The organism is Armatimonadota bacterium, from assembly GCA_031081675.1.
Taxonomy (GTDB): domain Bacteria; phylum Sysuimicrobiota; class Sysuimicrobiia; order Sysuimicrobiales; family Kaftiobacteriaceae; genus Calidihabitans; species Calidihabitans tengchongensis.
Window position 1 is genome coordinate 10,006 of record JAVHLZ010000012.1, and the last position, 57,671, is coordinate 67,676.

Sequence of the window (57,671 nt, forward strand, 5' to 3'; positions counted from 1 at the left end):
TTTGGAGGATGCGACCACCTCGAAGTACGGGGCCAGTTCCGCGAGCAGCTGGGGCCGGCTCGGCGGAGGGCCATCGAAGCCCAGCCAGTCGGCCATCTTCGAATACACCTGGCTCAGCTGGTTGGCCACCGTGCGCGGGCTGCGGCCCAGCCGGCGAGCGATCCCTGCGTTGTCCAGACCCTGACAGGCCAGGCGCGCCACCTCCCGCTCCGCCGGGGTGAGCCAGCGCTCCACGAACTCCCGCCGGCGCCGCATGCGCTCCCCCCGGACGATCTCCTCGTACCGACGGATGGCCTCCATGGGGTCGTCCAGCTCGGCCAGGACCGCCAGCATGAGGCCGGAGTCGGTCCAGCGCAGCACGGGCACGGGGACCAGGTACGCGGTCTCGCCCGGCTGGAGGTGCATGCGCCGCTCGGCCCCGGGCTGCCAGCCTTCGCTCAGCAGGTGCCAGGCGCGATCCTCCGGCCCGAACAGGAGCTGGGCCACTACCATGGCCGCCACCCCCATGACCTTCCGACCTCCGGCCAGGGACAGGTGGACCACCGGGTGGGCTCGTTTGCCGTCCCGCACCGCGCGGTACAAGGCGGCCAGCAGCCCGCGGACGTCCGCCTCGGAGCGGAAGTCCTCCAGAGGGCCGTCCGGACCCCGTACGGGTACCGCGCGCAGGTGCACACCAGGGTAAAGGCCTGAGGCGAACTCCTCCCGGATGGCCCGCAGGCCTGCCTGCACCGCCTTCGAGGCAGTGTGGACTACGATGACTTCACGGATGGAGCGGCGCTGCGCCAGAAGCAGATCAAGGGTGATGGTGACCACCTGGGGCTCGTGGCCTAGCGTGGCCACGAGCCCCTCCCCGCGGGACCCCATGCGGCCCCTCATGGCGGTCCTGGGCTGCGCGGCTGGCAGCACCCTGCCCCCCGGTGCGGGATCCTGCAAAAGGCTAGCAATGCTGTTCCGTATCTGCCCTGGTAGTTCCTGCCCTGGGATGGTGATTCGCTTTGCATGAACACCATCCGGAGAACGGTCGGGGGCCGCCAGCACGGCGCCCGTCCGTGCAGAACCACAAGCCAAGCTCGGAGATGTGCGTTTGTAGGCAACGCCACCCGCAGCGCCACCGGCTGTCACCGGATACGCGATCTCTGCGAGTTCTCGACCCGGACGGGAGACAGCGTTATCGGGGGAAGGCGAAGACTACGAGATCCTGCGTCTGAAGCGGGTTGGTGGGCCCTCGTGGACTCGAACCACGGACCTCACCCTTATCAGGGGTGCGCTCTCACCACCTGAGCTAAGGGCCCACGGTGGGAACCCAGTGCCAGTATAGGCGCGGGCGCCGGCGGGAGTCAAATGACGACTCCGCGGGCGGTGTGGGAGGAAACGGGTCCCCTCACCCTCACCCTCTCCCCAACGGGGAGAGGGAACGGGATAAGGGAGCGGGTTTATTCGTGGCTGCGGTGCGCGCCCCTCACCCTCGCCCTCTCCCCAACGGGGAGAGGGATCGAAGTCAAGGGGAAAGAGGGTGGGGAGTCTCCTCACCCTTACCCTCTCCCCACAGGGGAGAGGGACCGAAGTCGAGGGGAGAGGGATCGAAGTCAAGGGGAGAGGGGATCGAAATATAAGGATGAGAGGCCGGGCAAAGAGGGGATCGGTGAGGGTCAGCGCAGGCGGATCCGGACGAAGCGGCGGCGGCCGACCCGCAGGACCAGGCCGTCGCGCACCTCCACGTCGGCGTCGATATCGGAGATGCGGCTGCCGTCTATGCTGACCCCGCCCTGGGCGATCAGCCGCCGGGCCTCACTGCGCGAGGGGGCCAGCCCCGTGCGGACCAGCAGCCCCACCACCGGCAGCCGCCCCGCGCGCAGTTCCCCCCGTCCGATGGTCGCTTCGGGGACCTCGTCGGGGAGCTCCCTGTCCACGAAGATCCGCTCGAAGGCCCGCTCCGCCCGCTCGGCGGCCTCCTTTCCGTGCCAGACGGCCACGATCTCCCGCGCCAGGCGGGCCTTGGCGTCCCGGGGGTGCACGGTGCCGTCCTGCAGCCCCCGCTCCAGGGCCCGCACTTCCTCCAGGGGCACGTCGGTGCAGAACTCGAAGTAGTGGGCGATCAGTCCGTCGGGCAGGGACATCACCTTCCCGTACATCTCCTCGGGCGGGTCGGTGATCCCGATGGCATTGCCCAGCGACTTGCTCATCTTCTCCACGCCGTCCAGCCCCACCAGCAGGGGCGTCAGCACCACCACCTGGGGCTCCTGCCCGAACTCCCGCTGCAGCTCGCGGCCCATCAGGTTGTTGAACTTCTGGTCGGTGCCGCCCAGTTCCACGTCGGCCTGCAGCTGCACCGAATCCATGGCCTGGCACAGCGGGTACAGCAGTTCGTGCAGGAAGACGGGCACGCCCGCGCGCATCCGCGTGGCGAAGTCGTCCCGCTCCAGGATGCGGGCCACGGTGACCTTGCTGGCCAGGCGGATGACGTCCTCAAACCTCATCGGCGCCAGCCACTGGCTGTTGAACACCACCCGGGTGCGGGCGGGGTCCAGGATCCGGCTGTACTGGTCCCGGTAGGTGGCGGCGTTGCGCTCGATCTCCTCCCGGGTCAGCATCGGCCGGGTCTTCTTGCGTTCGCTGGGGTCGCCGATCATGCCGGTGAAGTCGCCCACCACCAGGATGGCCTCGTGGCCCAGGTCCTGAAACTGGCGCAGCTTGCGCAGGACCACCGCGATGCCCAGGTGAATGTCGGGCGCGCTGGGGTCGATACCCAGCTTCACCCGCAGGGGACGGCCCTGCCGCAGCTTGGCCAGCAGGTCCTCCTCGGTGATGATCTCCGCTGTGCCCCGGCGCAGCAGGGCCAGCTGCTCTTCCGGAGAGAGCGCGCCCATGGTCGCGACGATTATACCAGCGCCGGCCGGGCCAGGCGAGGCTGCCTCAGGCGGTGGCCAGCTCCACGACGGTGACGCCGTCGCCGCCCTCGCCCGGCCCGCCCGGGCGGAAGGCCCGCACGTGGGGGTGGTCGCGCAGGAACTGGTGCACTGCCCGCCGCAGCGCCCCGGTGCCCTTGCCGTGGATCACCGTCACCTGCGCCAGCCCCGCCAAAAACGCGTCGTCCAGGTACCGGTCCAGCACGGCTGTGGCCTCGTCGGCGGTCAGGCCCCGCAGGTTCACCGACAGCGGCACCGCGGCAGGTGCCTGGCGCAGCACCGGCTCCTCCCGCGCCGGGCCGGCCACCGCGGCCGGCGGGGGCGCCGCGCGGAGGGAGGCCAGGGGCGCGCGGACCCGCAGGGGGCCGGCCTGGACCTCCACCTCCCCACGCCCGTCGGGGCCGGCCACCACCGTGCCGATCCGCCCCAGGGGGACCACGTAGACGTCCTGGCCGGGATGCGCCTCCTGCAGCGGCTCGCCCGCGGGCTCGACCTCCGTGCGCGCCCGCAGGTCGTCGGCCAGCTGCCGCAGCCGGTCGCGGGCCTGCTGGACCGTGCGGGGGTCCGGACTCTCCCGGAGGGCGCGCACCAACGCGTCCACTTCGCTCCGGGCCGACCGCAGCAGGGCCTCCACCTCCTCGCGCGCCTTCCGCAGGGCCTGCGCCCGCTCGGCCCGCAGCCGCTCCAGCTCCTGGCGCGCCCGGGCCAGCACGGCCTCGGCCTCCTCCCGCCGGCGGGCCGCCTCGGCCCGGTCGTGTTCGGAGGCCCGTCGGTCGGCCTCAAGGTCGCTGAGGATCCTGTCCAGCACGCCGGCCTGGGGGCCCAGCAGCTCCCGGGCCCGCTCCACGATGTCTGCCGCCAGCCCCAGCCGCCGGGCGATGTCCAGGGCGTTGCTGCGCCCGGGCAGGCCGATCCGCAGCCGGTAGGTCGGGCGCAGGGTGACCGGGTCGAACTCCACCGAGGCGTTCTCGATCCCGGGATGCGTCCAGGCCAGCGCCTTGAGTTCGTTGTAGTGGGTGGTCACCACCGTGCGGGCGCCGCGGCCGTGCAGGTGCTCGATGACGGCCCGCGCCAGGGCCACGCCCTCGGTCGGGTCGGTCCCGGCGCCGATCTCGTCGAGCAGGACCAGCGCCGACACGCCGCCGGCGGCGGCGGCGCGGTCCACCTGGTGCAGGATCTGCACGATGGCGCCCATGTGGGAGGAGAAGGTGCTCAGCGACTGCTCGATGCTCTGCTCGTCGCCGATGTCGGCGAACACCTGCGCGAACACCGCCACCTCCGAGCCGGGCTCGGCGGGGATGAACAGCCCGGCCTGGGCCATCAGGGTCAGCAGGCCCACGGTCTTGAGGGTGACGGTCTTGCCGCCGGTATTGGGGCCGGTGATGACCAGGGTCGTAAACCGCTCGCCCAGCTCCACGTCGATGGGGACCACCTCGCCCGCCAGCAGCGGGTGGCGGGCGCGGCGCAGCCGCAGCACGCCGTCGGTGCGCACCGCCGGCGCCGCAGCGCCCTGGGTGGCCCCCAGGCGCGCCCGGGCCACCGCGCAGTCGAGGTGGCCCAGGATCTCGTAGGCGGCGGCGATGCCGTCGGCCTGCTGGCCCACCTGGGCCGACAGCTCGCGCAGCAGGCGCTGGACCTCCTGGCGCTCCTCGATCTCCAGCTCCCGCAGACGGTTGCCCAGGGGGACGACGACCAGAGGCTCCATGAAGGCGGTGGCGCCGCTGCTGGAGTGATCGTGGAGGATCCCGGGAAACTGCCCCTTGAACTCCGCCCGTACCGGCACCACGTAGCGGCCGGCGCGGGTGGTGATCACCGCATCCTGCAGCATCCGGCCGTACGGGCCTCGGATCACCGCCTCCAGGGTCTCCCGCAGGCGGCCGTGGACCGCCTGCTGCTCGCGGCGCAGGCGGGCCAGGTGCGGGCTGGCGGCGTCGGGGATGGTGCCGTCGGGGGCGACGGTGCGGCGGATCGCCGCCTCCAGCGCCTCGAACGCGCCCATCCGCGCCGCCTGCTCGGCCAGGGCGGGGGCGCGCGCCCGCCGGGCCAGCACGTAGCCCCGGCACTGGCGGATCGTGGCCAGGGTGTCGGCCAGCGCCAGCAGGTCGGAGGGGTCCAGCGCGGCCCCCAGGCGGGCCCGGTGGAGCATCTCCCGCACGTCGGCGGTGCCGCGCAAGGGAATCTCTCCCTCGGCGACCAGCGCCGCGGCTTCGGCGGTCTCGGCCAGGGCGGCGCGGACCCGCCCGGGATCCGGGGACGGGCGCAGGGCCTCCGCCAGCTCCCGGCCGCGGGCGGTCACCGTCAGCGCCGCCAGACGGGCGACGATGGCGGGGAACTCCAGCACCCGCAGGGTGCGGTCATCCACCGGCGGGTCCCTCCAGCCAGGCCAGCAGCGCGGGCGCCACATCGGTCAGGCTGCTGATGCGGGCGCCCACCTCGGACCGGCCCGCGCCGACCAGCAGCGTGGGCACGGGGTTGCGGGTGTGGGTGGGTGTGGTGGCGTCCTCGATGTTGCCGTGATCGCTGGTGAGCGCCACCAGGGTGGAGGCCAGGTCGGCGGCGTCCAGCACGCCGGCCAGCAGCTCGTCCAGCATCTCCACCGCCCGCCGCCGGTCGAGGGCGACCCGCCCGTGGGCAGCCAGGTCGGTCAGGAAAAACTCGAACACGGTCAGGTGATGGGACATGGCAAGCGCGGCCAGGTGGCGCCCGCACCGGCGGGGCGTGACCGCCGGCACGTCGTATCCCCACGCCCGCGGGCGGGCGTTGGTCAGGTCGTGAAAGACCGCGCGCCCGGCGCGCAGGTCCTCCACCCCGCGCAGGGTCACCCCGGCCGCCAGGGCGGCGTAGGTGATGGCCGCGTGGCGCAGCCGGCCGCCGGCGACGGCGGCGAAGTACTCGGGGGTGTAGGCGTTGGCCAGGGCTGCCTCCCGGCCGCCGGCCCGCACGCGGGCGAACAGGCTGGACGTCTCCAGCAGGCCCCGCAGGGCTGCGGTGGGATAGGCGGTGATGTGGCGGCCGGCCAGGCGGGCGGCGTTGACGCCGGTGAGGAGCGCGGTCTGCCCGGTGGCGCTCTGGGGCAGACCCTCCACCCCCAGGGTGGCGTCGGTGGGCACCAGCAGGACGCCGTCCCGTTCCAGCGGACCGGTGATCCCCGCCAGCGGCCGGCCCAGCAGGGCCCGCAGGCACGGGGTGCGGGCGGCGGCCACGGGGTTGGTCTGCGGATCGTCCGGGCCCAGCCCCAGGCCGTCCACGAACAGCAGCAGCGCGCGGCGGTTCACGGCCGGCTGACGCAGGGATGGCCCGGGATGTAGTAGCGCCACAGCCGGTCGGTGGCCACCCGGATCCCGATGCGGGGACTGCGGGCCACCGGCACCGGGCCGGTGCGGCCCCGGGCCACGTACAGGGGCGGGCGGGTGAGGTCGGCCCCGTTGTGGGCGGCGGTGATGCCCAGGGCCTGGGTGAGCCGTCCCGGCCCCGACGCCAGCAGGCGGACGTCGTCGGTGCCGCGGCGGCGGCGCATCAGCTCGATCCCCTCCACCGGCTCCAGGGCCCGCAGGAGGACCGCCCCGGCCCGTCCCGGAGGTTCGGTCACCACGTTCACGCAGTAGTGGTTCCCATAGGTGAAGTAGACGTAGGCCGTCCCCGGCCGCCCCCACATGATGGCGCTGCGGGGCGTGCGCCGGTACGCGTGGCTGGCCGGGTCGCGGGGCCCCCGGTAGGCCTCGACCTCCACGATGCGCCCGGCCACGACGCCCTCGGGCGTCTCGTGGACCAGCAGGTGACCCAGCAGGTCCCGGGCGACCTGCAGCGTGCTGCGGGCGAAGAACCGACGCGGAAGGGGGACATATCGGCGGGCCCGCGGGCGCGCGGGACGGCGGGGGCGCGGCGCGGTCACCCCTCGGGCGGGCGGTCGCGCGGGGAGACGTGACGGCGGCGCCGCAGACCTCCGGGCCAGGAGTTGCCTCATCGCCATCTCCCCTTGTTCCCGCCTCACCGTACCGACGCTCACCAGTCCAACGCTCAACGTGTCAACGCTCCACCGTTTCACCATCCGCAATTACCGCCGCAGCCAGTCGCGCAGCTCCGCCAGCGGGCGGGTGTTCAGGACGTGCTCTTTCTGGAGCCAGGCGCGGCGGGCGATGCCGATGCCGAACTGCATGTACCGCAGCTGGTAGCGGTTGTGGGCGTCGGTGCTGATCACCAGCATCACGCCCCGCTCGCGGGCCATCTTCGCGTGGGTGTCGTTGAGGTCCAGCCGCTCGGGGGAGGCGTTGATCTCGACGGCGGTGCCGGTGCGGCGGGCGGCGTCCAGGATCGCCTCCATATCCACCTCGTAGGGATCCCGCTGGCCCAGCAGCCGGCCCGTGGGGTGGCCCAGGATGTCGGTGTGAGGGTTCTCCAGGGCCCGGATGATCCGCTCGGTCATCTCCTGGCGGCCCATCTTCAGCCGCGAGTGTACCGAACACACCACCACATCCAGCTCCCGGAGGACGTCGTCGGGATAGTCCAGCCGCCCGTCGGGCAGGATGTCGCACTCGGTGCCCATGAGCACGGCGATCCCCACCTTGTCGGAGACCTGGCGGGCCACGCGGGCATGGGCCCGCAGCTCGTCCACGGGGACCCCGCCCACGAACTTCAGGGACTGGGAGTGGTCGGTGACGGCGATGTACTCATAGCCCAGCGCCCGGGCGGCCCGGGCCATCTCCTCCAGGGTATCCGCGCCGTCGCTCCACCGGGTGTGCATCTGCAGGTCCCCGCGGATGTCCGCCAGTTCCACCAGGCGGGGCAGCGCGCCCCGCTCGGCCAGCTCGATTTCTCCCTGGTCCTCCCGGATCTCGGGGGGGATCCAGGGCAGCCCCACGGCCGCGTACACCTCCTCCTCGGTGCGCCCGGCGATGCGCTGGTCCCCGGGCGTGCGGAACACCCCGTACTCGTTGATCTTCAGCCCCCGCCGCACCGCGCGCTCCCGCAGCTTCACGTTGTGGTCCTTGCTGCCGGTGAAGTACTGCAGCGCCGCCCCGAAGCACTCGGGCTCCACCACCCGCACGTCGGCCTGGATGCCCACGTCCAGGATCACGCTGCTGCGGGTGGGCCCGCGGGCCAGGACCTGGCGCACCCGGGGGAAGGTGGTGAAGACCTCCATCACCGGATCGGGCCGGGCGCTGGTGACCAGGATGTCGATGTCGCCGATGGTCTCCTTCATCCGGCGCAGGCTGCCGGCCAGGCTGATCTGGTCGACCCCCGGCGTGGCCCGCAGGGCCTCCAGCAGATCCTGAGCGTGCGGCAGGACCTGGCCGATGGGGAGGCGCTCCTTGGTCCGCCGCAGCAGCGCGATCCCCTTGAGAATGTTCTCCTCGGTCTTGGCGCCCATGCGCGGCAGGGTGCGGATGCGGCCTTCCCGGGCCGCCTGCTCCAGCTGATCAATGGTGGTGATGCCAAGCTTCTGATAGAGCAGCAGGGCGGTCTTGGGGCCCACCTCGGGGACGGACATCAGGGTGGTCAGTCCTGGAGGCAGCTGGGCTTTCAGCTCCTCGTAGTACTTGCAGGTGCCGGTCTCCAGGTACTCGCGGATCTTCTCGGCGATCCCCTTGCCGATGCCGGGGATCTCCTCCAGCTCGCCCCGGGCGGCGATGGCGGCCACGTCTTCGGTGAGGCCTTCCAGCGCCCGGGCGGCGCGGCGGTAGGCGGTGATGCGGAAGGGGGATTCGCCCTTGATCTCCAGCATGTCGGCGATGTCGTTGAACATCGCCGCGATTTCCCGGTTCTTCATGGCGGATCCGGACCTGCCCGGGGCCGGCCCGCGCGGGCCTCGGCCCCGATCCGGCGGTCCCGAGGGATGGTTTCGCAGCGCCGCGTGACCCCCCTCCGCCCCGACGTGACCCTCCCCGTGGGCGCGCGGATGCGGCAGGCTCCTAGAAGCGGGTCGGCTCGGCCCCAAAGGGCCGCAGGAACGGAGGCAGGACCTTCGCCAGGGCGCGGGCGCCGTCCCGGTGCACCCGGATCGCGTGCGGGGCCAGCACCGAGCGCGCCGCATCCCGGGAGACCGGATCGTGCAGCGGGGTGGCCAGCAGCCACCCGAGCACCGCCGCCGACAGCAGCGCCGCCGCCGCCGCGCCCACCACCAGGCCGGCCAGGCGGGATGACACCGACGCCGATCCCCGCTCCAGGACGGCGCTGGCCAGCGCGCCCACGAAGACGTACACGCCCACCAGCAGGACCGCGTAGGCCACCGCGCCCGCCCACGGCGCCGACAGCCGGACGGCGCGCAGGGCCAGGGCCAGCGACGGGTACCAGGCCGACGCCGCCAGGTATCCTCCGAAGACGCCCACCGCGCTCGCCAGGGCCACCCCCACGCCCCGGCGCAGGCCGCGCAGCGCCCCCAGCGCGAGGACGGCCACGATGGCCCAGTCCAGCCAGGTCACGGACCGATTATACTACCGGATCACGGCCCGCAGCCGCTGGGCCAGCGCCGCGGCGACGGCGGCCACCGCCGCATCCACGTCGTCGGCCGAGAGGGTGCGCTCCGGGGACCGGAAGGTAAGCGCATACGCCAGGCTGCGGTGGCCGGGCGGAACCGGAGGCCCGGTGTAGACGTCGAACAGATCCGCCGCTTCCAGGTACGGCCCGGCGGCGTCGGCGATGACCCGGCGCACGTCCGCCGCCGGGACGTCGGCGGCCACCACCACGGCCAGGTCGCGGCGCACCGCCGGAAACCGCGGGGGCGGGCTGAAGCGGGGGCTGAACACGGCCCGCGCGAGGATCGCCTCCAGGTCCAGGTGCGCCACGTAGACCGCGTCGGGCAGGTCGAAGGCCGCGGCCACCTCGGGGTGCAGTTCGCCCAGGCTGCCCGCCTCCTCCCCGTCCAGCACCAGCCGCGCCGCCCGGCCCGGGCGCAGCCAGGGCACCTCCGCCGCCGCGATCTCGGCGCCGGCGATGCGCAGTTCGTCCAGCAGCGCCTCGATGACGCCCTTGAGGTGGTAGTAGGACGCGCGGACCGCCTCCTCAGGGAGGTTCCACGCGCCGGCCATCAGCCGGCCGGTCATCACCACGCCCAGCCGGCGGCGCTCGGCGACGGCGTCCCCCGCGGGGTGGAAGGTGCGGCCGATCTCAAACAGGGGGACGTCGGTCACCCGCCGGCTGACGTTCGCCCGCGCGGCGTCCAGCAGGCCCACCAGAAGGGTCGTGCGGAGATGGGTGTGGTCGTCCACCAGGGGGTTGCGCAGGGCCACCATCTGCCGCCAGGGGTGCTCGGGGGGCAGCCGCAGGCGGTCCAGCGCCCGCGGGTGCGTCAGGGAGATGGTAAGGGCCTCGGTGAGGCCGCACCGGATCAGGATCTCCCGCACCGCCGCCTCCGCCCGCAGCACGGGAGCCCGGGATCCCGGGGACGTCACCTCCAGCGGCAGGGTCTCGGGGATGCGGTCGTAGCCGTGGTGGCGGGCCACCTCTTCGATGACGTCTTCGGCGCGCTCCACGTCCCGGCGGAACGACGGCACCTGCACCACCACCCGCTCGCCCGCCCGCCGGACGCCAAAGCCCAGGCGGGTGAGAATGGCCGCGCCCTCGTCGGGGTCGATCTCCACGCCCAGCAGCCGGCGGACCTGCCCCCAGGCCAGGTCGACCGTCCGCCCCGGCTGAGGGTGCGGATACAGGTCCAGGGGCCGGGGCAGGACCCGTCCCCCGGCGACCTCCTGCAGCAGGCGCTGGGCGCGGGCGGAAGCCGCGGCCACGGCGCCCACGTCCACCCCGCGCTCGAACCTGGCGCTGCTCTCGGTGCGCACGCCCAGCCGCTTGCTGGTCCGGCGGATCTGCGGCGGGTGCCAAGCGGCGGCTTCCAGGAGCACCCGGCGGGTGTCCGGCCGGATCTCGGTGTCGGCGCCGCCGATGACCCCGGCGATGCCCACCGCCCGCTCGGCGTCGGCGACCACCAGGACCTGGTCGTCGAGGGTGCGCTCGACCCCGTCCAGGGTCACCAGGCGCTCGCCGGGACGGGCCAGGCGGACCACCAGCCGGCCTCCGCGGATCCGGTCGTAGTCAAACGCGTGCATGGGCTGGCCGAGCTCCAGCATCACGTAGTTGGTGACGTCCACCACCGTGTTGATGCTGCGCACCCCGCACGCCTCCAGGCGCCGCGCCATCCATTCGGGCGACGGACCGACCCGCACGTCGGTGATCACCGCCGCCGTGAAACGCGGGCACAGCGCCGGTTCGCGCACCTCCACCTGCGCGAACGCGGACGTGGGCGGGCCCTCCCGCACCGGCTCCGCCGCGGGAACGCGCACCACCCCGCCGGTGGCGGCGGCCAGTTCCCGGGCCACCCCCAGGTGGCTCATCAGATCGCCCCGGTTGGCCGGGATCTCCAGGTCGAAGACGGCGTCGTCACCCGCCGCCTCCACCGCATCCACGCCGATGCCCAGCATGGGCAGCCGCTCGGCCATCTCGCCCACCGACCAGGGAATGTCCACCAGTTCCCGCAACCAGGACAGCAGGACTTTCACCCGCCACCTCCCCCTGCCGGGCGCGTCACCATCCGCTCCCCTTCAGAACTGCTCCAGCAGCCGCAGGTCATTCTCCCAGAACAGGCGGATGTCGGGGATGCCATACCGCACCATGGCCGGCCGGTCCACGCCCAGGCCGAAGGCCAGGGCCGTGTAGCGCGCGGGGTCGATGCCGGCCATCTCCAGCACCCGGGGGTGGAACATGCCGCACCCCCCCAGCTCCAGCCACCGGCCGCCGTACCACACGGCCACCTCGGCGCTGGGTTCGGTGAAGGGGAAGTAGCTGGGGACAAACCGGGTCACCGCGTCGGGGCCGAACATCTGGCGGGCGAAGGACGCCAGCACGCCTTTGAGGTCAGCCATGGTCACCCGCTCGCCCACCATGAAGCCATCCACCTGATGAAACAGGGGCATGTGGGTCGCGTCGGGAGCGTCCCGCCGGTAACAGCGCCCGAAGGTCAGCACCCGCATGGGCGGCCGGCGGACGGCCATGACCCGCACGTCCACCACGGTGGTGTGGGTGCGCAGCAGCAGGTCGTCGGTGATGTAGAACGAATCCTGGGCGTCCCGGGCGGGGTGGTCGCGGCCCATGTTCAGCCGCTCGAAGTTGAACTCGTCGGTTTCCACCTCGGTGCCGTCCACGATCTCAAAGCCCATGCCGTAGAAGATCTCCAGCATCTCCTCCAGGGTGCGGGTCAGGACGTGGCGCCGCCCCAGGCGCCAGCGTCGCCCCGGAAGGGTCACGTCCAGCGCCCCGACGGCCAGGCGCGTCCGGTCGGCCCGAGCGGCCAGTTCGGCCCGCCGGCGGGCGACGGCGTCCTCCAGGCGCCGGCGCAGGTCGTTCAGGCGCCGGCCCACCTCGGCCCGCCGATCCGGGGGCAGCTGGGGAAGGCGGTCAAAGGCGCGGGCCAGCAGTCCGCGGCGGCCCAGAAACCGGCGGCGGACATCGTCCACCTCCTCGGGCGTGCCGGCCGCCTCCAAGGCCGCCACAGCCTCCCGCTCCAGCCTGTCCAGGTCCTCGCCGACGGCCATGCCGCTCCTCCCTCTCCGGTGATCTCGCACAAACAGCGGCGCCGCCTTCCTCCCCAAGGGCGAAAGCGGCGCTTCCGCGGTACCACCTTGCTTCCGCACCGGCCGAGGCGCGCGTGTGCCCGGCCGGTCCGGCGCTTGACCCCTGTCGCGGGGGGATCCGGACCGCCTACCGGGCCTCGGGATCGCCCGAGGCCGTTCAGCGATCGGCTCGGGAGGGAACTTCCCCCGTCCGGCTCCCGGGAAGGCTGTCCAGCCCTCGGCCTTCCCTCTCTGGCGGGTCCGGACGGAGTACTCGCTCCGTCACAGCCGACGATTCAGTTCAGGGACACCGTGAGGATCACCACGCCACCCAGCGGCCGGCACCGCCGGTAAGCCAGGTACGCCCAGATGGAACCCGTGCACTCGAACAGCCGCCACAACATCTCCCGAGTCATCAGCTGCACGGTCCCTCCCTCCTTCACGGACCATCCGGCCCGCGTCGGGCGTGCGTCCTCCGTGTGCGCTGTTTGCACGAAGTATAGCACAAAGCAAGGGAAGAGGGGAAAGGGAAGAGGGAAGAAGGAACTGACGAAAAACTGTACCTCTCTGCCCTCTTTTCCCCCTCTTCCCTCAATCACGCCCTCTCTCCCCTCTTCCCTCTTCCCTCTTCCTTCTTCCCTCTCTCCCACCGCCTGGCCTCGTACAGCAGCAGGCCGGCGGCCAGGGCCACGTTGAGGGATTCGGCCCGGCCGTACAGGGGGATGCGCACGGTCGTCTCGGCCGCGTCGCGCCATGCCGGATCGGGCCCGCGCGCCTCGCTGCCCACCACCAGGGCCACCGGGCGGGAGTAGTCGGCCTCGGTGTACTCCACCTCCCCCCGCGGGTCGGCGACCAGCACGCGCACGCCGCGCCCGGCGAGGAGATCGCGCGCCTGCGCCGGGGGGACGGCCTTCACGGGCAGGTGGAACAGCGACCCCATCGAGGCCCGCACGACCTTGGGGTGGTGCGGGTCCACCCCGCCGGTGACCAGCACGCCGGTGGCCCCGGCGGCGTCCGCCGCCCGGATGATGGCCCCCAGGTTGCCGGGATCCTGCACCCCGTCTGCCACCGTCAGCAGCAGGTCGGGCGAGGCCAGCAACGCCTGCTCGTCCACGGTCGGCCGGTGGACGACCGCCACGAGCCCCTGGGGAGTCTCCACCTGGCTGCAGGCGGCGACCACGTGGGGGGCGGCCGGGACCAGCCGGGCGCCCTGCTGCCGCGCCCGCGCGAGCACCGCCGCCGCGCGGCCGGTGGCGGCGTCCGGATCGTAGACCAGGACCTCGATGGGAATCCCGGCGTCCAGGACCTCTTCCAGCAGGCGGATCCCTTCGACCAGCAGGCGCCCTTCCGCCTCCCGCGCCTCCCGCTCGGCCAGGGCGCGGATGCGGCGCACGAGGGGGTGGCGGGTGCTGGTCAGGACGGGCTTCACAAGGCAAAATCCGGCGTGGCGGGATCCGGGGGGACGCGCCGGACCGGAAACTACTGGATCACCGCTCCGGCGCGTCCACGCTGCCACGTGTCCGGCGGCGTGCGCCCGCCCAGGGCGCCGGCGTGTGCCCGCTCAGAGCGCCGACTCCAGGCGCGCCAGGGCCTGCTTTTCGCCGAACACCACCAGCACGTCGCCGGCCCGCAGCTGGGTCTCCCCGCCGGGCGCCACCAGGATCTGGCTGTCCCTCTTCAGCAGCAGGATGTTGACCCCGTACCGGGCCCGGAGGTCCAGGTCGCTCAGGGTCTTGCCCTCGAACCGCTGGCCCACGCTGACCTCCTCCACCAGCAGGTTGGGCGACAGCTCCAGCAGGTCCACCACGTGCCGGCTGGCCAGGCTGCGGGCCACCCGCACCGCCATGTCCCGCTCCGGCCGGATGACCTGGTCGGCGCCCACCTTCTCCAGCACCCGGGCCTGCAGCTCGTCCACCGCCTTGCTGACCACCTTGCGGCAGCCCATCTCCTTGAGGATCAGGGTGGTGAGGATGCTCTCCTGGATGCCGGCGCCGATGGCCACCACCACCGCGTCAAAGTTGGTGATGCCCACCGCCCGCAGGGCTTCCGGGTCGGTGGAGTCCAGCTGGACGGCGTGGGTGCAGCAGTCCTGCACCCGGCGCAGGGAGTCCTCGTCCTTGTCGATGGCCAGCACGTTGTGGCCCATCTCATACAGGGTGCGGACCACGTTGCTGCCGAACCGGCCGATGCCGATGACCGCAAAGTCCATCGCCCGTCGCCTCCCGACGGTCCACCCCGGTAGGATACCAGGACCCCTGCGCGCTCTCAATAACCGCGCCCGGCCGACGCCTCGGCCCCCGACCCGCCCACTCCACCCGCACCGGGAGGTGGGGCAGCCGCGCCCCGCCACCGGCTGGACCCACGCGACCCCCGGAGGCGGCCGCAGGGCGAGCCCGGGCCCTGACACCCGGACGGCGTGTCGGGGTGGGCTAGCCGATGTACACCCGCTCCTCGGGATAGCGGAAGTCGGCCGGCCGCTGGCGGCGGGTGAGCGCGAAGGCCACCGTCAGCAGCCCCACACGTCCGGTGAACACCGTCGCCATCACCAGAATGCGGCCCACGGGACTCAGGTGGGGCGTGAGGCCCGTGGACAGGCCGACGGTGCCGAAGGCGGAAGCGATTTCAAACAGCGCGGGAACGAACGCCACCCCTTCGGTGAGGGCCAGCAGGGTGCCCATGGTCAGGACGAAGGCGATCCCCAGGAGCGCGATGGTGACGGCCTTGTAGACGACCACCGGCGGCAGCCGCCGCCGGAACAGCTCGGGATCGGGCCGGCCGCGCAGCATGGACAGGATCACCGCCAGAGGCGCCACGAACGTCGTGGTCTTGATGCCGCCCCCGGTGCCGCCGGGGGAGGCGCCGATGAACATCAGGACCACCAGCAGGATCAGCGTCGGCTCCCGCATCCGGCCGATGTCCACGGTGTTGAAGCCGGCGGTGCGGGGCGTCACGCTCTGGAAGAAAGCCGCCAGCACTTTCCGCCCCCAGGAGAGCCCTCCCAGGGTGGCGGGGTTGGCGGACTCCAGGGCCAGGATCAGCGCCGTGCCCGCGGCGATCAGCACCGCGGTGGTGGTCAGCACCACCCGGGCGTGCAGGGTGTAGCGCCGGGGGCGGGGCAGGTCGGCCAGGACGGTGAACCCCAGCCCGCCGGCGACGATCAGCGCCGCCAGGGTCAGGTTCACCGGGACGTCGGCGGCGAACGCCGTCAGGCTCCGGAACCCGCCCATGAGGTCGAAGCCGGCGTTGTTGAACGCCGAGATGCTGTGGAAGACGCTGTAGTACAGGCCGCGGCCCCACCCGAAGCGCGGGACCCACCGGAGCGCCAGCACCACGGCGCCGGCCGCCTCGATGGCCAGGGTCGTCAGCACCACCATCCGGGTGAGGCGCACGACCCCGCCGATGGTGTAGAGGTTGTAGGCCTCCTGCAGGACCAGGCGCTCCCGCAGGCCGATGCGCCGTCCCACGGCCATCGCCAGCAGGGTGGCCACGGTCATGTACCCCAGGCCGCCCAGCTGGATCAGGGTGAGGATCACCACCTCCCCGAAGGTGGAGTAGTGATCGGCGGTGTCCACCACCACCAGCCCCGTCACGCAGGTGGCCGAGGTGGCGGTGAACAGGGCGGTCAGGAACGGGGTGCGGGTCCCGTCGGCGGACGCCGCCGGCAGGGACAGGGCGACAGCCCCCGCCACGATGACGGCCGCAAATCCGGCGATGATGGACTGGGCGGGGGTGAACTCCAGTCGGGCGAAGGCCGGCCGCGCGGGCACCACCCGGGCCATGGTCACGCGCCTCCAGTGGCCGGGCGGGCACCCGGCGCCGGAGGGCCTAGGACTTCAGCCCCTCTTTGGCCCGGGCCACCAGGTCGGCAAACGCGGCCCGGTCGGTGACGGCCAGGTCGGCCAGCACTTTCCGGTTGACGGCGATCCCCGACTGCCGCAGGCCGCGGATCAGCCGGCTGTAGGTGACGCCGTTGGCCCGGGCCGCGGCGTTGATGCGGGCGATCCACAGGCGCCGGAAGTCGCGCTTGCGCTTGCGGCGGTCCCGGTAGGCGGCCGCCAGGGCCCGGAGCACGTACTGGTTCGCCAGCTTGAACCAGCGGCTCTTGGCGCCGTAGTAGCCGCGGGCCAGCTTGAGAATCTTCTTGTGGCGGCGGCGTACCACCACGCCGCGCTTGACCCGTGCCATCGCCCGTCACCTCATGGTGCCCGGGGATCGGCGTGCGGGGTGCGGGGGCGAAGGCGCAGGCGCGCCCCGGCGCCCGCTCCCCGGACCGCGATCACCGGTCCCCGGTGTCGTGTCGCCTCACCGGTAGGGCAGCAGCCCCTCGATGGTCCGCCGGTCGTGGGGGTGCACCGGCACCCGGCGGCGCAGGGACCGCAGCCGCTTGGGGGACTTGTGCACTTTCAGGTGTCCCGCCATCTGGCGGCGCCGCAGAAGCTTGCCGCCGGCTGACACCTGGATGCGCTTGGCCGCGCCCTGATGGGTGCGGGCCTTGCCCATGCCGCGTCCCTCCCTAGCCCTTCTTGGGCGTCAGGATCATGATCATGTTGCGTCCTTCCAGCACCGGCGGGCGCTCGATGGTCCCCACGTCCGCGACCGCCTCGGCCAGCCGCAGCAGCAGCTGCTCGCCGGCCTTGGGGTAGGCCATCTCCCGCCCGCGGAACCAGACCGAGGCGCGCACCTTGTTGCCCGCCCGCAGGAACTCGTGCACGTGGCGCACCTTCACCTGAAAGTCGTGCTCGCCGATCTTGGGGCTCAGCCGCATCCCCTTGATCTCCCCCGCCCGACGGTGGCCGCCCCGGCTGCGCTTCTGCTGCTCGTACTTGTACCGGCCGTAGTCGATGATCCGGCACACCGGCGGCACCGAGGTGGGGGCGACCTCCACCAGGTCCAGATCGGCCTCCCGGGCGCGGGCCAGCGCCTCCTGGATGCTCATGATGCCCAGCTGCTCCCCGTTGGGTCCGATGACCCGGACCTCCCGGGCCCGGATCCGTTCGTTAACGCGTGGCTCGCGCTCGATGCTCGAGGGCCTCCCGTCTCATCCGCCCGTCCGCCGGCCGGCAGCAAAAACGGGAATGGCCGCCGCCATCCCCGCGTCGTCACGTCGTCGGTCTGTCGGTCCTGACCGGCGCGACCCCCGTCGGCCGGTGAGAAGCGGATGGCTTCTACTTAGGGCCACGACGGCTGGCAGTATAACACAGCCCTCCGGCACCGTCAACGCGCGGCCGTCAGCGGGCCGGGGCCGCCGCGGCGCGGGACGCGGCCTGGACCGCCCGGTCCACGTCGGCGGGACTGATGTGGCGGTGGGTCACGCACCGGACCACCTGGGGGGCGGTGGGCAGTGCCAGCACGCCTTCCCGCCGCCAGCGGGCGCAGAAGTCGGCGGCGGTGTCGGGCGGACGCACGGTGACCAGGACGATGTTGGTCCGCACCCGGTCCAGGTCCACCGCCAGCCCCGGGACCCGCGCCAGGCCCTCGGCCAGCCGGCGGGCCGCGGCGTGGTCTTCGGCCAGGCGGGCCACCATCGTGCGCAGGGCCACCACCCCCGCCGCGGCGATGACCCCCGCCTGGCGCATCCCCCCGCCCACCATCTTGCGGTACCGGCGGGCCTGGTCGATGAAGGGGCGGCTGCCCACCAGCACGGACCCCACCGGGGCCGACAGCCCCTTGCTGACGCAGAACATCGCCGAGTCGGCGTGGGCGACCAGCGCCCGGGCCGGCACCCCCAGGGCCACGGCGGCATTGAAGATGCGGGCGCCGTCCACGTGCACCCGCAGCCCGGCCTCCCGGGCTGCCCGGCAGGTCGCCTCCATCTCCGCCGGCCCGAAGGGGATGCCGCCGGCGCGGTTGTGGGTGTTCTCCAGGCACAGCAGCCGGGGCACCGGGAAGTGGATGTTGGGCGGGCGGACGGCCTCGCGCACCTGCTCGGGGCTGATGTAGCCCAGCCGCCCGGGGATGGGCCGGGGGATCACCCCGGCCACCGCCGACATGGACCCCACCTCGTAGTAGTAGGTGTGGGCCTCGGCTTCCACCAGCACCTCGTCTCCCCGGCGGGTGTGGGTGAGGATCGCCACCAGGTTGGCCATGGTGCCGCTGGGGACAAACAGGCCGGCCTCCTGGCCCAGCATCTCCGCCGCCAGCTCCTCCAGCTCCCGGACGGTGGGGTCCTCGCCGAAGACGTCGTCCCCCACGGCGGCGCGGGCCATGGCCTCCCGCATCTCCGGCGTAGGCTGGGTGACGGTGTCGCTGCGCAGGTCGATCATGCCCGCCGGCGCGCGGTCAGACGGGTCGGGGGGGTCGGGGATCACTCCAGCGGCAGGCGCGCGGCCTGGTACAGGGCGATGCCCTTGTTGGCGATGGCGGAGGCCACCGCTCCCATGATCACCAGCAGGGCGCCTTTGACGGCCAGGACGGCGGGGGCGGCCAGCAGCCGGGTCGCCGAGAGGCCGTCGCCGGCGGCCACCAGATCCCGATAGGCCAGGCCGAACACGCCCAGCAGCAGGACCACCCCCAGGCCGAAGACCGCCAGGCCCAGGCTCTTGCCGGCCGCATCCACCGGGGCCGGCGCACGGCTTGACGCCAGCGACTGCGCCATCTGCTGCGCCACCGCGATCACCCCACCCGGGCGTGCGCGAGGGCCGTCGCGCAGGGGCACGTCCGCTCCGCCGGAATGGCGGCCACCATGCGCAGGATCAGCTCCCGCAGGCGCGCCGTGTTTTCCTTGAACTTCTCCAGCACCTCCTGGGCCGTCACCGGACGCGCGGCGGGGTCTCCCTCGACCCCGACGTCGTAGTCGGTGATCAGCGAGAGGTTCACGTAGCACATCTCCTGCTCCCGGGCCAGGGCGCACTCGGGGTACTGGGTCATGTTGATCACCTCCCACCCCTGGGCCCGGAACCACCGGCTTTCGGACCGGGTGGAAAAACGGGGGCCCTGGATCACCACCACGGTGCCACCGTCGTGCACCCGCCACTCCATGGCCCGCGCCGTCTGCACCGCCACCGCCCGCAGGGTGGGACAGTAGGGGTCGGCCATGCTGACGTGGGTCACCACCGGTCCGTCGTAGAAGGTATCCCGGCGCCCCCGGGTCCGGTCCACGTACTGGTCGCACACCACCAGGTCGCCGGGGTGGATGTGCGGCTGGAGGCTGCCGGCGGCGCAGGGTCCCAGGACGCGGGTGCACCCCAGCGTCTTGAGGGCGTAGATGTTGGCCCGGTAGTTGATGGCGTGGGGCGGCAGGGTGTGGTGCCGGCCGTGCCGGGGCACAAACGCCACCCGCCTTCCCCCCACCTCGCCCACGGTCACCACGTCACTGGGAGGGCCGTAGGGCGTGTCCACCCGCAGCTCCCGGGCGTCCTCCAGCAGCGCGTACAATCCCGACCCTCCGATGACGCCGATCTCCGCCTCGGCCATGGCCGACCTCGTTCCGCGTGCGGTTGTGGTGGGGTAGACCGGTAAGTTGTTCGCCGCCGGGACGCGCGGACCCTTGCGGGGCGGATGTCAGGAAGGCGGGCCCAGGACCCGGTCCGCCAGCGCCGGCAGGATGGCCGCCGCCCGGCCCCGCAGGACGACCCGGGCGCGGTGGTCCAGGGGCGTGGGTTCGTCGTTGACGATGATCAGGGTGGCCCCGCGCCGCACCGCGTTCTCGGGCAGCCAGGCGGCGGGGGTGACCTGCAGGGACGAGCCCACCACCAGGACGGCGTCCGCCTGCGCGCAGAGCTCCTCCGCCTCCCGGTAGGCCTGCTCGGGCAGCAGCTCCTCGAAGAGGACCACGTTGGGTTTGACGGGCCTCCCGCAGCGCGGGCAGGACGGCAGCTCGCCCCGGTCCAGCGCCGCGGTGATCACCTCGATCGGTCCGGTCCAGTGGCAGTCCGGGCAGGCGGCCTCGCGCAGGTTCCCGTGGAGCTCGATCACCCGCCGGCTGCCCGCCGCCTGATGCAGGCCGTCCACGTTCTGGGTGATGACCGCCCTCAGGCGCCCGGCCTCTTCCAGCCGGGCCAGGGCGCGGTGCCCGGCGTGGGGGCGGGCGTGGGCCAGCAGGGCCAGGCGCCGGCGGTAGAAGTCGTAAAACCGGTGCGGGGTCCGCCGGAACGCCGACAGGGTGGCCACCTCCAGCGGGTCGAACTCGGCCCACAGGCCGGTGGGGGACCGGAAGTCGGGCAGGCCCGACTCGGTGCTCATCCCCGCGCCGGTGAACGCCACCGCCGACCGGGCGGCGGCCAGCGCCGCCGCGGCCCGGTCCAGAAGATCCGCCTCAGCCGTCATCCACGCCTGCCAGGGTCCCGTCGTCGGTGAACGCCAGGGGGACGGGCTCGCCGACCTCTATATCGGGACGGCCGCGCAGCTCGGGCAGCACCGCCTCCGACACCCACAGGACCTCCAGGTGGGCCGTGGAGCGGATGCGGGCCACCCGCGCCTGCCGCGGGTCTGTAGCCAGGCTGGCCAGGGCCGCCGCGATGGCGTCGCGGTCGGTGGGCATGGTCACCGGCACGAACGCGCGCTCCAGGTAGGTGCTGGTCACGGCGTTGGCGTAGGTGGCCACGGGATCCAGAGCGTCCACCAGGCGGCGGGTGACGACATCCGCCAGCCCCACCCCCTGGGCGTTGCCCTCCGAGGCCGCAGACAGCCGCAGGCAGACGATGCGGCGGATGCGGGGGGCGGGCGGCTCCGGCACGCCCGGCAGCCGCCACCGGCCGATGACGTTGACATCCATGCCGGTGCCGCTGATGTCCTTGCCCATCCGGTCCACGATGAGCACGTCCAGCTCGTCCACCGGCAGGCGCGGCAGCAGCTCCTGGGCCCGCCGGTACAGCTCCCGCTCCCGGTGCGGGATGCGGTCGGCCGGCACCGCCTCCAGCAGCGCCACCTCGTCGTAGGCGTTCTCCACCACCGCCAGCCCACCCAGGATCCGCCCGCGGGCCAGCAGCACGCCGGCCAGCTCCTCGATGGCGGCGGCCATGCGGTCGGGTCCCTGCCGGTGGATCTGGGCCGCGCCCGGCGCCTTGCCCAGCCCCACCGCCATCATCTTCAGCAGGCCGCTGCCGAACGGCCCGGCAAACGCGGTGTGGGGTTTGATCCGGTTGACCACCAGGATGGCGTCGCAGGAGGCGGCGGCGGCGTCGCAGTAGGCCACCATCCCCCCGGCCGTGCGGCCGACCTCCACCACGGCCATGTCGGTGAGGACCGGTGCTCCCACCGATGCCTCGGTGATGCCCAGGTGGGCCAGCAGCGCCCGCTGGCCCTCGCTGGTGGCGCCGCCGTGGCTGCCCATGGCCGCCACCACCACGGGCTCGGCGCCGCGCTCGCGCAGCCAGCCGACCACCGCCCGGAGGATGTCGGGGATGCGGGCGATCCCCCGGCTGCCCGCCGTGACCGCCACCCGGCGGCCGCGCAGGTCGCCGGCGGGCAGGCGGTCCAGTTCCTCCCGCACGGCGCGCGGGATGTCGTCCACCCGCGGCCGGGGATACCGCACCCGGACCGGCGCCAGGGCCGGAAAGGCCTCCACCCGCACCGGCAGGGGGAAAGGGGCGGGCGCAGCCAGCAGCGACCGCCACGGAGCACCCATCGACCACCCCGTCGAGCCGTCCGCGCGGGCTCAGTAGGCCGCCTCGTACAGGGCGACGATGTCCTGGTACGTGGTGGCCCGCGGGTTGACCAGCACGTTGCCGCTCTTCATGGCGTCCTCGGCCATCCGGGGGATCCCGTCCCGGGACACGCCGACGTCCCGCAGCCGCTCGGGAATCCCCACGTCCCGGGCCAGCCGGCGCACCGCCTCCACGGCGGCCTCGGCGGCCTGGCGGGATCCCAGCCCCTCCACCCGTTCGCCCAGCGCCTGGGCCACCTGGGGATAGGTGTCGTAACAGGCCACCATATTCCACGCCATCACGTACGGCAGCAGGATGGCGTTGGCCACCCCGTGGGGGACGTCGTAGTGCGCGCCCAGCGGGTGGGACATGGCGTGCACGTTGCCCAGCCGGGTGCGGGTGAAGGCCAGGGCGGCCATGGTGGACGCCAGCAGCATGGTGGTCCGGGCCTCCAGGTTCCTGCCGTTGGCGTAGGCGGCCCGCAGGGCCCGGCCGATCAGGCGCATCGCCTCCAGGGCCAGGCTCTTGGCGATGGGGTTGTAGGCCGTGTTGGTGTAGCACTCCACGGCGTGGGTCAGGGCGTCCATGCCGGTGGCGGCGGTGAGCCCCGGCGGCATGGTGAGGGTCAGCTCGGGGTCGCACAGGGCCACGGGGGGCACCAGGTGCGGGCTGCCGACGGTCATCTTGATCCGGCGCTCGCGGTCGGTGATGACGGCGAAGGTGGTGACCTCGCTGCCGGTGCCGGCGGTGGTGGGGATGGCCACCACCGGAGCCGTGGGGCCCGGGACCTTGCCCAGGCCCTCGTAGTCGCGCACCCCGCCTCCGTGGGAGGCCAGCACGGCCACCATCTTGCCCACATCCATGGCGCTGCCTCCGCCCACCGCCACCACGAACGCCGCCCGGGCGCGGCGGAACGCCTCGGCGGCCGCGTGCACCGTCTCCACGCTGGGGTTGGCCTCCACCTGGGTGAAGTCCTCGGCGGTCACGCCGGCGTCCCGGAGCAGCGACAGGACCCGGTCCACAATGCCTGCCTGGGCGATGCCGGGGTCGGACACCACCAGGGCTCGACTGCCCAGTCCGGCCACCGCCTCCGGCAGCCGGCCGACCGCCCCGGGCCCGAAGGTCAGACGGGTGGGGGCCTCAAACGCGAACAGCTGAGAGGCCGTCACGGTGTGCGCCTCCTCTGCAGATCGTTGAACGTCGGCCCGTTGAATCGTTGAAGCGTCGGACCATGGGACCGCCGCGCCCCGACGTTGTCACGTGTCAACGCTTCAACGCGCCAACGTTTTAACGTTCCAACATCTCTCACTCCTCGGTGTTCCCCCGGCCGTGGGGGCGGTCCTGCTGCGCCTTCAGTTTGGCAATGTACAGCCGCGCGGCCTGCTGCATGGACGCCGACGCCTCCGGGGGAGGCTGCAGCAGCGCCCACCGGTCGGCCTCCGCGTACTGGCGGTCCTCCTCCTCTTCCTGCGCCCCGCCGGTCCGGGCCAGGCGAGCCCGCAACGACGCGGCCAGGGCGGTCAGGTGGACGCCCAGCACCGGCAGACGCCGCAGGGTCACCTCCGCCGCGAACAGGCCCACGGCGAGGGCGGTCAGGGCGGGCCACGCCGGCGCCGCCGCCGGGGAGCCGCGGCCCGGCGCCACGGCCTCGCGGGGGGAAGCCAGCAGGCGTCCGCCGGTAGCCTCGACCACCTGGGCCAGGACCGGAGGGGAAGACGTGGGTGGGCGCAGCTCCGGCGAGGCGGGCACCACCACGCCGGCGGTCCGCACGCGCACGGTTCCCGAGCGGTCGCGCGCCGCCACGGTCAGCGCGTAGGCGCCCGGCTGGGCCAGATCCACGGCTCCCTCGTAGCGGCCGGGGCCGGTCTGGACCAGATCCGCCTCCGCCGGGGCGGGACCGTCCAGGAGCGCGCGCACCTGCAGGCCGTCCACGGGCTCGCCGTCCGCGGTCACGGCGTCGACGACAACCCGGGGCGGCGTGGTGTGCGTGTCCAGGACCGCCGTGAGGTCGTCGTCCTCATCCCGCAGCGCCCAGCGCACCAGCCGGGTGAAGAAGCGGGCGGCGTCCGGCCAGGCCATCCAGGCGGACGCCCACCGGTCGGTGGCGTCGGAGGTATAGGCCACCGCCCGGCCCAGGCCGCGCTGCCAGGTGGCCAGCACGGGGTCCTCCTGGGCGGACACCAGGTGCACGGTGGCCGCGGCCTTGGGGGCGGTCGCCACGTACCCCCGCAGGGGCGGGAAGGCGAAGCCGTCCGCCAGGCCGCGGCGGGCCACCCGGGGGACGAACGGCTCTTCCACCAGGTAGGCCCGGGAGGCGATCAGGGCCTCGGCGGTGAGGATCTGGGGGATGGTGTACACGTCCCGGGCGGCGTAGTACCGACCGCCGCCCCAGCGGGCGATGCTCCGCATCAGGCTCTCGTCGGCGTCGGTGCCGATGGCCACGGCGGTCACGGTGATCCTGTCCTGCGCCATGCGGCTCACCAGTCCCTGGAAGTCGCCGGGATCGGTCTGCCCGTCAGACAGGACGATCACGTGGCGGACCCGGGCCGAGGCCGTCCGCAGGTAGTCGTAGGCCAGGCGCAGGGCGGGATACATGTTGGTGCCGCCCCCGGCCACCAGGCGCGCCACCTGGTCCATGACCTGCTCCCGGTGCCGCGCCTCGGTGGGCGCGGCCAGCCAGCGGGCGTCCTGGTCGAAGGCGATGACGCCGATGATGTCGCGCTCGCCCAGCAGGTCGATCACCGCCTGGGCGGTTTCCTTGGCCAGGTCCACCTTGGCGATCTGCTGGCCGAAGGCGCCCATGCTGCCGGAGGTGTCGATGACCAGCACGATGGCCAGGGAGGGCATCGCCAGGCGGTGGCGGACGTCCATGGCCACCGGCAGCGCATCCTCCAGCGGGGTGCCGGCGTAGCCGCCCACCCCGTAGCTGTGGGGTCCGCCCACCACCACCAGCCCGCCGCCCGCCCGCTCCACGTAGTCCCGCAGGGCGCCCAGCTGGGCGGGCGAGAGGTCTGTGGCCGGCACGTCGTCCAGCACCACCGCCGCCGCCTCGGCGAAGGCAAAGACGCCAGCCGGCAGCGCCTGCGGCGCCAGACCCCGCACCCGCACGCCCGCGGCCTCCAGCCACCGACCCAGAGGACCCGGCGCGGAGGCCACGTACCAGACCACCGGCTGCCCGCGCACCCGCACCGCCGCCTCGGCGCGGTTGTTGGCCGCCGAGGTATCGGGGGTGGCGGCGATGGTGGCGGCGTACAGGAGCGTGCCCTCGCGGCGGGCCTGCTGGGGGATGCGCACCACGCTCCGCCCGGCGGGCACCTGGAGGGACCGCCGGGCGACGACGCCGTCCGGGCCGCTGACCGCAAGGTCCACCTGCGCGGGCGCCGTGGCCTCCAGCGCCACGGCCACGTCAAACCGTTCTCCCACCCGCACCTCGGTAGGAGCGGTCACCGCGTCCACCAGCACCTCCGCCGGCGGGGGAGCGTCGAGGGACACCGCCGAGACTTCCACCCCGGCGGCCCGCGCCAGGGCAAGGGCTCCGGCCAGGTCTCCCCGGGTGGGGCGGCCGTCGGACAGGATCACGACCCGCCGGCTGCCCTCGGGCGGCAGAACGCCCAGCGCGGCCCGGATGGCCGCGGCCAGGTCGGTGGCGTGGCCGGGCGGCCGGCTGACGAACGCCAGCAGCGGATCGGCCGACGGCACCTCCTCGACCACCGCGTCGGCTCCGAACACCACCAGCCCGATCCGGTCTCCCGGCCGCCGCAGGGCGGATGCGTCCCGCACGAACCGTTCCGCCGCCTGCCGCTGCGCGGCCCGGACGCTGTCCGAGACATCAACGGCAAAGACGACCGTGAGGTCGCCTCCGGGCCGCCGCACCGCCGGATGGGCGGCCGCCAGGGCCAGCGCCGCCAGCACGGCCAGCCGCAGGACGAGGGCGCCCCGGGGCAGCGCGCGGCGGGCCGCCAGAGCCACCGCCACGGGCACGGCAACCAGCAGCAGAACAGCGGCGGGATGGTCCACCCGCACCGGCGTCACCGGCGCACCCCCACATGCCGCAGCCGCGGAACCGGTCCGGCGGGCGCGCGGCGGGGCTGGGTTCGCAGGTACACCGCCCACTCGATGACGGCCAGGACCACCGCCGCCGCCAGGACACCGGGGGACACATCCACGGCCCGCGATGCCGCCGGTGCGGTCGGTCGGCCCGCCCCGCCCGAGGGCGGAGGAAACACCGGGGCGATGTCCGACTCCTCGGGCGGCGGCAGGGCGGCGATCAGCCGGACGCTGTCGCCGTCGCGCAGACGGTACAGGCCCGCGCGCTCGACCACCAGGCTCACCGCCCCTCCCCGGGCGGGCAGAACCTGCGTCCCCCCGCCCGGTCCCGTCATGGTGACCGCCGCGGCCGCTGCCGGCACCGTGAAGGGCTCGCCGACCCGGACGGCGGCGGGCATGTCTCCCAGCCAGGCCAGGGCGTTGCGCACGAAGATGGGAAACGCCGCGTGCAGGGGAACGTCGGTCTGGTCCAGCGCCGCCGCCAGGACGACCGCGCGGATTCCTCGCCCCTCGTAGGCCCAGATCAGGGGCCACTGCCCTTCCGCCAGGACCTCGCCGCCCGCCGGGCGCAGCGCCAGGGCGCGGGAGACGGTCACGTCCTGGAAGTCCACAAAGCGCATCACGGGATGAGCGGCCGACCAGCGGACGACCTCTAGCTGCGCGGCCTCCCCCTCCACCGCGACGGGCAGGGGCGGGGCCACCGTCCCCACCAGGAGATAACGTCCGGGCGGCAGGTCCGACAGGGGCAGACGGTTGATGACCACCACGTCCGCCCGGGCCAGCTCCTGCGCCGTCGCCGGCACCACCTCGGCGCCGGAGGCGGCCAGGGCCTCCAGGAGGGCGCGGTCCTCCTCCCCGGCCACCGCCACCCGCACGCGGGGCGGCAGGACCGCCACGGCGGCATCATCGACCGGCAGGTCGTCCTCCGCGTCCAGGCGGGCGGTGAGGACCCCCGTTCCCAATCCCCGCAGGGCCACCGCCGAGGACCCGCCGGCGGGCACGGAGACGTCCTGGCGCAGGACCGGCCGGCCCTCCACAGAGACCTCCAGCGGCACCCGCGCCGGGACGCGCCCGGCGTTGATCACCCGCACCACCGCCGCGGTCCCTGAGGGCAGGCGGTCGGCCGCGATCCCCGCGATGCCGACGTTGCGGTCGGAGGTTCCGACGATCCGGTAGTCCACGCCCGGGACCGAGGGGCCGGCGCGGTCGGTGAACACCACCACCCTCCCCGACTCCCCGCCGGGCAGCCTCGCCAGCGCCGCCGCCACGGCCTGGTCCATCGCCGCGGCGCCGTCCGTGGGCCGCAAGGCGTCCAGGGCCCGCAGCGCCCGGGCGGGCGCACCCGGCCCTTCGCGCAGCGCGGCCTGGGGACCGGCTTCGATGAGGGCGACCGGTCCCGCCGCCCGGCGGATCTCTTCGCGGGCCAGCCGGCGCGCGCGCTCGAACCGGGACGGCGCCACGTCGGTGGCCTGCATGCTGGCGGAGGTGTCCACGACCACCACCAGCGGACCCGCGGCCGGAACCGGCCGCAGGGGACGGGCCAGGGCCAGCACGCCCAGGGTCAGGATCAGCAGCTGGAGGGCCAGCAGCAGGCTGTGCTCCAGGCGGCGCAGGGGCCGCCGGGCGCGCAGGTCCCGGGCGGCCCGCTGCCACAGCAGGACGGAGCTCACCGGCACCTCCTGCCGCCGGGCCCGCAGCAGGTACAGCAGCAGGACCGCCGGCAGGATCAGCAGGCCCCACAGCGCCGCCGGCGCGCCCAGGGTCACCGGAACAGCCCTCCCATGCGCAGGTAGCGCAGCACCAGGTCCTCCACCGGCACGGACGTGGTGATGCGGACGTAGTCGATCTGGTGGCGCAGGCAGAACTCCTCCACGCCCCGGAGGTAGGCGTCCCGCGCCCGGGCGTAGGCCTCCAGGGCCGGCCCGTCCACCGTCACCTCCACCCCGGCGCGGGTCTCCCGGTCCACCAGCCGCAGGTCCCCGCGCACCTGGGGGTCCAGCTCGTCGTCGGCCAGGACGTGGATGACGAACGGCTCGAAGCGGTGGGCCCGGGCCAGGGTGAGCCCGTCCTCGTACCCGCCGGGGAACAGCAGGTCGCTGAGCAGCACCAGCAGGCCCCGCCGGCGCGTGCGGTGGACGTACTCCCGCAGGGTCTGGCGCAGGTCGCTGGCGGCAGCCGGCGCCGGGTCGGCGGCGTCGGCGAGGAAGGCCATCAGGCGCACGGTCTGGCCGCGTCCCCGGACCGGGGGCAGCAGGCGGCGCACCCGGTCGGCGAAGAACACCACGCCCACCCTGTCGAGCCCGAGCAGGCCCACGTATCCGATGGCGGCGGCCACCCGGGCGGCGTACAGGGCCTTGCTGGGCTGGCCCCACGCCATCGAGGCGCTGACGTCCACCAGCAGGTGGACGTTGATGTCCTCCTCCTCGCTGAAGAGCTTGACGAACAGCCGGTCCAGCCGCGAGTAGATGTTCCAGTCGATGTGGCGGTAGTCGTCGCCCACCTGGTAGGAGCGGTAGTCGGCGAACTCCACCCCCCGCCCCAGCGTGCGGCTGCGGCGCTCGCCGCGCAGGACACCCCGCACCGGTCGGCGCGCCCGCAGGGCCAGCGCCTCCAGCCGGCGCAGGAATGCCGGATCAAGCAGCACGGCGCTCATGGGACGACGCTGACGGGTGGAGGTGGAAGGTCAACAACACCGGCGCGCTCTCCTCCCCCGAACCCCGAACCCGCCCCGTCAGGCCCGCGCGCCCTCCCGGGTGGGGGTCTCCTCCAGCACGTTGCGGACGACGGTGTCGGGGTCGATTCCCTCGGCTTCCCCCTCGAAGTTGAGGATGATCCGGTGGCGCAGGGCCGGCAGCGCCAGGGCGTGGATGTCGGCGAACGCCACGTTGGCCCGCCCGGCCATCAGGGCGCGCACCTTGCCGGCCAGGATCAGCGCCTGCGCTCCCCGGGGGCTGCTGCCGTAGCGGACGTAGCGGCGGGCCAGCGACGATCCGGCGGTGTGCGGGTGGGTCGCCCGCACCAGCCGGGCCGCGTAGGCCTTGACGTGGGACGCCACCTCCACCTGGCGGACCAGCCGCATCATGGCCCGCAGGCGCGGCGCCGACGCCACCACCTCGACGGCCGGCAGGGAGGCGGAGGTGGTGCGGTCGATGATCTCCACCAGGTCGTCCACGCCCGGGAACTCCGCCCGCAGCTTGAACAGGAACCGGTCCAGCTGCGCCTCCGGGAGAGGGTACGTGCCCTCCATCTCGATGGGGTTCTGGGTGGCCAGGACGAAGAAGGGCTCCTCCAGGGGATACGAGGTGCCTCCGACGGTGACGGCGTGCTCCTGCATCGCCTCCAGCAGGGCCGACTGGGTCTTGGGGGTGGCGCGGTTGATCTCGTCGGCCAGCAGGACCTGGGTGAAGATCGGCCCCCGCTGGAACTCGAAGTACCGCCGCCCTTCGGCGTCCTGCATGACCACCGTGGTGCCCACGATGTCGGCCGGCATCAGGTCCGGGGTGAACTGGATGCGCGAAAAGCGCAGGGCCAGGGTCTGGGCCACCGTCTTGACCAGCAGGGTCTTGCCCAGCCCCGGCACGCCTTCCAGCAGCACGTGCCCGCCCGCCAGCAGCGCCACCAGGACCTGGTCGATCAGCTCCTGGTGGCCGACGATCACCCGCTGCACCTCCCGGCGGATGCGGTCCACCGTGGCGGCAAACTCCTCGGGCGTCAGGTCCAGGGTTCCGTCTTCAGCCACCGCGCCACCTCCCGCGATTCTCCCTCAGCGCAGACCGGCCAGGCGACGGAAGTAGTCCTGCACGATGCGGCGGTACGCCGCCGGCACGCGGGCGCGCTGGAGGGCCCTGTCGGCCCGGACCACCACCGCCGGCGGCACGCGCGCCGGCTGGACCCTCGTGGCCGACAGACGGCCGGGGCCGACCACTTCGGAGGCCGTCGCCTCCCCCTGTCCGGGCGCTCCCCGCACGCGCTGAGGGATCTTCTCCACATCCAGCCGCGGGGTCGGCGGTCCCGCCTGCTCGCCGGCGCGGCCGGTCCCCGGAAGGGATCCCTCGCGGGATCCCTGGGGTGGAGGCTCGCCGGCGTCCGCATCCGCCACCGGCGACCGATCGCCGGGCGCTACCGCCTCGGAGGAGTCGGCGCCCGGGGTCTCGGCCGCGGCGGAGGACGACCCGGAGGCGATCCGGGCCATCGAGCTGTCCAGCTCCTGCTGGGCGCGCTCCAGCCCTTCCCGGTCGGCGGCCAGGCCCTCCAGGCCGGCCAGCCAGCGCAGAGCCTGGGTGAGCGACTCGCCGGCTCCGGAGACGTCCCCGTCGTCCAGCTGCTGCCGGGCCCGCCGGAGCTGCTGGCGGACCTCGGCCGGCGCGGTGCCCTCCCCCTCGCGGAGGACCTCTCCCAGCCTGTCCAGGCCCTCCCGGGCCGCCGCCGGGTCGTCCGACTGCAGATGGGAGAGCGCTTCCTGCAGCTGACGGATCTGGCGCTGCAGGGCCGAGCGGCGCAGCGAGTCCGGGGGCGCGCCGGCGGGCGTCGCCGACGCCTGCTCCAGGCGTCGGTCCAGATCCTGGCGCCACTGGTGCACCTCCCGGGCCAGATCGGCGACGCGCGCCAGGGCGGCGGCGCGGTCAAGCCGCTCCTGGCGCAGCCTCTCTCCCACTGCCCGCATCTCCCGCGCGGCCCGGCGGGTCAGGGGCAGGCGGTCGGCCCGGGCCTGCCGTTCGAGGATGCGGCTCACCCGCTCCAGACGCGCCGCCTCCCGCCGGATGACCTGCTGGGCGCGGTGGGCCGGGGTGCCGGGAATCGCCAGACCGCGCAGGGGCCAGGCGGCCAGGGCCACCACCAGGAGCGGCACCCACGCCAGGAGGCGGGGAGGCCGCACCGGCAGGACCGCGCGCAGGTCGGCTCCGTGCAGGTGGGCCACGGCGTCGGCGACCACCCGCGGGGCCAGCGGGCCCGCCGGACGCCGGGCGACCTCCACGGCCGTGCTGGCGCGTTCGTCCAGGCCCAGCACGTCATCCAGGACGCGGGCCGCCGCCAGCTCATCCGGGCGGCGGCACACGGCCGCAGCCAGAGCCGCGCAGGCCGCGGCGACCGCGGACCGGAAAACGGCCGCGGCAACGGAGGGGGGCGCCAGGGGCACGACGAGACCGGCGGCCAGCAGCAGGACATGGGCGGACAGGGTGAGCACGGAGGCGACGGCTGCCCACTCCAGCGCCCGTCGGGCGGCCAGCCGCCATGCGGCCCGGGCGGTGACCCGCGCCAGGGTGGGGTGCACGACCGATCCCATAGGACGATGATAGCACCCCGAGCCGCTCAGTTCGCCGGTCGGGTCGCCCCCTCCGCTCCCTCCGGTGCGCGGTCCACCCGCCCGGCGGCCGCTGCACCTCACTCCCGCACCCAGCGGCGGCGGATCGCCTGCACCCGCAGGCGCAGCAGCATGCCGCAGCCGGCGGCCACGGCCAGGTAGCCCGCCGCCACCAGCCCATGGACCGGACGCCATCCCTCCCGCACCAGCGCCGACAGCGCCGGTACCGGGCCCGCCAGGCTCCAGGGGGCGGGCAGGGCCGACGGGACCAGAAACAGCACCCCCACAGTGGTCCAGTGGGCCAGGCTGCGCAGCACGTCGGACTCCAGCAGCGCCGCATACAGGGACCCGGCCGCGCCCGCGGCGGTCGCCACCGGCACGATCACCACGGCCGCCTGTCCGACCAGGACAGGGGAGTCGCCTCGCAGGCCGGCGGTAACCACCAGAAAGGGGGCGGCCAGCGCGGTCTGCAGAGCCGCGAGGGCGCCTGCGGAGAGGACCTTCCCCGCGGCGATATCGCGGGCCCGCAGAGACGACGCCGCCAGGTCCCACGCCGGCTTCTCGCCATTCATCACGATCTCGCCGCACCCGCTGGCCGAGGCGACATAGGTCACCGACGCCGCAGCCACCACCAGCACGGCGATCACGAGCCCTTCCCGCCGTACCTCCTCCCGCCCCACGTCGGGGGGAAGCGCCAGCAACGCCAGGACCGCCAGGACTGCCAGGACCACCGTGTGCGCGGCGACGGCCCGGGAGCCGCCCAGGCGGTACCGGAGCTCGGATCGCAGCACGGGGTTCACGGCCGCACCGCCAGAGGCACCACGACCAGGTGGTGGACCATCACGGAGGAGGTGTCCGACCGCACCACCACCCGTTCGTCAGCCACCCATCCCACCAGCCAGCCTTCCGCAGGCGGCGCAGCGGCGAGCGCGGCCAGGACCTCGTCCAGCAGGCGGTCGGGCACGCGCGCGGGCGGGGCAGGCGCCCGCTGCACAGGTCTCCACCCGGTGGGGTCGAGGATCACGGTGCCGTCGGCGGTCAGGCGCGACAGCGCCGCCACCTGGCCGGCCCGCACGATCCGCGGGGACTCGATGGACGCGCCGGACAGGTTGCGCACGGAGAGCTCCAGGCCCTCGGGCCTCTCGCGGAGGGTGCCCTGGACGGGGAACTCGACCATCTGCCGCAGGCCGACCTGCAGCCCGGGCGGTGGCACCTCCCCGACCGCCGTCGCCGGGTCCTCAAAGGCGACGGGCAGGTGGACTGCGGGCGCGAAGACGCCGCCGGGGGGAGCGCGCAGGCGCACCCGCGCTCCGTACGGCGCGTAGACGGCCACGACTCCCTGCACGCGCGCCCACGGCGTGCCCGGCAGCCGCTCGGCCACCGAGACCTGCACCACCGCCGTGGCGGCGTCCCGCACGGACAGGGAGAAGGCGCGCATGGCGGACGCGCCGGCCACCGACAGGGCCAGCACGGCCACCCAGCCGTAGCGGCCCGGGCCGGCCCGCCGCAGCACGGCCCGGGCCAGCAGGATGTACGCCGCCGACAGCGCCGCCAGAGCTGCCGGCAGGCTCCCGGGCAGCGGGCGCGTGGCCGGCAGCGCCCCGGACAGATCACCGATCACCGGCGCCGCGGCCGGGGCCTCCAGCACCTCGCGCCACAGACCAGCCTGGCCGGGCCACGTGCGCAGCCGTGGGTCAAAGGCGTCCCACCCCCAGATGGTCACGATCCCGGCCCCGTACCGCCACCGGGCCATCAGGGCGCGGGCGGGCGACGGGAAGACCTCAGCGCCGGGGCGGGGCCTCAGCAGCGCTGCCGGGATCCCCGGCGGCAGACCGGGCAGATCCTCGGGGCTCGTGGTGGTCACCCCCACAGGTTGTCCGGGCAGCATCTCCTCCAGCCACGGGGCCCGCAGGGAGAGCAGGCGCTCGGCCCCGGTGAGGACCAGGCGGCCGCCCTGCACGACCCACTGGACGAGCGCCTCCCGCTGCGAGGCGGTGAGCGCCTCCGGATCCACGTCCCGCAGGACCACGGCCGCGGCCGACGCGTACTGCTGCCAGCGGTCCGGCAGGTCATCCGTCCTGAAGTAGACCGGGCCCAGCCGCCCTGCGCCCCCCAGATGCTCCAGCCCGGCGGCCTCCCGGGACACGGCCAGCACCACCGCATCCACCACCCGCGAGGACCGCAGGTCCACCTCGGTGCGCGCCTGGATCGCCCCTGCCTCCAGCCGGACCACGGGTGGCCGGCGCGCCGTGGGCAGGACGATATCCACACTCAGGACATGGGGCCCGCCGGACGGCAGACGCACCGGCCGCCGGAAGACCATCGGCGGACCTCCGGAGGGGGAGGGAACCTCCACCACCAGGGAGCCGTCGATGGGGACCGCCGTCCGTACCTCCACCCGCAGCGGGATCCATCCGGACACGGTCACCCAGCCCGACCAGCCGGCCGACGCCCGAACCTCCACCGCCTCCTGGCCGGCGGCCGAAGCGGCAGCCAGGGCGACCAGCGGGACGACAACGCGGCAGGCGCGCAGAAGGCGGCGCACGACACACCCGGCTGTGGTCTTTTGGCGCCGGGCCCCCTGCGCCCTGCCCCCCGGCGGTGACGCCGGCGCGCTCAGGCAGACCGGAACCGGAGGGTCAGGAGGAGGTCTTCGAGGACGACTCGGTGCGGGGAGATGGCGTGCCCTCGCCGTTGGAAGACGCCGACGGCTTGCGGTAGTCAGTGGCGTGGAAGCCCGACCCCTTGAAAATCAGCCCGACGGAGCTGAACACGCGGCGCGCCGGTCCGCCGCAGAGGGGACACGGGCCGGGAGTCTCGCCCACGGCGTGATACACCTCGAAGTGGTGGTTACAGTGCGCGCACCGGTACTCGTACAGAGGCATCGCCGAATCCCTTCCTGGACGGAACCACTCGGTACCCTAGTATCAAAGCCCGCCCCGCGGCTGTCAAGGCCCTGAACCTGCGTTGAGCCGTTGAAGCGTCCAACCGTGGGAGCGTTGAAGCGTCCGAGCGTTGGAGAGTTGAAGTAGGGCGTTTCAACGTTCGTCTCCCCTACCTCCGCGCCAGCCGCGCCACCCAGATGGGGCCGACCGTGTCGCCGGTGTTGGTGCCGAACGCGAGCGCCCGACCCGACGGAGACCACACCACCGACAGGGCGGGGCCGGGGATCTCCAGCGCGAACGCCGCCACCACCAGGCGGCCTGACCCGTCGGCGTCGGCCACCAGCACCTCCGCCCGGCCGTCGGGGCTGACGTCGGCGTATGCCACCTTGTCCGACTGGGGGGACCACCCCACGCCGCTCAGGCGCCCGGCGGCCAGCGTCAGGCGCCCGGTGCCGTCCAGGCGCCTGACCACCAGGCGCGCCCCCGGGGCGTCCGGCAACACCACGGCCAGATGGCGCCCCGACGGAGACAGGACCAGCGCGCCGGCCGGGCCCTCCAGGGGGATCCGCCGGCGGTCCGGATAGGCGATCCGCACGCGCCAGGCCTCGGTGATGGTGCGCCCGTCCGGGCTGAAGGCGACCAGCAGGTACAGGCTGTCGGGAAACCACTGGACGTCCGCGATCCGGCGGCCGTCGGCAGGCAGGAACACCTGGCGGCGAAATCCCCCGTCGCGGTTGGTCAGCCACAGTTCGTCCGCAACCCGCCCGCCGTCCTGGCGTTGCAGGACGACCGCCATCCGGTCGCTGCCCGGAGCCCAGGCGGCACGCACCGCCCGCCCGGGCAGCGCCAGGCGTCGCCGGGCCGTGCCGTCGGGGCGCAGCGTCCACACCGCGCCCTCGTCCACCACCGCCAGCAGGCCCAGGGGGCCTGACCACGACAGCGACCGCCCCGTCCGGACCGTCAGCACGGGCCGCGGGGGTCCGTCCAGGGGGTGGACCCAGATCTGCCCGCCGGCGGCGTACGCCAGGGCGGCACCGTCGGGAGACCACACCGCGGGCGAGCGGGCGGGCCGATCTGCCACCCGGCGGACATCGACCACCCGCAGCTGGCGGGTACTCTCGGGCGCGGGCGGACGGCTGACCTCACAGCCGACGGCCAGCGCGGCGGCCAGGGTCAGGGCGACGGCGCGCCCGCGCGCTGGACTCCTCACAGACGGCACAGCGGGAGGCTAGACCACCGGGTACTTGCCCTCGGCCAGCTCGCGGGTGAGCTGGCGGATGTTGGCCAGCTCCCGCTCCAGGATCTCCTGCACCCGGCGGACGGCCACGGCGCGGCGGGCGCGCTTTTCCAGGATGATCTGCGCCGCCGCCACCTTGGGCTGGTCGATGGGGGCGCCGATCTGGCTGAGCATCCACACGTAGACCTCCCGGATGCCGGGCACCTCCCGGTAGATCCGGTCGGCCACCTGGTGGGTGAGGATGGTGTAGATCTTGCCCACGTGGGAGACGGGGTTCTTGCCCGCCGCCGCCTCGGTGCCCATGGGGCGGTTGAGGGCGATGACCCCGTTCACCTTGTTGCCCCGGCCGATCTGGCCGCTGTCCCCGCCCTCGGCGGACGTGCCGGTCACGGACAGGTACATGCCGCCCAGGCCGCGCCCGGGCATGTCCAGGGTATTCAGGTCCAGGGTGATCTTCGTGAGGGTGCGGGCTTCAGACCGCACGTACTCCTCCACCGCCTCGTGGATCTGCGCCTTGCGGCGGAAGTAGGTCTCCTCCGAGTCGATGAACCGGTCCACGAAGGCCACCGCGGCCGTCAGCGACAGCTCGTCGCCCCGCCGGAACCCCATGACCTTGATGTCCTCGCCGGCCTCGGGAAACTGCTCCTTGAACGCCGGCGAGTTCATGTACCGTTCGGTGAGCAGGACCAGCCGCTCGGTCTCGGTGAGGGGCGCGTAGCCCACCGCCGCCGACGTGTCGTTGGCCCCGGGGGCGTTCCGGCGGAAGATGTCCACCAGCTCGGGCGATCCGGGCTTGATCTGGACGTCGTACCGGACGTGCTCGTCGGGATCCACGAACCGCAGGTGCTCCCGGATCCACCGCTTGGCCGTGGAGATGGCGATCTCCTCAATGGGCACCCGCTGGCCGTCGATCTCGAAGGTGGCGCGGTCGCCGAAGATCAGGCGCATGGGCTCCAGGATCCGGCCCCCGCCCAGCCGGACCTCGGCGGTCCCCGCCACCAGGAAGGCCTTGTCGATGTTGTGGTGCAGAATGGCCCCGCAGCGCCGCAGGTACTCGCGGCTCAGCTCGATGCTGACCCGCTCCATGATGGCATCGCAGATGGAGTCGGGGTGGCCCACCCCCTTGCGCTCCACGATCTCCACCTGGTGCTCGGACACCGGCTTGCCGGACAGGACCTCCACCGTGATCTGCCGCACCGGGACCTCCTCGCCGCCGCGTCCGGGGAATGGATTCGCGCCCGCCGGCTCCGCTCCTACCCGCCGGTCACCACCGTGGGCGCCGGCGGCGCACGAACACGGGGACCAGCAGCACGCCGGCCACGAAGCCGCCCACGTGGGCCCACCAGGCCACCATCTCGGCCTGGCCGTCCAGGCTGGCCAGCCCGGACACCAGTTGCAGGACGAACCACAGGGGCAGGAACACCACCGCGGGCACGGCCACCACCCGGGTGAACAGACCCATGGGTACCAGCGAGAGGATCCGGGCCCGGGGGAACAGGACCAGGTAAGCTCCCAGAACGCCGGCCACGGCGCCGCTGGCGCCCACCAGGGGCCGGTCCGACAGGGGCGCCAGCAGCGTGTGGGTCAGGACGGCGGCCACCCCCGACAGCAGGTAGAAGGCCACAAACCCCATGTGGCCCATCAGGTCCTCCACGTTGTCGCCGAAGATCCACAGGTACAGCATGTTCCCCAGCAGATGGACCCACCCGCCGTGCAGGAACATGTGGGTCACCAGGGTGGGGGCCGCCCCCAGGGGATCCGCCAGCAGCCGCGCCGGCACCGCCCCGTAGGCGGTGATGAACGCCAGCAGGGCGGGGCCGTCCAGGGACGCCATGCGCAGGAACACGGCCACGCAGGCCCCGATGAGGGCCACGGTGGCCACCGGCGGGGAGCGGGAGGGGTTGTCGTCGCGGAGGGGGATCATGCGGCGGTGTCTTCCCAGCGTACCGCCTCGACCCCGTCCACGTCCCCCAGCGCCACCAGCACCTCGTCGCGGCTCAGCCGGGGCGGCAGGCGCACGCCGAGGGTAAGGACCACCTTCTCGTCCTGCCGCCCGGACATGTCCACGTGCTCGATGTTCACGCCCAGGCTGCCCAGCAGGGTGCCGACGCGGCCGATCTGGCCCGGCCGGTCCGCGATGACCAGCGAGAGGTGGCCCACGCCCCGGCGCGGAATGCGGGCCTCAAAGCCCTTGAACAGGGTCAGGACCGCCGCCACGATGGCCGTGGTGAGGATGGCGCCGATGTAGTACCCCACGCCCACCGCCGTCCCGATGGCGGCCACCGTCCACAGGCTGGCCGCGGTCGTCAGGCCCTGGACGCTGGCCCCCGTGCGCCAGATGGTGCCGGCGCCCAGGAAGCCGATGCCCACCACGATGTTGCTCGCCACCCGGGCGGGGTCGGCTCCGGTCCCAAAGAAGCCCACCGCCGAGATCAGGGTGAACAGGGCGGCCCCCACGCACACCAGGATGTGGGTGCGGAAGCCCGCAGGTTTCTCGGCGCTCTCCCGCTGCCAGCCGATCAGTCCGCCCAGCACCAGGGCCAGGCCCAGCCGCAGGGCGGCCACGCCGATGTGCTCCAGCACCGTCATGCTCCCGCCGCCTTCTCCCGGGCCAGCGCCTCCACCTGCTCCATCAGGGCGTCCACCAGGCGGTCTTCGGGCAGGCTGGCGATGATCTTCCCGCCCCGGAACAGCAGCCCCATGCCCCGCCCGCAGGCGATCCCCAGGTCGGCCATCCGCGCTTCGCCGGGCCCGTTGACGGCGCACCCCATCACCGCCACCTTGACGGGGGCGTTCAGCCGGGCCAGCCGCCGCTCGACCTCCTGGGCGATGGCGATGATGTCCACCTCGGCGCGCCCGCAGGACGGGCAGGCCACCAGCTGCACGCCCCGGGTGCGCAGGCCCAGGCTCTTGAGGATTTCGTATGCCACCCGCACCTCCTCCACCGGATCGGCCGCCAGGGAGACCCGGATGGTGTCCCCGATGCCCCGGGAGAGGATGGCGCCGATGCCCACGGCGGACTTGATCCCCCCCGCCCACGCGGTGCCCGCCTCGGTGATGCCCACGTGCAGGGGGTAGTCCACCTGCTCGCTGATCATGGTGTAGGCCTCGATGGCCATGGGCACGTCCGAGGCCTTCACCGACACCACGATGTCGTGAAAGTCCAGGTCCTGCAGGACCTGGATGTCCTCCAGGGCGCTGCTCACCAGCGCCTCGGCGCAGGGGCGGCCGAACCGGCGCAGGATGGCCTTGCTGAGGGACCCGACGTTGGCGCCCACCCGGATGGGCACGCCGCGCTCCTTGGCGGCCCGGGCCACGATGCGCGTGCGCTCCCGGCTGCCGATGTTGCCGGGGTTGATGCGCAGCTTGTCCACCCCCGCCTCCAGGGCGGCCAGGGCCAGCCGGTAGTCGAAGTGGATGTCGGCCACGATGGGGATGGGGCTGCGGGGCCGGATCTGCGCCAGGGCCTGGGCGGCTTCCCGGTCAGGGACGGCCAGGCGGACGATCTCGCAGCCTTCGGCGGCCAGCTGGTAGATCTGGGCCAGGGTCCCCTCCACATCGCGGGTGTCGGTGACGGTCATGGACTGCACCGCGATGGGCGCGCCGCCGCCGATCTCCACGCGGCCCACCCGCACCCGCCGGGTCTGCTCTCGCGGCCGCAGACTCATCGCCGTCTCCCCCGCCCGCTCACAGGCGCCCCAGGTCCCGCACGGTCAGCACCACCAGGAGCAGCATGAGCAGCGCAAACCCCACCAGGTGAATGTAGCCTTCCCGCCGGGGGTCCACCGGACGCCGCCGGATGGCCTCCACCACCAGGAACAGCAACCGCCCTCCGTCCAGCGCCGGCACCGGCAGCAGGTTGAAGAGTCCCACCATGATGCTGAGCAAGGCGGCCGTGTACACGAAGGGCTCCGCGCCGACCTGGGCCGCCTCTCCCAGAAATCGCACCGCGTCCACGGGGCCGGACAGTTCGCGGAAGAATGTCCCGCGGCGGACCAAGGCCGCCACCGCCCCGCCGATGGCGGCCGCGTACTGTCCGGTGGTGGTCACCCCCCACCACAGGGCCCGCCCCGGACCCATGGGCTGGCGCACCGACTCCGGGCGGAACCCGATAAGCCCGATCCCCTGGCGCTGGTCGCGGATGGTGGTGACCTCCACCTCAAACCGCCGCCCGTCGCGCTCCACGGTCAGCCGCAGGCGCTCGTGGGGACGGCGGTGGATGGTCTCGATGACCTGCTCGCCGTCGGCCATGGGCTGCCCGTCGATGGCCGCGATCCGGTCGCCCGCCCGCAGGCCGACCGCCGCCGCCGGACAGGTGACCCGGCGGCCGTCGTCAGAGCAGACGGTGAGGACCTGTCCGATGCGGGTGCTGATCCCCACCGGCACCCCCAGGGCGGCGGCCAGGCCGGCGAACAGCAGCACCGCCAGGACCAGGTTCATCACCGGGCCGGCCAGCACCACGGCCATGCGCTGCCAGACCGACTTGCTGCGCAGGCTGCCGGACCCGCTCGCGCCCTCTGCATCCTCCCCCGCCAGCCTCACATAGCCGCCCAGGGGGAGAACGTTGACCGCGTACACCGTCTCCCCGCGGCGTATCCGCACCAGCGGCGGCCCGAATCCCAGGGCGAACGCCAGCACGGTGACGCCGGTACGCCGGGCGATCAGGAAGTGCCCCAGCTCGTGGGCGAAGATCATCAGCCCGAAGGCGACGATGGCCCACCCCAGGTTCACCGGCTGCACGCCGCTCATGGATCACCCGCCCGGGCGGGGCCCGGGCCGGCGCGCGCCGGATCTCCCCGGGCGTACGTCCGGGCCCAGGCGTCGGCGGCCAGGATCTCCTCCACCGTGGGAGAGCTCACCGGCCGGTGGGCGTCGAGGGTCCGGCGGACGATCGCCGGGATGTCCAGAAACCTGATGCGGCCCTGCAGGAACAGCTCCACAGCCACCTCGTTGCTGGCGTTGAGCACGGCCGGCATGGTGCCGCCGGCGGCCAGCGCCTCGTAGGCATACCCCAGGCAAGGATACCGCGCCGGGTCGGGCCGTTCAAAGGTCAGGGTCAGGCGATCCCAGTCCACCGACGGCGCCGGCAGCGGCCGGCGATCCCCGCCCCGCAGGGCGTAGGCGATGACGGGGCGCATGTCCGGAGGAGCCAGCTGGGCCTTCACGCTGCCGTCGACGAACTCCACCAGGGAGTGGACGATGCTCTGGGGGTGAATGACCACCTCGATGCGCTCCGGGGGGACGCCGAACAGGTGATGGGCCTCGATCACCTCCAGCCCCTTGTTCATCAGCGTGGCCGAATCCACCGTGATCTTGGGGCCCATCCTCCAGGTGGGGTGCGCCAGGGCGTCGTCCGGGCGCGCGGCCGCCAGCGCCTCGCGCGGCCAGCGCAGGAATGGCCCGCCCGAGGCGGTCAGCAGGATCCTGCGCACCGCGTCGGGCGACTCGCCGCGCAGGCACTGGGCGATGGCCACATGCTCGCTGTCCACCGGCAGCACCCGCCGGCCCCGCGCCCGCGCCTCGCCCATGACCACAGCGCCGGCGGCCACCAGCACCTCCTTGGTGGCCAGGGCCACGTCGCGGCCGGCCCGCAGCGCGGCCAGGGTGGGCAGCAACCCGGCGGCACCCACCACCGCCACCAGAACCACGTCCGCCTCCCCCCAGGCGGCCAGGGCCTCCAGGGCGTGGGGGCCCGACAGCAGCTGCACGCCGGACGGCAGCTCCGAACGCAGCTCGGCGGCGGCCTGCGGGTCGTCCAGCGCCACCACCTCGGGACGGAATCGGCGGACCTGCTCGGCGAGCGCGGAGGCGTTCCGGCGCGCGCCCACGCCCACCACCTCGAACTCCCCGGTCTGCTCCACCACCTCCAGGGCCTGGCGGCCGATGCTGCCGGTGCTGCCCAGGATCACCAGACGCCGTCGGCGCTCCACGGCCGAGCTCACCGCCCCCAGGCGGCGGCCAGCAGGTAGCCCACCGGCGCGGCCACCAGCATGCCGTCGAACCTGTCCAGGACCCCGCCGTGGCCGGGCAGCAGCGCGCCGGAGTCCTTGACCCCGGCGGCGCGCTTGAGGGCGGACTCCAGCAGGTCGCCGGCCTGGGCGCTGGCGCTGACGACGACGCCGAACACCGCCCCGCTTCCGGAAGACAGGCCCAGTATCGAGGCGGTCCCCATTCCCACCGCCAGGCCCGCGGCCAGGCCGGCCGCCGCACCCTCCCAGCTCTTGCCCGGGCTGATCCGCGGGGCCAGCCGGTGGCGGCCGGCGGCGAGCCCGACGGCGTACGCCGCCACATCCACCGTCCAGATCGTGACCACAAACGCCAGGACCTCCCCCGCGCCCGCCTCCGCGCGCCAGCGCGCCAGCAGCCCCAGGGGGACGCCGAGGTACGTCGGGGCCATCAGCGCGGGGAGGAACGGACTCCCGGCCACCGGTCCGGCGGACGGGCGCCCGACGCCCCGATACGCCCACGCCGCCAGGACGGTCGTCACCGCCCACACGGCCAGCAGGGCCTCCGTCGCGGGGAGCGAAGCGCGCGCCGCCACGGCCGCCGCGGCAGCCGTGGCCGGGAGCGTCAGGCCGTCCGCCCGCCCGGAGCGCTGCGGAGCCGACGGCGGGCGCAGGCGCACCAGTTCCCACCACCCCAGGATCCCCACGGCGGCCAGAAGCGCGATCCACCACCCGCCTCCGGCCCACAGGGCGGCCACCACCAGCGGAATGCCGGCCACGGCGGTCGCAGTGCGCCGGCCCAGCTGGGCCCCGGCGAGCCGACGGCGAACGTCAGCCACCCAGACTGTCCTCCACGCCGCCGAACCGGCGGCGACGCTGCTGGTACTCGGCGATGGCGGCCTCCAGGTGGCTGCGGGAGAAGTCGGGCCAGTAGACGTCGCAGAAGTACAGCTCGGTGTAGGCGATCTGCCACAGGAGGAAGTTGGAGACCCTCTGCTCCCCGCCGGTGCGGATGAGCAGGTCGGGATCGGGCAGCCCGGCCGTATACAGGTAGCGGTCCACCAGGGCCTCGTCGATGGCCTCCGGCCGCAGCGCTCCGCGGGCCACGTCGGCGGCCACCCGGCGCAGGGCGGTCACGATCTCGGCCCGCCCGCCGTAGTTGTAGGCCACGTTGAGGACCAGCGCGCCGTTTTCCCGGGTGCGCTCCACCACGTCCGCGATCTGGTCCCGCAACGCGGGATCCAGCGACTGGAGATCGCCGCTGACCCGCAGCTGCACCCCGGCGCGCAACAGGTCCGACGCCTCTTCCCGCACCGCCTCGGCCAGCAGCGCCATCAGCGCGGTCACTTCCTCGGCGGGCCGACGCCAGTTTTCGGTGGAAAACGCGTACAGGGTCAGGACCCGCACCCCCAGGTCGCGGCAGGCGTCCACGGTGCGGCGCGCCGCCTCCAGGCCGGCCCGGTGGCCGGCGACCCGGGGCAGCCCCCGGGAGGCGGCCCACCGGCCGTTGCCGTCCATGATGATGGCGACGTGGGCCGGCATGCGGTCCGGGTCCAGGAGGACACCGGAAGGACGAACATCCGGGCGGCTCACGGCTCGGCCGGCGCGGCGATCCGTTCGGGGGTCACCACCAGGTCCACGCCCCCCTCCGGATCCCGGCGCACCCGGATCACCCGCAGGGGGCCCTCCAGGGCCACCGGGAACGGCGGGCGGGTCTCCCGCACCGACCGCACCGGCACGCCGGCGGCGGCCAGGCGCGCGAGGGCCTGCTCGATCTCCAGGCCCACCACGTCGGTGGGGTCGGGGCGGGACGTCGCAGGGGCGGGCGGGGCCGTCACAGCTCCATGATCTCCTTGTCCTTGGCCTGGAGCAGGGCGTCGATCTCGCCGATGAAGCGGTCGGTGAGCTTCTGCAGCTCGTCCAGGGCCCGCCGGGCTTCATCCTCGGAGATCTCGCCGTCGTCTTCCAGGCGCTCGATCATCTCCTTGGCCTCCCGGCGCACGTTGCGGATGGCCACGCGCCCTTCCTCGGCGTGCTTGTGGGCCACCTTGACCAGTTCCCGCCTCCGCTCCTCGGTGAGGGGCGGGATCGGCACGCGCACGTGCACCCCGTCGCTGGTGGGAACCAGCCCCAGGTCGCTCTTGAGGATCGCCTTCTCGACCTCTTTGACGAACTTGCGGTCCCAGGGCTGGATGACCAGCAGCCGCGGTTCCGGCACCGTCACCGTGGCCATCTGGGTGATGGGGGTGGGAACCCCGTAGTACTCCACCCGGATCTGTTCCAGCAGGGCGGGGCTGGCGCGGCCGGTCCGCAGGGCGGCCAGCTCGTGGCGGGTGGCCTCCACCGCTTTCTGCATCCGGGTGCGGGCGTCGGCCAGCACCTCCGCAATCACCGTCGCACCCCTCCTCCCTGGGTGACCAGCGTGCCCACGTCCTCCCCCAGGACGGCCCGACGGATGTTGCCCGGCTGGGCCACGTCGAAGACGATGATGTCCATGTTGTTGTCCTTGCACAGCGCCACGGCCGTGGCGTCCATCACCTTCAGGTCCCGGTTCAGCACGTCCATGTATTCCAGCCGGCGGAACAGGACGGCGTCGGGGTAGACGTTGGGATCCTTGTCGTAGACGCCGGCCACCCCCTTCTTGGCCATGAGGACCGCGTCGGCCTCGATCTCGATGGCGCGCAGGGCGGCGGCCGTATCGGTGGTGAAATAGGGGCTGCCGGTCCCGCCGGCAAAGATGACCACCCGCCCCTTCTCCAGGTGGCGGATGGCGCGGCGGCGGATGTAGGGCTCGGCGATCTGGTGCATCTCCAGGGCGGTCTGCACCCGGGTCACCAGCCCTTCTTTTTCCATGATGTCCTGCAGGGCCAGGGCGTTGATGACCGTGGCCAGCATGCCCATGTAGTGGCCGGTCACCGGGTCGATGCCCAGCCGGGCCGACAGGTCGGCCCCGCGCACCAGGTTGCCCCCGCCGACCACGATGGCCACCTGGACGCCCTGGGCCATCACGTCCTTGACCTCCCGGGCCACCAGGCGCAGGACGCCGGGATCCAGCCCCGTGCGGCCCTCGCCGGCGAGGGCTTCGCCGCTGAGCTTGAGCAGAACGCGCCGGTATCTGGGAGAGGGGACCGAGGTCATGGGGGCCCTCCCCTCGTCGTCACTCCCCGACCCGGAATCGGGCAAACCGCCGGACCCGGATGTTCTCCCCCAGGCGGGCGATGGCCTCGGTGATGATGTCCCGGACCCGGCGCGACTCATCCCGGATGAACGGCTGCTCCAGCAGCACCACGTCCTGGAACCACCTCTCCAGCCGCCCGTCCACCGCCGCCGCCGGCTTGCCGGCCAGCTCGGCGGCGAACTGGCGGCGCTGGGCCTCCACCACGTCGGCCGGCACCTCCTCCCGGCTCACGTAGAGGGGAGCCGATGCGGTCACCTGCATCGCCAGGTCCCGGGCCAGGCGCCGGAAGTCGTCGGTGCGGGCCACGAAGTCCGTCTCGCAGTTGACCTCCACCAACGCCCCCACCCGCCCGCCGGTGTGGACGTACGCCTCCACCAGCCCCTCGGCGGCCACCCGGCCGGCCTTGCGGGCCGCGACGGCCACGCCCCGGGCCCGCAGGATCTCCACGGCGCGCTCCAGGTCGCCGCCGGCTTCCCGCAGCGCCGCCCGGCAGTCCATCACGCCGGCCCCGGTGCGGGCGCGCAGTTCCTTGATCAACTCGATCCCGATCTCCGACACTGTGGGGTCCACCTACCGCTCCTCCTCCGCCAGCTCCACCGGCTCGGCTTCGGGCAGGATCTCCTCGACCAGACCCTCCTCGGCCAGGACCTCCTCCGGCACCTCTTCCGGCGCCTCCGGGGCCTCGGCCGGGGCCGCGGCCGGCGCCTCCTCGACCACCTCGCGCTTGCGCCGCTCCTCCAGGCCCTCCAGGCAGGCGTTGGCGATCCGGCTGGTGATCAGCCGCACCGCCCGGATGGCGTCGTCGTTGCCGGGGATGGGATAGTCCACCTCGTCGGGATCGCAGTTGGTGTCCACGATGGCCACCACCGGGATCCCCAGCTTGCGCGCTTCGGCCACCGCGATGTGCTCCTTGCGGGTGTCCACCACATAGACCACGGCGGGCAGGGTGGTCATGTTCTTCACCCCGCCCAGGTACTTCTCCAGCCGGGCCAGCTCCTCCAGCAGCCGGGCCTGCTCCCTCTTGGGCAGCACGTCCAGGTGGCCACGGTCGCGCATGTCCTCGATCTCCCGCAGCCGTTCCACCCGCCGGCGGATCGTCTGGAAGTTGGTCAGCATCCCGCCCAGCCACCGCACGGCGACGTAGGGCTGCTGGGCCCGGGTGGCCTCCTCCCGGATGGCGTCCTGCGCCTGCTTCTTCGTCCCCACGAACAGGCACGTCCCGCCGGCGGCCACGGCCTCCCGGACGAACTGGTAGGCCTGCTCGATCATGGGGACGGTCTTCTGCAGGTCGATGATGTGGATGCCGTTGCGCTCGGTGAAGATGTAGCGGGCCATCTTGGGGTTCCACCGGCGGGTCTGGTGCCCGAAGTGGACCCCGGCCTCCAGCAACTGCTTCATGGTCACAACCGGCACGATCTGTCCCTCCTCCTGGTTGTCTCCTCCGCCTCCGTCCTCCCCCGCCGGACCCCGAAGGGACCCCCGGCGGAGTCGGGAGGCGTGCGATCTCCGGGCCCGCCACAGACGACCGCGCCCCGGCGGCGACCCGGGGCGCCCATCGCCGTGCGGCGAGCCCGCCGTAGTATAGCACACCTTCTCCGGCGGCGTCAGGCCCGCGGGTGCGCCCGGTCGTACACGCGCTTGAGCCAGTCCCGGGAGACGTGGGTGTAGACCTGGGTGGTGCGCAGAGAGGCGTGGCCCAGCAGTTCCTGAACCGCCCGCAGGTCGGCTCCTCCATCCAGCAGATGGGTGGCGAAGGTGTGGCGCAGCACGTGGGGGCTCACCCGGCGGGCCAGGGCCGCCTGGCGGATGGCCCGGAGGACGATCACCCGCACGCCCCGGTCGGTGAGCGGGCCGCCGCGGGCGTTCACGAAGACCGCGTCGGTGCGCCGCGCCCCCACCAGCTGCGGCCGGGCCCGGGTCAGGTAGTGGTCCAGGGCCTCGCGGGCCGCCGCGGTCAGCAGGACGATGCGCTCCCGGCGCCCCTTGCCCAGCACCCGGATCTCTCCCTCCCACTGCAGGTCGGCCAGCCGCAGGCCCACCAGTTCGGCCACGCGCATCCCGGTGGCGTACAGGACCTCCAGCAGCGCCCGGTCGCGCAGGCCCCGGGGGGTGGTCACGTCGGGCGCGGCCAGGACCGCCCGCACTTCCTCGGGGGTGAGGAACTGCGGCAGCCGCCGCGGCCGGCGGGGCGGACCCACCAGGCTCATCGGATTGCGGGTCACGATCCCCTCGCGGTACAGGAACCGGAAGAACCCTCGCAGGGCCGACAGCCGTCGGGCGATGGAACTGCGGGCGTATCGGCGGTCCAGCTCCACCACGTACCGGCGGGCCACCTCCGGGGTGACCTGATCCCAGCGGACCAGGCCCTGCCGGCGGAGGAACGCGGCAAACGCCCGCAGGTCCCGGGCGTAGGCAGCCAGGGTGTGGGCCGAGGCGTCGCGCTCTCCCTCCAGCGCCCGCAGGTAGGCGGCCACGTCCGGAGGGACGTCCGCCGGCGGATCGGGGACGCGGCCGGAGGGGGCGGCGGGGCTCATGGAGCCGGCCGGTCCTCTCCCCCCGGCCGGGCGTCGTCGGCGGCGGGAGGAGGCGCCGGCTCGGAATAGCCGCAGGCCCGGTCGGGGCAGCGCAGCTCGCTGCGGCGGGCGGTCTGGTGCACGACCAGAACCTGCGCCCCGCAGCGCGGACACGGGCGGTCGGTGGGCCGGTCCCAGCTGGTGAAGTCGCACGCCGGGTAGGTGCTGCAGCCGTAAAAGGTGCGGCCCCGGCGCGAGCGGCGCTCGACGATCTCTCCCACCCGGCAGCGCGGGCAGGGCACGCCGATGCCCAGGGGGCGGGTGTAGGTGCATCCGGGGAACCCCGAGCAGGCGATGAACTCGCCGAACCGGCCGTGTTTGCGGACCAGCGGGCGGCCGCAGGACGGACAGGGTTCGCCGATCTCCACCACGGGCGTCTCCACCGGGGCGATCTTCTGCTCGGCCGCCAGCAGGTCATGCTGGAACGGCGTCCAGAAGTCGCTGACCACCCTGCGCCAGTCCAGCTGGCCCTCCTCCACCTGGTCCAGCTCCTCCTCCAGGGCCGCGGTGAAGTCGTAGTCCATCACGTCGGCAAAGTGCTCCACCAGCAGGTCGTTGACCAGACGGCCGAGGGGCGTGGGGTGCAGCCGCCGGTTGACCGAGCGCACGTATCCCCGGCGCTTGATGGTCTCGATGGTGGGCGCGTAGGTGCTGGGCCGACCGATCCCGCGCTCCTCCAGCGCCCGCACCAGCGACGCCTCGGTGTACCGGGGCGGCGGCTGGGTGAAGTGCTGCTGGGGCTCCAGCCGCTCCAGGGCCAGCACATCACCCACGGCCAGCTCGGGCAGCCAGCTGTCGGCGCCCTCGTCGGCGTCCACGTCCCGGTAGACCGCGAGAAAGCCCGGGAAGGTGACCCGGGAGCCCGTGGCCCGGAACCGGTACGCTCCGGCGGCAATGTCCACGGCCAGGGTGTCCAGGACCGCCGACGCCATCTGGCTGGCCACGAACCGCTCCCAGATCAGGCGGTACAACCGGTACTGGTCCGGCCGCAGGTAGGGCCGCACCCGGTCGGGCGTGCGGTGCACCGAGGTGGGGCGGATGGCCTCGTGGGCCTCCTGGGCGGTCCGCCGCGAGCGGTACGCCCGGGGCGCGTCGGGGACGTAGGCGGCTCCGTAGGTGGCCGCGATGAACTCCCGCGCCTCGCGCTGGGCCGCCTCAGCCACCCGCACCGAGTCGGTACGCATGTAGGTGATCAGGCCCACGGTCCCCTCGGGGCCCAGGTCCACGCCCTCGTACAGCTGCTGGGCCACGCTCATGGTGCGGGCCGCCGTGTAGCCCAGCCGCCGGTTCGCCTCCTGCTGCAGGGTGCTGGTGGTGAACGGCGGCGCGGGGTGGCGGAACTGGTCCTTGCGGCGGACGTCGGCGACGGTCCAGACCACCCCGTCCAGCGCGGCCAGGACCGCGTCCACATCCTGCCGGGTGCGCAGGACCTCCACGCCTTCGTCGGCGGGGGTGCCGTACCGGACCCCGTTGCGCCCGACCAGGCGGGCGGCGAACGTCCCGCCGGCGGCGCGCAGGTGCGCCAGCAGGGTCCAGTACTCCTGGGGGATGAAGGCCTCGATCTCCTTCTCCCGGTCCACCACCAGCCGCACGGCCACCGACTGCACCCGTCCCGCCGACAGCCCGCCCCGCACCTTCCGCCACAGCAGCGGGCTGAGCTTGTAGCCCACCAGCCGGTCCAGGACCCGGCGGGCCTGCTGGGCGTGGACCAGGTTCAGGTCGATGTCCCGGGGATGGGCCAGGGCCCGCTCCACGGCGTCTTTGGTGACCTCGTGGAACTCGATGCGCTTGATGGCCGGGTTGACCGGGCGCAGGACGTCGCTGAGGTGCCAGGAGATGGCCTCGCCTTCCCGGTCGGGGTCGGTGGCCATGTAGACGGCGCTGGCCCGGCGGGCGGCCTCCTTGAGCTCCTTGAGGATGGCGGCTTTGCCCTTGATGACCACGTAGCGGGGCGCAAAGCCGTTGTCCACGTCCACGCCCAGACGGCTGCGCGGGAGGTCCTTGACGTGCCCCATGGACGCTACGACCTCGTAGCGGCGGTCCAGCAGCTTCTTCAGCGTGCGCGCCTTGGTGGGCGACTCCACCACCACCAGGGCGCGCTGCCCGGCCCGGCGCCCCGGGCGGGGCACACGGGGCCCCTGGCGGGCGGCCGGGACCGGCCCGTCGGCCTGCGGACTCTGGGACGGCGATCGAGTACCCATGGTCAGGTGGATCGCGGCCGCTCGCATCGAACAGCCGGCGCGGGGGCGCCGGCTGTCAATCTCCTCTCTACCTTATCACAGGCCGTCAAGGCCGCCGGGATCCGGCCCCCGCCGGATGCGCGCCGCGCCGGTCCTGTGTTAGCGTAAAAAGCAGGCCGGCCGGGCGGCGCGGCCGGAGGGAGGAGAGTCCGATGGCGCGACGGCTGACCCGCAGCCCGCACAACCGCATCCTGCTGGGCGTGGCCGGAGGCCTGGCCGAGCACCTGCGCGTGGATCCCGCGGTGATCCGCGCGCTGTTCCTGCTGCTGGCGTTTGCCAGCGGGATCGGCGTCCTGGCCTACGTGGCGCTGGCGCTGCTGCTGCCGCGCTCGGAGGACGCACCCGGTGAGGCGCTGGCTGTCCTCACCGACAACCTGCGGGCCGCGCCGGGCGACCTGCTGGACGCCGGGCGGCGGGTGCTGGCGATCCTCCGCGGGGAGTCCCTTCCGCCGGGAGAACGCCCCGGCCCCGGACGCGAGCAGACCCCCGGCCACTGACCCCGTCCGTCTCTTCCCTTTTCCCTTTTCCCTCTTCCCTTCTCCCTTTTCAGATCCTCAGCCCCCAGGCCGCGTCCAGGGAGTAGGCGCCACCGCCCAGCAGCATCAGGGCGAGCGCGCCGGCCAGCAGCACGAAGTCAAACTCCCACCCGGTGGTGTCCATGGCCATGAAGCGTACGCCCCGACCGGCCTTGGCTTTGAGGATGGCCACCAGCATGTCGATGGCGAACAGCAGCCCCAGCCACCGGGTGGCCAGCCCCAGGATCAGGGCGATCCCGCCCCAGAACTCGAGCACCGCCACCACCCAGGCGAAGAACAGCGGCGCCGGGATCCCCATCATGCCCAGGAACTTGGCAAAGCCGGCCGCTCCGCCGACGGGTGGGACCCGGAAAAACTTGGGATAACCGTGATAGATGAAGACCACGCCCAGGGCCACCCGCAGGACCAGCAGCCCCCAGTGGCCCGCCTGACCGAACACTGCCTCCATTTCCGTCCCCCCTCCCGCGGACCGTATTCAGGTCACCGCCACCGGCTCCGGCTGCAGCGCGATGGCCAGCGCCTCCTCGATGGTCCGCACGAACCGGACCTCCAGCTGCGCCCGTACCTCCTCCGGGATCTCCCGCATCTCGGCGGCGTTGCGCGCCGGCAGGATGACCGTCCGCAGCCCGGCCTGTTGCGCCGCCAGCAGCTTCTGGCGGATCCCGCCCACCGGCAGAACCTGACCCTGCAGGGTGATCTCCCCCGTCATCGCCACATCCGCCCGCACCGGCCGCCCCGACAGCAGTGAGACCAGGGCCGCGACCATCGCCACCCCCGCCGACGGGCCGTCTTTGGGGGTGGCGCCCGCCGGCACGTGGATGTGCACCTCGTGGCCCCGCAGCCGCCCCGGGTCCACGCCCAGCGCCGGCCCGGCGGAGCGCACGTAGCTGAGGGCGATCTGCGCCGACTCCTTCATCACCTCCCCCAGGTGTCCGGTGAGGGTCAGCCGTTCCTCGCCCGGCATGCGGGCCGCCTCTACGAAGATGGCCTCGCCCCCGGTGGGGGTGACCGCCAGACCCGTGGCCACCCCCGGACGCCCGGTGCGCTCGGCCAGCTCGGAGGCAAAGCGCGGGACTCCGAGGTAGTCCGGCACGCGGGCGGCGTCCACGAGGACCGGAGGCGCCAGTCGCCCGTCGGCTACCGCGGTGGCCACCTTGCGCAGGACACGGCCGATCTCCCGTTCCAGCTGGCGCACCCCGGCTTCCCGGGTGTAGTCGCGAATGATGGCGCGCACCGCGTCATCGGTGAAAGCCACCTCCTCTTCCCGCAGCCCGCTGAGAGCCCGCTGGCGGGGGAGCAGAAAGCCCCGGGCGATGTGGATCTTGTCGTGTTCGGTGTAGCCGTCCAGGTGCAGGACCTCCATGCGATCCCGCAGGGCCGGGGGAATCGGGTCCAGCAGGTTGGCGGTGGTGATGAACATCACCCGGGACAGGTCGAAGTCCACGTCCAGGTAGTGGTCGCGGAAGTGAGCGTTCTGGGCCGGGTCCAGCACCTCCAGCAGCGCCGCCGCCGGATCCCCCCGCCAGTCGGCGCCGATCTTGTCCACCTCGTCCAGCATGAACACCGGATTGTTGGTCCCCGCCCGCCGGATGGCCTGGATGATGCGGCCGGGCATCGCGCCCACGTACGTGCGGCGGTGGCCCCGGATCTCGGCTTCGTCCCGGATGCCGCCCAGGGACATGCGGGTGAATTTCCGCCCCAGGGCGCGGGCGATGCTCTGGCCCAGGGACGTCTTGCCCACGCCCGGCGGGCCCACAAAGCACAGGATCACCGGACCGTCGGCGCCGCCGGTGCCCCGCTCGGCGCGCAGCTTGCGCACCGCCAGGTGCTCCAGGATGCGCTCTTTGACCTCCCCGAGGTCGTAGTGGTCCTCGTCCAGCACGGCCCGGGCCCGGGCGATGTCGATCTCTTCGGGGTCCGACCGCTGCCAGGGCAGGTCCACCAGCCACTCCAGGTAGGTCTTGATGACGCTGTACTCGGCCGCCTGGGGCGGCAGGCGTTCCAGGCGCGCCAGCTCCCGCAGCGCCTCCCGCCGCGCCTCCTCGGGCATCCCGGAGGCCTCGATGCGCTGGCGGTAGCGCTCGATCTCGGCGGCCCCGTCGTCCTCCTCGCCCAGTTCCCGGCGGATCGCCTGCAGCTGCTCCCGCAGGATGTACTCCCGCTGGGTCTTCTCCACCGCCTCCCGCACCCGGGAGCGGATTTCCTCTTTGAGTTCCTGCAGCTGGATCTGGCGCTGGAAGAACGCCAGGACCTTCTGCAGGCGCTCGGCGAGGTCAACGGTCTGCAGCAGGTCGGCCCGCTCGGCAAACGACATCTCGGGCGCATACCCTGCGCTGTCGGCCAGCTGGCCGGGGTGGCTGATGCCGCGGACGAAGTTCAGCACCTCCTGGGGGATGCCCGGCTGGCGGCTGACGAACAGCTCGATGGCAGCCAGGACCCGCAGCCGCAGCTGTTCCACCTCCGGGGGCCACGTCTGCGGGTCCGGGCGCGCCTCGTAGGTGAACCGCAGGCAGGGGTCGTCCTGCACCAGCTGGCCCAGCACCGCCCGGTGGAGGGCGCGGATCAGGACCCCCCGCTCGGCGGGGCCGCCGTGGGAGACCCGCTCAATGCGCGCCACGACCCCCACCGGCAGCAGCCGCTCGGCCAGGGAGCGGTCCTCGGCGTCCGGGTGCGCGGGCACCAGCAGAGCCAGGTGGTCCCCCCGCACGGCCTCGTCCACGGCCGCGGCGCCGGCCGCGTCGCTCACCGGGAGGGTGAGGGCCATGGATGGCAGGACCACCACGCCCGGCAGGGCGATGGCGGGCAACGTCGGACGGTCCGCGGCGCTCATCCCCTCACCCCCACCCGCTCCCCTACCGCGCGCCTACCGCGCCAGGCTCAGCGGCCAGGGCTGCGGGACAGCCAGCAGGATCCACGCCGACGCCAGCAGGGCCAGGTTCTTGGTGAAGTTCACCATCTGCACGACCCGCTGCAGGGGGTCCTGCACCGCCCAGAAGTCGTGCATCCAGAATGTCACGGGGACGAAAAAGACCGTCAGGGCGGCCACGCCCACCGCGGGGTACACGCCCAGCAAGACCGTCAGCCCGCCCACCAGGAGCATCGCGCCGGTCACGACCACCAGCACCCGGGCGGCCGGCACGCCCTTACTGGCCGCCCACCGGCTCATCTCGTCGAGCCGGGTGAGGTGGTTGACGGCGTTGAACAGGTAAAAGACGCCCAGGATGATGCGGCCGATGAGAAACAGGACTTGAACCATACCTGTGCACCTCGATTTTAGAATTCTAAAAACGTAAAACTCATCCTCCCGCGAAATCTATTCCGGCGGCGGCGCCCGCCACCCCCCCAGGGCTCTCTCCAGCAGGGGGCGGTTGAGCCGGAAGAAGTGGTAGGGTCCTTCGCGACGCACCCGCATCAGCCCGCACTCCTGGAGGACGCGGAAGTGGTGCGACAGGGCCGGTGCGCTGAGGGCGAACAGCCGGGACAGGTCCCGGCAGGCGACCTCCTCCCGTTCCATCAGCACCCGCACGATCCGGTACCGGGTGGGATCCCCCAGGGCCCGGAAGATCCGCACCATCTGGCGCTCTCCGCTCTCCCGCCGCGACGTTGAGGTCATAGTTAAAAAACCATGGAACACCTTACCCGGCCAGGTCTCTCCTGTCAAGAGGCCGCCCCGTCATCCACCGCGGCCTCCACCTCGATCTCCACCAGCATCTCCGGGTGGACCAGAGAGGCCACGCCCACCAGGGTGGCCGCCGACCGCGCGCCAGCGAGGTAGCGGCTGAGGGCCTCGGCCGCCTCCTCCCAGCGGCTCCTGTCGGCAAGGTCAGTCACCTCGAGCCGGCGTCGGCGTCCTCGTCCTGATCCACGGGGGGAAACAGCGGCGCCACGGCTGCGTACACAGCGGCGTACAGCCGGTAGCTCCTCTCGTACCGCGCCGCCCGGGAGGCCTGGGGCCGGACGGTGACCACGGCGGGGTTGGCCTGCTGGGCCGCCGCCAGCGGGTCGGCGGCAGCACCCACCGCCGCGGCAGCCAGGAGCATGGCGCCCAGGGAGGCGGCTTCGGTCTGGACGGGCACGGCGACCGGGCGGGCGGTCACGTCGGCCGTGATCTCCCGCCACAGGGCGCTGCGGGCGGCGCCGCCGGCCGAGACCAGAGTAGTCACGGCCACCCCGATCCGGTGCAGTTCCTCCAGGCATGCCCGCACCTCGTATGCCACGCCCTCCAGGACGCTGCGCACCAGATCTCCCAGGTCGTGGGACAGCGTCAACCCGAACCACACCCCCCGGGCGGCCGGATTCCACCGGGGGGCGCGGGCGCCGGCGAAGAACGGCAGCAGGAGCAGCCCCCGGGCGCCGGGCGGGCTGTCCTGAGCCAGCGCGTCCAGCACCGGGTAGTCCAGGCGTCCTGCCAGGATCCGATCCCGCAGCCACCGCAGGATCGCCCCCGAGGCGCCCAGGCCCTGTTCGAGCAGGTACTGCCCGGGCAGGCAGTGGGCCGAACACAGGACTCCCGGGCCCAGGACCTCGGGGACCTGGGGGACGGCCACGGAGACGTTGGTGGTGGTCCCGGTGGACACCATGGCCGTCTCCCCGGCCAGCCCCAGGCCCAGTGCCTCGCACGCCCGATCGCCGGCACCCACGGCCACCGGAGTCCCGGGTGTCAGCCCCAGGGCGGAGGCCGCGGGAGGCTGCAGGGCGCCGGGGGCGGAGGACGACGGGTACAGCGGGGGAAAGCGGGAGAGGTCCACCCCCACCGCCTCGGCCATCTCCGGCCACCACGTCAGGCGGCGGATGTCGAACAGCAGCGTGCGGGACGCCAGCGAGGGGTCCGTGACCGGCGTGCCCGTGAGCCGGTGGTACAGAAAGTCCCGCGGCTGGAGGAAGTAGCGCGTCCGGCTGTACAGCTCCGGCTGGTGGCGGCGCAGCCACAGCAGCCGGCAGGCGGTGAAGGTGGGGTCGGCCCGCAGGCCGGTGCGCTCCCGCAGCTCATCCCCGAACCGTTCCGCCAGCACCCGCGCCTCCGCAGTGGCCCGGCGGTCCATCCAGATGATGCATGGACCCAGCGGCGTCCCGCGGTCGTCCACCGGCACCACGCCCTCCCGCTGGGACGACAGGCCCACGGCGACCGTCCGCACCGCGCCCGCGGCCTCCCGGGCCCGCCGCGCGGCGGCCACCGCCGCCGTCCACCACTCCTCCGGGTCCTGCTCGGCCCACCCGGGCCGCGGGTGGCGCGTGGGGTACTCCGCGGACGCGGCGGCCAGCGGACGGCCGTCCAGATCGAACCACGTGGCCTTGCAGGCGGTGGTCCCCAGGTCCAGGGTGAGAACGGCGTCGCGCACGTGCCCCCAGTTCGCGCCGGCCCCGGGCTGTCCCTGTGCCGGCCCCAGCCCGGGGGGGATCCGCCGGGCTCGCGGCGCCCGTCGCCCTTGACCGGCGCCGCGCCAGCGGGTAAAGTGAAAAGCAGACGTCAGATGTCTGACAAAGTCCTCTCCCGGTTGCGGTCCCGATCCCGCCAGCTGCTGCCGGCGCTGGTCCGGGACGCGTTGCGGGAGTGGATCGCCGACCGCCGCCTGCGCCCGGGCGACCGGATGCCGCCTGAGCCCGCCCTGGCCAGCCTGCTGGGGGTGAGCCGGGCGACCCTGCGGGAGGCCATCCGGGTGCTGGAGATGGAAGGCGTGCTGTCCCGGGCCCGCGGCGTGGGCACCTTCGTCGCCGCCTCCCCGTTCCTGCGCAACAACCTGGGCGAGAACTGGGGAGTCACCGACCTCATCCGATCGAGCGGCTACACCCCCGGCACGGCCGAGAAGGTCGTCCGCATCAGTCCGGGATCCCCGTCGGTGTGCTCGTCGCTGGGTCTGCCCGCCGGGGCGCCCGTGGTGGTGCTGGAGCGCCTGCGGACGGCCGACGGCCGGCCGGTGGTTCTGTCCACCGACATCTTCTCCGCCGACCTGCTGCCGCGCCGGGAGGACCCGCTGGCCGGACTGGGGGAGTCGCTGTACGAGTGGCTGCGGCGCAGTGCCGGAGTGGTCGTCCACCACGGGCGCGCGCGGCTCCGCCCGGTGCGGGCGGTCGGCAGCCTGGCCCGGCGCCTCCGCGTCCGCCGGGGGACCCCCCTGCTGTTCCTGGAACAGGTCGACTACACCGCCGACGGCCGCCCGGTGCTCCTCTCGATGGAATACCACGTGCCTGACGTCTTCGAGTTCACGATCCACCGGGTGAACGCGCCCGCGCCGGCACCGGGACCGCCGCGGCCGGCGGTGGCGCGGGCGGAACGGGTGCGCCCATGAGTCCTCCTGTCGGCAAGGTGATCCGTCTGCGGCGCCTCATCGAACCCCGCTATGGCACATGCGTGGTCTGCGCCCTGGACCACGGCATGACGGCTCCGCAGCTGCCGCCGGGGATCATCGACATCGAGACCCGGGCCCGCCAGGCCCTGGCCGGCGGCGCCAACGTCCTGATGCTGGGCGCCGGGATGGCCGCCCGCGTGGCTCCCGCGTTGCCCCCCGACGCCTCCGTGGCCCTCATGCTGTCCGCCTCGGCCGCCGGCCTGCCCGGGGGACCCGCGGTGGTGCCCATCAACTCCGTGGAGTGGGCGCTGCGGCTGGGCGCCGACGCGGTGGTCGTGTATGTCGCCCTGGCCGGTCCGGACGAGCGGGAGATGATCCACTATGTGGCCCAGGTCGCCGAGGCGTGCGACCGCTGGGGCATGCCGTTCATCGCCGAGGCGGAGTTCCCCAACGCCTACGCCAGCCTGGACCGGCAGGCGGGCGCGTGGGGGGCGGACTACCTGATGCGCAACGCCCGCCTGTGCGCCGAACTGGGCGCGGATATCGTCAAGGTCAACTGGAGCGGCGATGAGGCCAGCTTCGCGCGGATCGTCGAGGCCACCCGGGTCCCGGTCATCCTGGCGGGCGGGCCGGTGATCGACGACCGGGAGTTGCTGGTCCGGATGGAGCAGGCCCGCCGGGCCGGCGCCATCGGCTGCTCGGTCGGCCGCAACATCTTCCAGCATCCGCACCCCGAGGCCATGACCCGGGCGCTGTGCCGCGTCATCCGGGATCGGTGGTCGGCCGACCACGCGTGGGCCGAGCTCCAGGACGCCGTCGCCGCGGCGAGGGCGACCGGGGAGTCGTGAGCGCCGATGGGCGTGGCCACCCTGGCCGAACTGGTCGCCGACGCCCGCCGCCGGGGGCGGGCGGTGGGGGCGTTCACCTGCCTGAACCTGGAGACCGCGACCGCCATCGTCACAGTCGCCGGCGAGCTGCGCGCGCCGGTGGCGGTCGCCTTCACCGCCCGCCACAGCTCCTGGGTGGATCTGCCGGCCCTGGCGGCCGCGGCGCGGTCGCTGGCCGAGCGTGCGCCGGTCCCCGTGGCGCTGCACCTGGATCACGCCGACGACCTGGACACGATCCGGCTGGCCCTGCAGTGCGGGTTCACCTCGGTCATGGTCGGGGATGCGGCCGGGCCCGGGGGTGAGCCGCGGGAGTTCGTGCGCGCCGCGGTGGCCCTGGCGCGGCAGTACGGGGCCACGGTGGAGGCGGAACTGACGCCCATCCCCCAGAAGGAGTCTCTGGGCGGTGCCCCGCCGGCGTCGCTGACCGATCCCGATGAGGCCGCGCGCTTCGCGCGGCTCACGGGCGTGGACGTCCTGGCGGTGGCGGTGGGAAACGTCCACCACCAGGACCCGGGAGAAGCG

56 protein-coding genes and 1 tRNA gene (1 of these 57 running past the window's edge) are annotated in these 57,671 nt (G+C 73.5%); 4 read left to right on the forward strand and 53 right to left on the reverse strand.

All coding sequences use genetic code 11. From position 1 onward, the window contains the following. The 47 genes from RB150_06085 to topA form a co-directional block, all read right to left on the reverse strand. The coding region (locus tag RB150_06085) for a CRISPR-associated ring nuclease (protein MDQ7820101.1) at window positions 1-840 on the reverse strand (840 nt) is incomplete at its 3' end. A 375-nt stretch (window positions 841-1,215) separates the two neighbouring features. Beyond that, window positions 1,216-1,292: transfer RNA gene (locus RB150_06090), tRNA-Ile, on the reverse strand. A gap of 357 nt (window positions 1,293-1,649) precedes the next feature. Next, the gene (tyrS, locus tag RB150_06095; GenBank protein ID MDQ7820102.1) at window positions 1,650-2,867 is read right to left on the reverse strand and encodes a tyrosine--tRNA ligase; all 1,218 of its coding nucleotides are present in this window, start codon (window positions 2,865-2,867) and stop codon (window positions 1,650-1,652) included. Window positions 2,868-2,913: 46 nt separating this feature from the next. Continuing rightward, window positions 2,914-5,268: an endonuclease MutS2 gene (locus RB150_06100; GenBank protein ID MDQ7820103.1), complete on the reverse strand. Its 2,355-nt coding sequence runs from the start codon at window positions 5,266-5,268 to the stop codon at window positions 2,914-2,916. After that, on the reverse strand, window positions 5,261-6,181 hold the full coding sequence (locus RB150_06105; GenBank protein MDQ7820104.1) for a metalloenzyme: 921 nt from the start codon (window positions 6,179-6,181) through the stop codon (window positions 5,261-5,263). Before RB150_06105 ends, RB150_06100 begins: the two co-directional genes overlap by 8 nt. Beyond that, entirely contained in the window at window positions 6,178-6,798 is a 621-nt protein-coding gene (locus RB150_06110) for a DNA-3-methyladenine glycosylase (GenBank protein ID MDQ7820105.1), read from the reverse strand. The genes RB150_06105 and RB150_06110 overlap by 4 nt, the downstream gene beginning before the upstream one ends. Before the next feature lie 162 nt (window positions 6,799-6,960). Continuing rightward, entirely contained in the window at window positions 6,961-8,673 is a 1,713-nt protein-coding gene (gene polX, locus RB150_06115) for a DNA polymerase/3'-5' exonuclease PolX (protein ID MDQ7820106.1), read from the reverse strand. Between the two features lie 142 nt (window positions 8,674-8,815). Further along, a complete protein-coding gene (locus RB150_06120) occupies window positions 8,816-9,325 on the reverse strand; it encodes a CvpA family protein (GenBank protein ID MDQ7820107.1) in 510 nt (169 codons plus the stop codon). Between the two features lie 12 nt (window positions 9,326-9,337). Beyond that, window positions 9,338-11,398: a phenylalanine--tRNA ligase subunit beta gene (gene pheT / locus RB150_06125; protein ID MDQ7820108.1), complete on the reverse strand. Its 2,061-nt coding sequence runs from the start codon at window positions 11,396-11,398 to the stop codon at window positions 9,338-9,340. A 42-nt stretch (window positions 11,399-11,440) separates the two neighbouring features. After that, window positions 11,441-12,430, reverse strand: coding sequence for a phenylalanine--tRNA ligase subunit alpha (pheS, locus tag RB150_06130; protein MDQ7820109.1), 990 nt, complete (start codon window positions 12,428-12,430; stop codon window positions 11,441-11,443). Between the two features lie 314 nt (window positions 12,431-12,744). Beyond that, window positions 12,745-12,873: a hypothetical protein gene (locus RB150_06135; protein ID MDQ7820110.1), complete on the reverse strand. Its 129-nt coding sequence runs from the start codon at window positions 12,871-12,873 to the stop codon at window positions 12,745-12,747. A 170-nt stretch (window positions 12,874-13,043) separates the two neighbouring features. Then, window positions 13,044-13,877 carry an RNA methyltransferase gene (locus RB150_06140; protein MDQ7820111.1) on the reverse strand — a complete coding sequence of 278 codons (834 nt, stop codon included), beginning with the start codon at window positions 13,875-13,877 and terminating at the stop codon, window positions 13,044-13,046. A 132-nt stretch (window positions 13,878-14,009) separates the two neighbouring features. Then, a complete protein-coding gene (locus RB150_06145) occupies window positions 14,010-14,855 on the reverse strand; it encodes a TrkA family potassium uptake protein (GenBank protein ID MDQ7820112.1) in 846 nt (281 codons plus the stop codon). Window positions 14,856-14,877: 22 nt separating this feature from the next. Further along, window positions 14,878-16,227 carry a TrkH family potassium uptake protein gene (locus RB150_06150; protein MDQ7820113.1) on the reverse strand — a complete coding sequence of 450 codons (1,350 nt, stop codon included), beginning with the start codon at window positions 16,225-16,227 and terminating at the stop codon, window positions 14,878-14,880. A 46-nt stretch (window positions 16,228-16,273) separates the two neighbouring features. Next, window positions 16,274-16,633 (reverse strand): 50S ribosomal protein L20, encoded by a 360-nt coding sequence (gene rplT / locus RB150_06155; GenBank protein ID MDQ7820114.1) that lies wholly within the window; start codon window positions 16,631-16,633, stop codon window positions 16,274-16,276. 117 nt (window positions 16,634-16,750) lie between these two features. Continuing rightward, window positions 16,751-16,948 carry a 50S ribosomal protein L35 gene (gene rpmI, locus RB150_06160; GenBank protein ID MDQ7820115.1) on the reverse strand — a complete coding sequence of 66 codons (198 nt, stop codon included), beginning with the start codon at window positions 16,946-16,948 and terminating at the stop codon, window positions 16,751-16,753. A gap of 13 nt (window positions 16,949-16,961) precedes the next feature. Beyond that, the gene (infC, locus tag RB150_06165; protein ID MDQ7820116.1) at window positions 16,962-17,468 is read right to left on the reverse strand and encodes a translation initiation factor IF-3; all 507 of its coding nucleotides are present in this window, start codon (window positions 17,466-17,468) and stop codon (window positions 16,962-16,964) included. Between the two features lie 208 nt (window positions 17,469-17,676). Continuing rightward, window positions 17,677-18,711 carry a low-specificity L-threonine aldolase gene (gene ltaE / locus RB150_06170; protein ID MDQ7820117.1) on the reverse strand — a complete coding sequence of 345 codons (1,035 nt, stop codon included), beginning with the start codon at window positions 18,709-18,711 and terminating at the stop codon, window positions 17,677-17,679. 41 nt (window positions 18,712-18,752) lie between these two features. Beyond that, entirely contained in the window at window positions 18,753-19,064 is a 312-nt protein-coding gene (locus RB150_06175) for a hypothetical protein (protein MDQ7820118.1), read from the reverse strand. Continuing rightward, window positions 19,061-19,861, reverse strand: coding sequence for an S-methyl-5'-thioadenosine phosphorylase (locus RB150_06180; GenBank protein MDQ7820119.1), 801 nt, complete (start codon window positions 19,859-19,861; stop codon window positions 19,061-19,063). Before RB150_06180 ends, RB150_06175 begins: the two co-directional genes overlap by 4 nt. Window positions 19,862-19,948: 87 nt before the next feature. Beyond that, entirely contained in the window at window positions 19,949-20,713 is a 765-nt protein-coding gene (locus RB150_06185) for an NAD-dependent deacylase (protein MDQ7820120.1), read from the reverse strand. Next, entirely contained in the window at window positions 20,703-22,013 is a 1,311-nt protein-coding gene (locus RB150_06190) for a DUF362 domain-containing protein (GenBank protein MDQ7820121.1), read from the reverse strand. The genes RB150_06185 and RB150_06190 overlap by 11 nt, the downstream gene beginning before the upstream one ends. Window positions 22,014-22,043: 30 nt before the next feature. After that, complete coding sequence (locus tag RB150_06195) at window positions 22,044-23,201, reverse strand: iron-containing alcohol dehydrogenase (protein MDQ7820122.1); 1,158 nt, start codon at window positions 23,199-23,201, stop codon at window positions 22,044-22,046. A gap of 136 nt (window positions 23,202-23,337) precedes the next feature. Further along, entirely contained in the window at window positions 23,338-26,064 is a 2,727-nt protein-coding gene (locus RB150_06200; GenBank protein MDQ7820123.1) for a VWA domain-containing protein, read from the reverse strand. Then, on the reverse strand, window positions 26,061-27,845 hold the full coding sequence (locus RB150_06205; GenBank protein ID MDQ7820124.1) for a VWA domain-containing protein: 1,785 nt from the start codon (window positions 27,843-27,845) through the stop codon (window positions 26,061-26,063). The genes RB150_06200 and RB150_06205 overlap by 4 nt, the downstream gene beginning before the upstream one ends. Next, window positions 27,842-28,732 (reverse strand): DUF58 domain-containing protein, encoded by an 891-nt coding sequence (locus tag RB150_06210; protein MDQ7820125.1) that lies wholly within the window; start codon window positions 28,730-28,732, stop codon window positions 27,842-27,844. The genes RB150_06205 and RB150_06210 overlap by 4 nt, the downstream gene beginning before the upstream one ends. 78 nt (window positions 28,733-28,810) lie before the next feature. Beyond that, window positions 28,811-29,818: a MoxR family ATPase gene (locus RB150_06215; GenBank protein ID MDQ7820126.1), complete on the reverse strand. Its 1,008-nt coding sequence runs from the start codon at window positions 29,816-29,818 to the stop codon at window positions 28,811-28,813. A gap of 24 nt (window positions 29,819-29,842) precedes the next feature. After that, window positions 29,843-31,363, reverse strand: a complete 1,521-nt coding sequence (locus tag RB150_06220; protein MDQ7820127.1) for a hypothetical protein — start codon at window positions 31,361-31,363, stop codon at window positions 29,843-29,845. A gap of 98 nt (window positions 31,364-31,461) precedes the next feature. Beyond that, window positions 31,462-32,181, reverse strand: coding sequence for a hypothetical protein (locus RB150_06225; GenBank protein MDQ7820128.1), 720 nt, complete (start codon window positions 32,179-32,181; stop codon window positions 31,462-31,464). Then, complete coding sequence (locus tag RB150_06230; protein MDQ7820129.1) at window positions 32,178-33,926, reverse strand: hypothetical protein; 1,749 nt, start codon at window positions 33,924-33,926, stop codon at window positions 32,178-32,180. Before RB150_06230 ends, RB150_06225 begins: the two co-directional genes overlap by 4 nt. Window positions 33,927-34,020: 94 nt before the next feature. After that, window positions 34,021-34,266, reverse strand: a complete 246-nt coding sequence (locus RB150_06235) for a zinc ribbon domain-containing protein (GenBank protein ID MDQ7820130.1) — start codon at window positions 34,264-34,266, stop codon at window positions 34,021-34,023. Between the two features lie 169 nt (window positions 34,267-34,435). Then, complete coding sequence (locus RB150_06240) at window positions 34,436-35,476, reverse strand: hypothetical protein (GenBank protein MDQ7820131.1); 1,041 nt, start codon at window positions 35,474-35,476, stop codon at window positions 34,436-34,438. Between the two features lie 18 nt (window positions 35,477-35,494). Continuing rightward, entirely contained in the window at window positions 35,495-36,700 is a 1,206-nt protein-coding gene (locus tag RB150_06245; GenBank protein MDQ7820132.1) for a methionine adenosyltransferase, read from the reverse strand. A gap of 67 nt (window positions 36,701-36,767) precedes the next feature. After that, window positions 36,768-37,427, reverse strand: coding sequence for a rhomboid family intramembrane serine protease (locus RB150_06250; protein ID MDQ7820133.1), 660 nt, complete (start codon window positions 37,425-37,427; stop codon window positions 36,768-36,770). Continuing rightward, window positions 37,424-38,092 carry an MgtC/SapB family protein gene (locus RB150_06255; protein MDQ7820134.1) on the reverse strand — a complete coding sequence of 223 codons (669 nt, stop codon included), beginning with the start codon at window positions 38,090-38,092 and terminating at the stop codon, window positions 37,424-37,426. The genes RB150_06250 and RB150_06255 overlap by 4 nt, the downstream gene beginning before the upstream one ends. Continuing rightward, window positions 38,089-39,171 carry a flavodoxin-dependent (E)-4-hydroxy-3-methylbut-2-enyl-diphosphate synthase gene (ispG, locus tag RB150_06260; GenBank protein MDQ7820135.1) on the reverse strand — a complete coding sequence of 361 codons (1,083 nt, stop codon included), beginning with the start codon at window positions 39,169-39,171 and terminating at the stop codon, window positions 38,089-38,091. The genes RB150_06255 and ispG overlap by 4 nt, the downstream gene beginning before the upstream one ends. A gap of 19 nt (window positions 39,172-39,190) precedes the next feature. Further along, window positions 39,191-40,252 carry a M50 family metallopeptidase gene (locus RB150_06265; protein MDQ7820136.1) on the reverse strand — a complete coding sequence of 354 codons (1,062 nt, stop codon included), beginning with the start codon at window positions 40,250-40,252 and terminating at the stop codon, window positions 39,191-39,193. Further along, window positions 40,249-41,433, reverse strand: coding sequence for a 1-deoxy-D-xylulose-5-phosphate reductoisomerase (locus tag RB150_06270; protein ID MDQ7820137.1), 1,185 nt, complete (start codon window positions 41,431-41,433; stop codon window positions 40,249-40,251). The genes RB150_06265 and RB150_06270 overlap by 4 nt, the downstream gene beginning before the upstream one ends. A gap of 8 nt (window positions 41,434-41,441) precedes the next feature. Continuing rightward, a complete protein-coding gene (locus tag RB150_06275) occupies window positions 41,442-42,287 on the reverse strand; it encodes a phosphatidate cytidylyltransferase (GenBank protein MDQ7820138.1) in 846 nt (281 codons plus the stop codon). Then, the gene (locus RB150_06280; GenBank protein ID MDQ7820139.1) at window positions 42,280-43,041 is read right to left on the reverse strand and encodes an isoprenyl transferase; all 762 of its coding nucleotides are present in this window, start codon (window positions 43,039-43,041) and stop codon (window positions 42,280-42,282) included. The genes RB150_06275 and RB150_06280 overlap by 8 nt, the downstream gene beginning before the upstream one ends. Further along, complete coding sequence (locus RB150_06285) at window positions 43,038-43,286, reverse strand: hypothetical protein (protein MDQ7820140.1); 249 nt, start codon at window positions 43,284-43,286, stop codon at window positions 43,038-43,040. Before RB150_06285 ends, RB150_06280 begins: the two co-directional genes overlap by 4 nt. Then, window positions 43,283-43,837 (reverse strand): ribosome recycling factor, encoded by a 555-nt coding sequence (gene frr, locus RB150_06290; GenBank protein MDQ7820141.1) that lies wholly within the window; start codon window positions 43,835-43,837, stop codon window positions 43,283-43,285. The genes RB150_06285 and frr overlap by 4 nt, the downstream gene beginning before the upstream one ends. Next, window positions 43,837-44,586, reverse strand: coding sequence for a UMP kinase (gene pyrH / locus RB150_06295; GenBank protein MDQ7820142.1), 750 nt, complete (start codon window positions 44,584-44,586; stop codon window positions 43,837-43,839). The genes frr and pyrH overlap by 1 nt, the downstream gene beginning before the upstream one ends. A 19-nt stretch (window positions 44,587-44,605) precedes the next feature. After that, on the reverse strand, window positions 44,606-45,196 hold the full coding sequence (gene tsf / locus RB150_06300; protein ID MDQ7820143.1) for a translation elongation factor Ts: 591 nt from the start codon (window positions 45,194-45,196) through the stop codon (window positions 44,606-44,608). Then, on the reverse strand, window positions 45,197-46,039 hold the full coding sequence (gene rpsB / locus RB150_06305) for a 30S ribosomal protein S2 (protein MDQ7820144.1): 843 nt from the start codon (window positions 46,037-46,039) through the stop codon (window positions 45,197-45,199). It lies immediately after the preceding gene. 191 nt (window positions 46,040-46,230) lie between these two features. After that, window positions 46,231-47,160, reverse strand: a complete 930-nt coding sequence (xerC, locus tag RB150_06310) for a tyrosine recombinase XerC (GenBank protein MDQ7820145.1) — start codon at window positions 47,158-47,160, stop codon at window positions 46,231-46,233. Then, the gene (topA, locus tag RB150_06315) at window positions 47,157-49,328 is read right to left on the reverse strand and encodes a type I DNA topoisomerase (protein MDQ7820146.1); all 2,172 of its coding nucleotides are present in this window, start codon (window positions 49,326-49,328) and stop codon (window positions 47,157-47,159) included. The genes xerC and topA overlap by 4 nt, the downstream gene beginning before the upstream one ends. A 263-nt stretch (window positions 49,329-49,591) precedes the next feature. Between topA and RB150_06320 the strand changes: the two genes are divergently transcribed. After that, the gene (locus RB150_06320) at window positions 49,592-49,936 is read left to right on the forward strand and encodes a PspC domain-containing protein (GenBank protein ID MDQ7820147.1); all 345 of its coding nucleotides are present in this window, start codon (window positions 49,592-49,594) and stop codon (window positions 49,934-49,936) included. Window positions 49,937-49,985: 49 nt separating this feature from the next. On the opposite strand, the gene RB150_06325 is transcribed toward RB150_06320, so the two are convergent. The 6 genes from RB150_06325 to RB150_06350 form a co-directional block, all read right to left on the reverse strand. Continuing rightward, a complete protein-coding gene (locus RB150_06325) occupies window positions 49,986-50,423 on the reverse strand; it encodes a DoxX family protein (protein MDQ7820148.1) in 438 nt (145 codons plus the stop codon). A 27-nt stretch (window positions 50,424-50,450) separates the two neighbouring features. Next, the gene (gene lon, locus RB150_06330) at window positions 50,451-52,805 is read right to left on the reverse strand and encodes an endopeptidase La (GenBank protein ID MDQ7820149.1); all 2,355 of its coding nucleotides are present in this window, start codon (window positions 52,803-52,805) and stop codon (window positions 50,451-50,453) included. Between the two features lie 33 nt (window positions 52,806-52,838). After that, window positions 52,839-53,231 (reverse strand): DoxX family membrane protein, encoded by a 393-nt coding sequence (locus RB150_06335; protein MDQ7820150.1) that lies wholly within the window; start codon window positions 53,229-53,231, stop codon window positions 52,839-52,841. A 57-nt stretch (window positions 53,232-53,288) separates the two neighbouring features. After that, window positions 53,289-53,549: a metalloregulator ArsR/SmtB family transcription factor gene (locus tag RB150_06340; GenBank protein MDQ7820151.1), complete on the reverse strand. Its 261-nt coding sequence runs from the start codon at window positions 53,547-53,549 to the stop codon at window positions 53,289-53,291. Between the two features lie 83 nt (window positions 53,550-53,632). After that, window positions 53,633-53,806 carry a hypothetical protein gene (locus RB150_06345; GenBank protein MDQ7820152.1) on the reverse strand — a complete coding sequence of 58 codons (174 nt, stop codon included), beginning with the start codon at window positions 53,804-53,806 and terminating at the stop codon, window positions 53,633-53,635. Next, the gene (locus RB150_06350) at window positions 53,803-55,314 is read right to left on the reverse strand and encodes an FGGY family carbohydrate kinase (GenBank protein ID MDQ7820153.1); all 1,512 of its coding nucleotides are present in this window, start codon (window positions 55,312-55,314) and stop codon (window positions 53,803-53,805) included. Before RB150_06350 ends, RB150_06345 begins: the two co-directional genes overlap by 4 nt. Window positions 55,315-55,446: 132 nt before the next feature. On the opposite strand from RB150_06350, the gene RB150_06355 reads away from it, so the two are divergent. The 3 genes in view from RB150_06355 to RB150_06365 are tightly spaced (at most 6 nt apart) and all read left to right on the forward strand, a layout consistent with a single transcriptional unit that may run on beyond the window. Next, window positions 55,447-56,262 carry a GntR family transcriptional regulator gene (locus tag RB150_06355; GenBank protein ID MDQ7820154.1) on the forward strand — a complete coding sequence of 272 codons (816 nt, stop codon included), beginning with the start codon at window positions 55,447-55,449 and terminating at the stop codon, window positions 56,260-56,262. Continuing rightward, window positions 56,259-57,110, forward strand: a complete 852-nt coding sequence (locus RB150_06360; protein ID MDQ7820155.1) for a hypothetical protein — start codon at window positions 56,259-56,261, stop codon at window positions 57,108-57,110. Before RB150_06355 ends, RB150_06360 begins: the two co-directional genes overlap by 4 nt. Window positions 57,111-57,116: 6 nt before the next feature. Beyond that, window positions 57,117-57,671, forward strand: the 5' portion of a protein-coding gene (locus tag RB150_06365; GenBank protein MDQ7820156.1) for a class II fructose-bisphosphate aldolase. It continues 276 nt past the right edge of the window; the window shows 555 of its 831 coding nt (coding positions 1-555); it begins with the start codon at window positions 57,117-57,119; its stop codon lies off the right edge, out of view.

Bases quoted from the DNA above. Each gene is read 5' to 3' on its own strand.
- tyrS (MDQ7820102.1), bottom strand. From the start codon at position 2,867: ATGGGCGCGCTCTCTCCGGAAGAGCAGCTGGCCCTGCTGCGCCGGGGC.
- polX (MDQ7820106.1), bottom strand. From the start codon at position 8,673: ATGAAGAACCGGGAAATCGCGGCGATGTTCAACGACATCGCCGACATG.
- pheS (MDQ7820109.1), bottom strand. From the start codon at position 12,430: ATGGCCGTCGGCGAGGACCTGGACAGGCTGGAGCGGGAGGCTGTGGCG.
- RB150_06150 (MDQ7820113.1), bottom strand. From the start codon at position 16,227: ATGGCCCGGGTGGTGCCCGCGCGGCCGGCCTTCGCCCGACTGGAGTTC.
- rplT (MDQ7820114.1), bottom strand. From the start codon at position 16,633: ATGGCACGGGTCAAGCGCGGCGTGGTGGTACGCCGCCGCCACAAGAAG.
- rpmI (MDQ7820115.1), bottom strand. From the start codon at position 16,948: ATGGGCAAGGCCCGCACCCATCAGGGCGCGGCCAAGCGCATCCAGGTG.
- ltaE (MDQ7820117.1), bottom strand. From the start codon at position 18,711: ATGATCGACCTGCGCAGCGACACCGTCACCCAGCCTACGCCGGAGATG.
- RB150_06180 (MDQ7820119.1), bottom strand. From the start codon at position 19,861: ATGGCCGAGGCGGAGATCGGCGTCATCGGAGGGTCGGGATTGTACGCG.
- RB150_06185 (MDQ7820120.1), bottom strand. From the start codon at position 20,713: ATGACGGCTGAGGCGGATCTTCTGGACCGGGCCGCGGCGGCGCTGGCC.
- RB150_06190 (MDQ7820121.1), bottom strand. From the start codon at position 22,013: ATGGGTGCTCCGTGGCGGTCGCTGCTGGCTGCGCCCGCCCCTTTCCCC.
- RB150_06210 (MDQ7820125.1), bottom strand. From the start codon at position 28,732: ATGAGCGCCGTGCTGCTTGATCCGGCATTCCTGCGCCGGCTGGAGGCG.
- RB150_06220 (MDQ7820127.1), bottom strand. From the start codon at position 31,363: ATGGGATCGGTCGTGCACCCCACCCTGGCGCGGGTCACCGCCCGGGCC.
- RB150_06235 (MDQ7820130.1), bottom strand. From the start codon at position 34,266: ATGCCTCTGTACGAGTACCGGTGCGCGCACTGTAACCACCACTTCGAG.
- RB150_06250 (MDQ7820133.1), bottom strand. From the start codon at position 37,427: ATGATCCCCCTCCGCGACGACAACCCCTCCCGCTCCCCGCCGGTGGCC.
- RB150_06255 (MDQ7820134.1), bottom strand. From the start codon at position 38,092: ATGACGGTGCTGGAGCACATCGGCGTGGCCGCCCTGCGGCTGGGCCTG.
- ispG (MDQ7820135.1), bottom strand. From the start codon at position 39,171: ATGAGTCTGCGGCCGCGAGAGCAGACCCGGCGGGTGCGGGTGGGCCGC.
- RB150_06265 (MDQ7820136.1), bottom strand. From the start codon at position 40,252: ATGAGCGGCGTGCAGCCGGTGAACCTGGGGTGGGCCATCGTCGCCTTC.
- pyrH (MDQ7820142.1), bottom strand. From the start codon at position 44,586: ATGACCTCGGTCCCCTCTCCCAGATACCGGCGCGTTCTGCTCAAGCTC.
- xerC (MDQ7820145.1), bottom strand. From the start codon at position 47,160: ATGAGCCCCGCCGCCCCCTCCGGCCGCGTCCCCGATCCGCCGGCGGAC.
- RB150_06320 (MDQ7820147.1), top strand. From the start codon at position 49,592: ATGGCGCGACGGCTGACCCGCAGCCCGCACAACCGCATCCTGCTGGGC.
- RB150_06325 (MDQ7820148.1), bottom strand. From the start codon at position 50,423: ATGGAGGCAGTGTTCGGTCAGGCGGGCCACTGGGGGCTGCTGGTCCTG.
- lon (MDQ7820149.1), bottom strand. From the start codon at position 52,805: ATGAGCGCCGCGGACCGTCCGACGTTGCCCGCCATCGCCCTGCCGGGC.
- RB150_06335 (MDQ7820150.1), bottom strand. From the start codon at position 53,231: ATGGTTCAAGTCCTGTTTCTCATCGGCCGCATCATCCTGGGCGTCTTT.
- RB150_06340 (MDQ7820151.1), bottom strand. From the start codon at position 53,549: ATGGTGCGGATCTTCCGGGCCCTGGGGGATCCCACCCGGTACCGGATC.
- RB150_06355 (MDQ7820154.1), top strand. From the start codon at position 55,447: ATGTCTGACAAAGTCCTCTCCCGGTTGCGGTCCCGATCCCGCCAGCTG.
- RB150_06360 (MDQ7820155.1), top strand. From the start codon at position 56,259: ATGAGTCCTCCTGTCGGCAAGGTGATCCGTCTGCGGCGCCTCATCGAA.